Annotated in this window: 55 protein-coding genes (2 of these 55 running past the window's edge); 31 read left to right on the top strand and 24 right to left on the bottom strand. The window is 67.7% G+C overall.

The window, feature by feature from the left end:
- Window positions 1-1024, bottom strand: partial view of an omega-aminotransferase AptA gene (gene aptA, locus AC1DYU_RS10195; RefSeq protein WP_476791516.1) — the 5' portion only. It extends 317 nt beyond the left edge of the window; the window shows 1024 of its 1341 coding nt (coding positions 1-1024); its start codon is at window positions 1022-1024; the stop codon falls past the left edge of the window.
- Between the two features lie 264 nt (window positions 1025-1288).
- Window positions 1289-1573 (bottom strand): hypothetical protein, encoded by a 285-nt coding sequence (locus AC1DYU_RS10190; RefSeq protein WP_476791515.1) that lies wholly within the window; start codon window positions 1571-1573, stop codon window positions 1289-1291.
- On the opposite strand from AC1DYU_RS10190, the gene AC1DYU_RS10185 reads away from it, so the two are divergent.
- The 3 genes from AC1DYU_RS10185 to AC1DYU_RS10175 all read left to right on the top strand — a co-directional run bounded on the left by AC1DYU_RS10185 (window position 1529) and on the right by AC1DYU_RS10175 (window position 5620).
- A complete protein-coding gene (locus AC1DYU_RS10185) occupies window positions 1529-2989 on the top strand; it encodes a tetratricopeptide repeat protein (RefSeq protein WP_476791514.1) in 1461 nt (486 codons plus the stop codon). The genes AC1DYU_RS10190 and AC1DYU_RS10185 overlap by 45 nt on opposite strands.
- Before the next feature lie 162 nt (window positions 2990-3151).
- Window positions 3152-4609, top strand: coding sequence for an EAL domain-containing protein (locus tag AC1DYU_RS10180; protein WP_476791513.1), 1458 nt, complete (start codon window positions 3152-3154; stop codon window positions 4607-4609).
- Between the two features lie 141 nt (window positions 4610-4750).
- Window positions 4751-5620, top strand: coding sequence for a TIGR01459 family HAD-type hydrolase (locus AC1DYU_RS10175; RefSeq protein ID WP_158482907.1), 870 nt, complete (start codon window positions 4751-4753; stop codon window positions 5618-5620).
- 18 nt (window positions 5621-5638) lie between these two features.
- Here the strand turns inward: AC1DYU_RS10175 and AC1DYU_RS10170 are convergent, their stop codons facing one another.
- A complete protein-coding gene (locus tag AC1DYU_RS10170; protein ID WP_158482908.1) occupies window positions 5639-6022 on the bottom strand; it encodes a response regulator in 384 nt (127 codons plus the stop codon).
- Window positions 6023-6292: 270 nt separating this feature from the next.
- On the opposite strand from AC1DYU_RS10170, the gene AC1DYU_RS10165 reads away from it, so the two are divergent.
- From AC1DYU_RS10165 to minE, 11 genes are all read left to right on the top strand, one after another.
- Window positions 6293-6748 (top strand): MaoC family dehydratase, encoded by a 456-nt coding sequence (locus tag AC1DYU_RS10165; protein WP_476791512.1) that lies wholly within the window; start codon window positions 6293-6295, stop codon window positions 6746-6748.
- A gap of 82 nt (window positions 6749-6830) precedes the next feature.
- On the top strand, window positions 6831-7799 hold the full coding sequence (locus AC1DYU_RS10160) for a bifunctional riboflavin kinase/FAD synthetase (RefSeq protein WP_158482910.1): 969 nt from the start codon (window positions 6831-6833) through the stop codon (window positions 7797-7799).
- A gap of 206 nt (window positions 7800-8005) precedes the next feature.
- A complete protein-coding gene (gene ileS / locus AC1DYU_RS10155; protein ID WP_476791511.1) occupies window positions 8006-10990 on the top strand; it encodes an isoleucine--tRNA ligase in 2985 nt (994 codons plus the stop codon).
- Window positions 10987-11469: a signal peptidase II gene (gene lspA, locus AC1DYU_RS10150; RefSeq protein WP_476791510.1), complete on the top strand. Its 483-nt coding sequence runs from the start codon at window positions 10987-10989 to the stop codon at window positions 11467-11469. The genes ileS and lspA overlap by 4 nt, the downstream gene beginning before the upstream one ends.
- Before the next feature lie 76 nt (window positions 11470-11545).
- Window positions 11546-12190 (top strand): hypothetical protein, encoded by a 645-nt coding sequence (locus tag AC1DYU_RS10145; protein ID WP_158482913.1) that lies wholly within the window; start codon window positions 11546-11548, stop codon window positions 12188-12190.
- A 183-nt stretch (window positions 12191-12373) separates the two neighbouring features.
- The gene (locus tag AC1DYU_RS10140; RefSeq protein WP_476791736.1) at window positions 12374-13657 is read left to right on the top strand and encodes a M16 family metallopeptidase; all 1284 of its coding nucleotides are present in this window, start codon (window positions 12374-12376) and stop codon (window positions 13655-13657) included.
- Window positions 13658-13728: 71 nt separating this feature from the next.
- Window positions 13729-15021, top strand: coding sequence for a M16 family metallopeptidase (locus tag AC1DYU_RS10135; protein WP_476791509.1), 1293 nt, complete (start codon window positions 13729-13731; stop codon window positions 15019-15021).
- Window positions 15022-15119: 98 nt separating this feature from the next.
- Window positions 15120-16925: a DNA mismatch repair endonuclease MutL gene (gene mutL, locus AC1DYU_RS10130; RefSeq protein WP_476791508.1), complete on the top strand. Its 1806-nt coding sequence runs from the start codon at window positions 15120-15122 to the stop codon at window positions 16923-16925.
- A gap of 203 nt (window positions 16926-17128) precedes the next feature.
- Window positions 17129-17872, top strand: a complete 744-nt coding sequence (gene minC, locus AC1DYU_RS10125) for a septum site-determining protein MinC (protein WP_476791735.1) — start codon at window positions 17129-17131, stop codon at window positions 17870-17872.
- A gap of 35 nt (window positions 17873-17907) precedes the next feature.
- Window positions 17908-18723, top strand: coding sequence for a septum site-determining protein MinD (minD, locus tag AC1DYU_RS10120; protein WP_476791507.1), 816 nt, complete (start codon window positions 17908-17910; stop codon window positions 18721-18723).
- The gene (gene minE / locus AC1DYU_RS10115) at window positions 18720-18983 is read left to right on the top strand and encodes a cell division topological specificity factor MinE (protein ID WP_476791506.1); all 264 of its coding nucleotides are present in this window, start codon (window positions 18720-18722) and stop codon (window positions 18981-18983) included. The genes minD and minE overlap by 4 nt, the downstream gene beginning before the upstream one ends.
- A 19-nt stretch (window positions 18984-19002) precedes the next feature.
- Here minE and rsmD read toward each other — a convergent pair whose 3' ends face one another.
- Together rsmD and AC1DYU_RS10105 are read right to left on the bottom strand one after the other, a co-directional pair.
- Window positions 19003-19575 (bottom strand): 16S rRNA (guanine(966)-N(2))-methyltransferase RsmD, encoded by a 573-nt coding sequence (gene rsmD, locus AC1DYU_RS10110; protein ID WP_476791505.1) that lies wholly within the window; start codon window positions 19573-19575, stop codon window positions 19003-19005.
- A gap of 10 nt (window positions 19576-19585) precedes the next feature.
- Window positions 19586-21856, bottom strand: coding sequence for a pseudouridine synthase (locus tag AC1DYU_RS10105; protein WP_476791504.1), 2271 nt, complete (start codon window positions 21854-21856; stop codon window positions 19586-19588).
- A 246-nt stretch (window positions 21857-22102) separates the two neighbouring features.
- Between AC1DYU_RS10105 and AC1DYU_RS10100 the strand changes: the two genes are divergently transcribed.
- A complete protein-coding gene (locus AC1DYU_RS10100; RefSeq protein WP_476791734.1) occupies window positions 22103-22531 on the top strand; it encodes a nucleoside deaminase in 429 nt (142 codons plus the stop codon).
- Window positions 22532-22594: 63 nt separating this feature from the next.
- Here the strand turns inward: AC1DYU_RS10100 and AC1DYU_RS10095 are convergent, their stop codons facing one another.
- Window positions 22595-22960: a hypothetical protein gene (locus tag AC1DYU_RS10095; protein WP_476791503.1), complete on the bottom strand. Its 366-nt coding sequence runs from the start codon at window positions 22958-22960 to the stop codon at window positions 22595-22597.
- A gap of 299 nt (window positions 22961-23259) precedes the next feature.
- On the opposite strand from AC1DYU_RS10095, the gene AC1DYU_RS10090 reads away from it, so the two are divergent.
- Both AC1DYU_RS10090 and AC1DYU_RS10085 read left to right on the top strand, forming a co-directional pair.
- Entirely contained in the window at window positions 23260-23622 is a 363-nt protein-coding gene (locus AC1DYU_RS10090; RefSeq protein ID WP_476791502.1) for a hypothetical protein, read from the top strand.
- A gap of 349 nt (window positions 23623-23971) precedes the next feature.
- On the top strand, window positions 23972-24346 hold the full coding sequence (locus AC1DYU_RS10085) for a peptidoglycan L,D-endopeptidase MepK (RefSeq protein ID WP_476791501.1): 375 nt from the start codon (window positions 23972-23974) through the stop codon (window positions 24344-24346).
- Between the two features lie 21 nt (window positions 24347-24367).
- On the opposite strand, the gene AC1DYU_RS10080 is transcribed toward AC1DYU_RS10085, so the two are convergent.
- Window positions 24368-25111, bottom strand: a complete 744-nt coding sequence (locus AC1DYU_RS10080) for a sulfite exporter TauE/SafE family protein (RefSeq protein WP_476791500.1) — start codon at window positions 25109-25111, stop codon at window positions 24368-24370.
- Between the two features lie 106 nt (window positions 25112-25217).
- Between AC1DYU_RS10080 and AC1DYU_RS10075 the strand changes: the two genes are divergently transcribed.
- Window positions 25218-25961: an ArsR/SmtB family transcription factor gene (locus AC1DYU_RS10075; protein WP_476791499.1), complete on the top strand. Its 744-nt coding sequence runs from the start codon at window positions 25218-25220 to the stop codon at window positions 25959-25961.
- On the opposite strand, the gene AC1DYU_RS10070 is transcribed toward AC1DYU_RS10075, so the two are convergent.
- From AC1DYU_RS10070 to purD, 5 genes are all read right to left on the bottom strand, one after another.
- Window positions 25921-26793 carry a patatin-like phospholipase family protein gene (locus tag AC1DYU_RS10070; RefSeq protein WP_476791498.1) on the bottom strand — a complete coding sequence of 291 codons (873 nt, stop codon included), beginning with the start codon at window positions 26791-26793 and terminating at the stop codon, window positions 25921-25923. The two genes, AC1DYU_RS10075 and AC1DYU_RS10070, sit on opposite strands and share 41 nt — an antisense overlap.
- 125 nt (window positions 26794-26918) lie before the next feature.
- Complete coding sequence (locus AC1DYU_RS10065) at window positions 26919-27833, bottom strand: alpha/beta fold hydrolase (protein ID WP_476791497.1); 915 nt, start codon at window positions 27831-27833, stop codon at window positions 26919-26921.
- A complete protein-coding gene (locus tag AC1DYU_RS10060) occupies window positions 27830-28252 on the bottom strand; it encodes a type II toxin-antitoxin system VapC family toxin (RefSeq protein ID WP_158482927.1) in 423 nt (140 codons plus the stop codon). Before AC1DYU_RS10060 ends, AC1DYU_RS10065 begins: the two co-directional genes overlap by 4 nt.
- Entirely contained in the window at window positions 28249-28512 is a 264-nt protein-coding gene (locus AC1DYU_RS10055; protein ID WP_158482928.1) for a type II toxin-antitoxin system VapB family antitoxin, read from the bottom strand. Before AC1DYU_RS10055 ends, AC1DYU_RS10060 begins: the two co-directional genes overlap by 4 nt.
- 60 nt (window positions 28513-28572) lie before the next feature.
- Window positions 28573-29856, bottom strand: a complete 1284-nt coding sequence (gene purD / locus AC1DYU_RS10050) for a phosphoribosylamine--glycine ligase (RefSeq protein WP_476791496.1) — start codon at window positions 29854-29856, stop codon at window positions 28573-28575.
- A gap of 94 nt (window positions 29857-29950) precedes the next feature.
- Between purD and xseA the strand changes: the two genes are divergently transcribed.
- A complete protein-coding gene (gene xseA / locus AC1DYU_RS10045) occupies window positions 29951-31477 on the top strand; it encodes an exodeoxyribonuclease VII large subunit (RefSeq protein ID WP_476791495.1) in 1527 nt (508 codons plus the stop codon).
- A gap of 179 nt (window positions 31478-31656) precedes the next feature.
- Here xseA and AC1DYU_RS10040 read toward each other — a convergent pair whose 3' ends face one another.
- Complete coding sequence (locus AC1DYU_RS10040; protein WP_476791494.1) at window positions 31657-32499, bottom strand: dienelactone hydrolase family protein; 843 nt, start codon at window positions 32497-32499, stop codon at window positions 31657-31659.
- Between the two features lie 91 nt (window positions 32500-32590).
- On the opposite strand from AC1DYU_RS10040, the gene AC1DYU_RS10035 reads away from it, so the two are divergent.
- Window positions 32591-32812, top strand: coding sequence for a DUF2093 domain-containing protein (locus AC1DYU_RS10035; protein WP_476791493.1), 222 nt, complete (start codon window positions 32591-32593; stop codon window positions 32810-32812).
- Here the strand turns inward: AC1DYU_RS10035 and lpxK are convergent.
- The 5 genes from lpxK to AC1DYU_RS10010 all read right to left on the bottom strand — a co-directional run bounded on the left by lpxK (window position 32789) and on the right by AC1DYU_RS10010 (window position 37089).
- Window positions 32789-33808 (bottom strand): tetraacyldisaccharide 4'-kinase, encoded by a 1020-nt coding sequence (gene lpxK, locus AC1DYU_RS10030; RefSeq protein WP_476791492.1) that lies wholly within the window; start codon window positions 33806-33808, stop codon window positions 32789-32791. The two genes, AC1DYU_RS10035 and lpxK, sit on opposite strands and share 24 nt — an antisense overlap.
- On the bottom strand, window positions 33808-35112 hold the full coding sequence (locus AC1DYU_RS10025; protein ID WP_476791491.1) for a 3-deoxy-D-manno-octulosonic acid transferase: 1305 nt from the start codon (window positions 35110-35112) through the stop codon (window positions 33808-33810). The genes lpxK and AC1DYU_RS10025 overlap by 1 nt, the downstream gene beginning before the upstream one ends.
- The gene (locus AC1DYU_RS10020) at window positions 35109-35864 is read right to left on the bottom strand and encodes a lysophospholipid acyltransferase family protein (protein WP_476791490.1); all 756 of its coding nucleotides are present in this window, start codon (window positions 35862-35864) and stop codon (window positions 35109-35111) included. Before AC1DYU_RS10020 ends, AC1DYU_RS10025 begins: the two co-directional genes overlap by 4 nt.
- A 34-nt stretch (window positions 35865-35898) precedes the next feature.
- Window positions 35899-36135 carry a DUF4170 domain-containing protein gene (locus AC1DYU_RS10015; protein ID WP_158482935.1) on the bottom strand — a complete coding sequence of 79 codons (237 nt, stop codon included), beginning with the start codon at window positions 36133-36135 and terminating at the stop codon, window positions 35899-35901.
- 126 nt (window positions 36136-36261) lie between these two features.
- The gene (locus AC1DYU_RS10010) at window positions 36262-37089 is read right to left on the bottom strand and encodes a 3'(2'),5'-bisphosphate nucleotidase CysQ (protein WP_476791489.1); all 828 of its coding nucleotides are present in this window, start codon (window positions 37087-37089) and stop codon (window positions 36262-36264) included.
- 287 nt (window positions 37090-37376) lie between these two features.
- Between AC1DYU_RS10010 and AC1DYU_RS10005 the strand changes: the two genes are divergently transcribed.
- A complete protein-coding gene (locus AC1DYU_RS10005) occupies window positions 37377-37859 on the top strand; it encodes a DUF6101 family protein (protein WP_158482937.1) in 483 nt (160 codons plus the stop codon).
- Here the strand turns inward: AC1DYU_RS10005 and ubiA are convergent.
- Complete coding sequence (ubiA, locus tag AC1DYU_RS10000) at window positions 37856-38842, bottom strand: 4-hydroxybenzoate octaprenyltransferase (protein WP_476791733.1); 987 nt, start codon at window positions 38840-38842, stop codon at window positions 37856-37858. The two genes, AC1DYU_RS10005 and ubiA, sit on opposite strands and share 4 nt — an antisense overlap.
- An 18-nt stretch (window positions 38843-38860) precedes the next feature.
- The gene (locus AC1DYU_RS09995; RefSeq protein WP_476791488.1) at window positions 38861-39316 is read right to left on the bottom strand and encodes a hypothetical protein; all 456 of its coding nucleotides are present in this window, start codon (window positions 39314-39316) and stop codon (window positions 38861-38863) included.
- Window positions 39317-39593: 277 nt separating this feature from the next.
- Between AC1DYU_RS09995 and AC1DYU_RS09990 the strand changes: the two genes are divergently transcribed.
- From AC1DYU_RS09990 to AC1DYU_RS09970, 5 genes are all read left to right on the top strand, one after another.
- Window positions 39594-40340 carry a 16S rRNA (uracil(1498)-N(3))-methyltransferase gene (locus tag AC1DYU_RS09990; RefSeq protein WP_476791487.1) on the top strand — a complete coding sequence of 249 codons (747 nt, stop codon included), beginning with the start codon at window positions 39594-39596 and terminating at the stop codon, window positions 40338-40340.
- Between the two features lie 171 nt (window positions 40341-40511).
- Complete coding sequence (locus AC1DYU_RS09985) at window positions 40512-41681, top strand: carboxylate-amine ligase (RefSeq protein WP_476791486.1); 1170 nt, start codon at window positions 40512-40514, stop codon at window positions 41679-41681.
- 178 nt (window positions 41682-41859) lie between these two features.
- Entirely contained in the window at window positions 41860-43239 is a 1380-nt protein-coding gene (locus tag AC1DYU_RS09980) for a glutamate--cysteine ligase (protein ID WP_476791485.1), read from the top strand.
- Window positions 43240-43538: 299 nt separating this feature from the next.
- Window positions 43539-44711, top strand: coding sequence for an alpha/beta hydrolase (locus AC1DYU_RS09975; RefSeq protein WP_476791484.1), 1173 nt, complete (start codon window positions 43539-43541; stop codon window positions 44709-44711).
- A gap of 99 nt (window positions 44712-44810) precedes the next feature.
- Window positions 44811-44975, top strand: a complete 165-nt coding sequence (locus AC1DYU_RS09970; protein ID WP_158482943.1) for a Flp family type IVb pilin — start codon at window positions 44811-44813, stop codon at window positions 44973-44975.
- A gap of 36 nt (window positions 44976-45011) precedes the next feature.
- Here the strand turns inward: AC1DYU_RS09970 and AC1DYU_RS09965 are convergent, their stop codons facing one another.
- Window positions 45012-45893 (bottom strand): LysR substrate-binding domain-containing protein, encoded by an 882-nt coding sequence (locus AC1DYU_RS09965; protein ID WP_158482944.1) that lies wholly within the window; start codon window positions 45891-45893, stop codon window positions 45012-45014.
- Between the two features lie 169 nt (window positions 45894-46062).
- On the opposite strand from AC1DYU_RS09965, the gene AC1DYU_RS09960 reads away from it, so the two are divergent.
- Together AC1DYU_RS09960 and AC1DYU_RS09955 are read left to right on the top strand one after the other, a co-directional pair.
- On the top strand, window positions 46063-46479 hold the full coding sequence (locus tag AC1DYU_RS09960) for a YjiS-like domain-containing protein (RefSeq protein WP_158482945.1): 417 nt from the start codon (window positions 46063-46065) through the stop codon (window positions 46477-46479).
- Between the two features lie 277 nt (window positions 46480-46756).
- On the top strand, window positions 46757-48643 hold the full coding sequence (locus AC1DYU_RS09955) for a methyl-accepting chemotaxis protein (RefSeq protein WP_476791483.1): 1887 nt from the start codon (window positions 46757-46759) through the stop codon (window positions 48641-48643).
- 176 nt (window positions 48644-48819) lie between these two features.
- Here AC1DYU_RS09955 and AC1DYU_RS09950 read toward each other — a convergent pair whose 3' ends face one another.
- From AC1DYU_RS09950 to AC1DYU_RS09940, 3 genes are read right to left on the bottom strand one after another with little or no spacing between them, the layout of a single operon-like run.
- Entirely contained in the window at window positions 48820-49737 is a 918-nt protein-coding gene (locus AC1DYU_RS09950) for a DUF937 domain-containing protein (protein ID WP_476791482.1), read from the bottom strand.
- Complete coding sequence (locus AC1DYU_RS09945) at window positions 49734-51152, bottom strand: MATE family efflux transporter (RefSeq protein ID WP_476791481.1); 1419 nt, start codon at window positions 51150-51152, stop codon at window positions 49734-49736. Before AC1DYU_RS09945 ends, AC1DYU_RS09950 begins: the two co-directional genes overlap by 4 nt.
- A 29-nt stretch (window positions 51153-51181) precedes the next feature.
- Window positions 51182-53041 carry a monovalent cation:proton antiporter-2 (CPA2) family protein gene (locus AC1DYU_RS09940; protein WP_476791480.1) on the bottom strand — a complete coding sequence of 620 codons (1860 nt, stop codon included), beginning with the start codon at window positions 53039-53041 and terminating at the stop codon, window positions 51182-51184.
- 376 nt (window positions 53042-53417) lie between these two features.
- Here AC1DYU_RS09940 and ispH point away from each other — a divergent pair, with 376 nt between their 5' ends.
- The 3 genes in view from ispH to rnhA are tightly spaced (at most 12 nt apart) and all read left to right on the top strand, a layout consistent with a single transcriptional unit that may run on beyond the window.
- Entirely contained in the window at window positions 53418-54383 is a 966-nt protein-coding gene (gene ispH / locus AC1DYU_RS09935; protein WP_476791479.1) for a 4-hydroxy-3-methylbut-2-enyl diphosphate reductase, read from the top strand.
- 12 nt (window positions 54384-54395) lie between these two features.
- On the top strand, window positions 54396-55361 hold the full coding sequence (locus AC1DYU_RS09930) for a homoserine kinase (protein WP_476791478.1): 966 nt from the start codon (window positions 54396-54398) through the stop codon (window positions 55359-55361).
- Window positions 55358-55682: the 5' portion of a ribonuclease HI gene (gene rnhA / locus AC1DYU_RS09925; RefSeq protein WP_476791477.1), read on the top strand. Its footprint extends 122 nt past the window's final position; 325 of the gene's 447 nt are visible here — the first part of the coding sequence; the start codon lies at window positions 55358-55360; its stop codon lies off the right edge, out of view. Before AC1DYU_RS09930 ends, rnhA begins: the two co-directional genes overlap by 4 nt.

Below are 55682 nucleotides of genomic sequence, written 5' to 3'. Positions count from 1 at the left end.
GATAGATGTCGAGCGTCGCCAGCGAGGCCGCCGCGGCCAGCGGATGGCCGGAATAGGTGTAGCCGTGGAACAGCTCGATCGCATTGTCGGGGCCGTTCATGAAGGCGTCGAAGATCGGCTTGCGCACGATCACGCCGCCCATCGGCACGGTGCCGGAGGTCACGCCCTTGGCGAAGGTGATCATGTCGGGGACGACATCGTAGCGCTCGGCCGCGAAGGCATGGCCGAGACGTCCGAAGCCGGTGATGACCTCGTCGAAGATCAGCAGGATGTTGTGCTTGGTGCAGATCTCGCGCAGGCGCTTGAGATAGCCCTTCGGCGGCGGCAGCACGCCGGTCGAGCCCGACATCGGCTCGATCATCACGGCGGCGATGGTCGAGGCGTCGTGCAGGGTGACGATGCGTTCGAGCTCGTCGGCGAAATGCGCGCCATAGTCCGGCTCGCCTTTGGTGAAGCGCTGCTTCTCGCGGTCATAGGTCGCCGGCATATGGTCGGAGCCCGCCAGCAGCGAGCCGAAGAACTTGCGGTTGGAGACGATGCCGCCGACCGAGATGCCGCCGAAGCCGACACCATGATAGCCGCGCTCGCGGCCGATCAGCCGGGTCTTCGAGCCCTTGCCGAGCACGTTCCAGTAGGCGATCGCGATCTTCAGCGCAGTGTCGGCGGCCTCGGAGCCGGAGCCGGCGAAGAAGACATGGTCGAGATCGCCCGGCGCCAGCGCCGCGATGCGGGCGGCGGCCGCAAACACCTTGGGGTGGCCGAACTGGAAATTGGGGGCGAAATCGAGCTCCTCGGCCTGGGCCTGGATCGCCTCGATGATCGGCCGGCGCTTATGACCCGCATTGCAGCACCACAGGCCGGCGGTGCCGTCCATGATCGGCTTGCCCTCGGGGGTGTAGTAATACATGCCGTCCGCCCGCGCGATCATGCGCGGATTCTTCTTGAACGCCCGGTTCGCCGTGAACGGCATCCAGAAGGCTTCGAGGTCGTTGGGGCTTGCGATCGGGGACGGTGCTGGGGTCATCGGGCGGTCCTGTGGATTAATCTTCCCTCAACCTAACAGCACGATGCGGGCTGTAAATCACCAGCGCGACACGCCATCCCTGCGCCCGGCGGGATTCGGCAGGACGGGTCCCGCGGCAGATGACGTAGCGTCGCTTATGGCGTAGGCTGTTGATAGGGGCGCAAACTGGACCGGACCCCGATGGACGACAGTGGCGCAGCTTCGGATCTGCCGGGCGGCGAAACCTCCGCGGTCATCCGCGCGGGCCTTGCGCGTGTGCTCGACTCAGACGCGTTTCGCGCCGCTCCGCAATTGTCGGCCTTTCTCGGCTTCGTGGTCCAGCGCGTCATCGCGGGGCGCGGCGCGGAGCTGAAGGGCTACACGATCGCCGTCGAGGCGCTGGGCCGCCCCGCCGATTTCGATCCGCAGACCGACCCGATCGTGCGCGTCGAGGCCGGTCGCCTGCGCCGGACGCTGGCGCAATACTATGCGGGTGAGGGCGCCGGTGATCCCGTCCGGATCACGATGCCGGTCGGCGCCTATGTCCCGGTCTTCGAGCTGGCCGAGCAAGCGCCCGCCGAGGCCGCCGCTCCGGTTCGTTTGGCGGACGAGGCATCCGTCGCGGTTCCGGAGCCCGCGCCGGGCGACCTGCTCGAGCCGCAGCCGGAGTCGCAGCGGGAGCATCGGATCGCGAAGCGTTGGCCGCTGATGGCCGGCCTTGCCCTTTGCCTCGCATTGCTGTCGCTGACGGCATGGTATCTGGGCCTGCTGCACGGTGGGCCCGGTGTTGCACCGGAGCCGTCCGCGCGCATGGCGGTCACCGGTGCCGGTCCTGCCATGCGAGACGCACCGCTGGAATTGACGGTCGTGGCGGTATCGATTCCCGATCTGCCCAACGATCCCGCGATCACCGCGCTCGGGCGCCGGTTTTCCAGCGTTCTGGTCGATGCACTGTCCCGCTTCGACGATCTCGTGACCGTCAAGGTGCCCCCGGTCGGCCAGGAACCGCCCGTCAATATCGACTATATCTTCGAAACGACGGGCCAGATGGTCAATGGCAAGGTGGAGGGCTTCGGTCGCCTCCGGTCGGTCCGCGATGGCCGCATCGTCTGGTCGGCGTCGTCGACGCGGACGCTGGGGGCTGAGGATAACGACCTGCCCGATGTCGCCCGACGTCTGGCGACCCGGCTGGCTGAGCCCTTCGGCATCATCCACGGCGATATCCGCCAGAACCCTACGCCCGGGCCGATGCGTTGCATCTATCAGGCGATCGACGTCCGCCGCACGATGAAGCCCGAGGATCATCTCGCAGCCCGCAAATGCGTCCAGGAGCTGATCGACCGGGACCCGACCTTCTATCCCGCCTGGATCCAGCTGACCTTCCTCAGCCTGAGCGAATACACCTCCGGTCTCAATCCCCAGGCGGGCTCGCCGCTCGAGCGAGCCCTCTCGGCCGCGCTGACGGCGGTACGTCTGGCCCCCTCCAGCGGCAGAAGCCTGCAAGCGATGATGGACGCGCTTTTCGTACGCGGCGCGACTGAGGAAGCGATCAAGGCGGGGCGCGAGGCCCTGATCCGCAATCCCTTTGACTCCGATATCATGGCCAGTCTCGGGGGGCGTTACATCCAGCTCAACCGTCCCGCCGAAGGACTGCCGCTTGTGGAGCGTGCGATCGAACTGAGCGTCGGGCGCCCGCCATCCTATGATTTCTTCGCCCTGCTCGGCGCGCATCTGCTGGGTGCGCGGCAGCTTGCCAGGGGGCATGGCGAGTTTCTGGCGGCCGACGAAAACCCCTACGCGCTGCTGGGGCGGGCGATCCAGGCGGTGCAGAAGGGCAGCGAAACGGACAAGGCTGAGGCGATCGCGGTGCTGCGCAGGCGTTTTCCGCTCTTCGAGACGGAGCCGCGGCTCTGGCTCATGCGTCGGGGCTTCGGCACCGAGGTCATCGACCGCATCCTCGCAGACCTCGGCATCCTGCAGCCCTGAAACCTGCGGAAGACCGGCCGGTGCGGGTCATCGACCATGCCATGCGCCCGTCAGGCATCAAACGAGGGCAAAAGCTCGCTTGCAGGCTGGCGTAAGGGTACTCTCGACGTAATGGTGTGATTCGCCGTCCCGTCCCGATCAACCCCTCGCGCGATCGCTGCCTTGGCCCCTCTCCGACGCAATGCCCTGCACCCCCTCGTCAGCGCCGTTACCGGGCTGTCGGTTGGCGCGATCGCGACGCTTCTTCTGCCCGCGCCGCTGAGCACGGCGCTTGGACTGCTTCTGGCCGGCGGGGGCTGGCTCGGCTCGGCCTGGCTGCTCGAGCGGCGCGGCCTGGCGCAGCGCGAACAGGTTCTGGCCGCCATCGGCGAGGTCAAGGTCAGGCTTGCCACCAATGCGATCCGGCTCGACGCCCTCTCCAAAAGGGTGGAGCAGATGCCGATGCGTGATGTCGATGCCGCGCCGGCGCGCGCCGCCATCAACGAACTGACCGCCGAGGTCGGGCTGCTCGGCGACCTCATCCACCAGGTCGCGACGACGCTGGCCGACCACGATGCCGCGATCTCGGCGGTGCAGTCCCGGACGTCCTCATCCACACAGCCGCCTGCACCCGCGCCTGTCGTGGTCGTCGATCCCGAGGCCGCGCGCCAGGAGCGCCTCCGTGTGCTGGCCGCGGAGCGCGCCGAGGCCGCGCGCCAAGCCGAGGAATACGCGGCGGCGGAACGGGCCGCTGTCATCAGTGCCGCGCTCTCGGAGGGCCGGGTCGAGGTCCATCTACAGCCGATCGTGCAACTGCCGCAGCGCCGCACGCGCGGCTACGAGGCGCTGGTGCGGCTGAGGCTCGACGAGAACACGCTGCTGCTGCCGCATGAATTCCTCTCCGTCATCGAGGAACGTGGCTTCGGGCCGACGCTGGACGCGCTGGTTCTGACGCGTGCGCTCGCCATCGCCCGCCATCTCGGCTCGAAGGAGGGCGACCTCTTCGTCTCCTGCAACTTCAGCACCGCAACCTGGAACTCGTCTAAGGCGCTGGCGACGCTGTCGCGCATCCTCGAAAAATACCGCGAGCACACCGGGCACCTGATCATCGAGATGCCGCAGAGCGTCTTCCGTGGGCTCGATCCGACGAGTCTCGGCCTGCTTGGGGCGATGTCGGCCAATGGCGTGCGCTTCGCACTCGACCAGCTCGTCGATCTCCGGCTCGATCCGACCTCGCTGTTCGACCGCGGCATCCGCTTCGTGAAGGCGCCCGCCGCGCTCTTGATGGAGCATGCCGACGGGCAGGATTCGGACATCGCCGCGGGTGACCTCTCGGCCTTGCTGGCGCGCGCCTCGGTGGTGCTTATCGCCGATCAGGTCGAGGACGATCCGACCGTCGCGGACATGATCGATCTCGGCGTCATGATGGCGCAGGGGCTGGTCTTCTCGCCGGCGCGGCCGGTCAAGCCCGATGTCTTCGCCGAACCCGCCCCGCCAGTGGCGGCGCCCGAGCCGAGTCCGGAGCCGCCGCGTCAGGAGGCCGAGATCGTCGGCTATCCCACGCCCCCCGCCGCACCTGTGCAGGCCGCCCCTCCGCAGCGTCAGTCTTTCCGCTCCGTGCTGCGCCGCGCCAGCGCCTGATCCCATCCTGATCGATTGGTCGCGCACGTTTTGGCACGCCGATCGCCGAACATCGCGGCAGGCGGCAGGGCTTCGTTGCAGGTGCGAGATCACCCCCGATGCTGTAGAGCCACCGCACCCAGCCAGAGGGAGTGACACGTCTTGCCGCCATCGAAGCTCACAGCCACTTTGCCCCTGTCCGGCTTTTCCGAGATCGCCGACCGCTTCGATCTGTGCCTCTGCGATGTCTGGGGTGTCGTCCATAACGGCGTCGCCGCCTTCGGCGAGGCGGTCGAGGCGCTGGTGGCGATGCGGGAGCGCGGCATCACCGTGGTTCTCGTCACCAACGCGCCGCGTCCCAATGCCGGGATCGCGCTCCAGCTTGCCGGCTTCGGGGTCCCAGAGTCCGCCTGGGATGCGATCGTGACCTCGGGCGATGTCTGCCGCGCCCTCATCCAGGTCCGCGCCGGCCAGCCGATGTTCAGGCTCGGCCCCGATCGCGACCTACCGCTGATCGCGGGTCTCGACGCTCCCGAGGTCGGGGCGGGCGAAGCGAGCTATGTCCTCTGCACCGGCCTGTTCGATGACGCCACCGAAACCGCCGAGACCTATGCCGATCTGCTTGCCGGCTTCGCGGCCCGCGGCCTCGAGATGATCTGCGCCAATCCCGATCTCGTGGTCGAGCGTGGCGGCCAGATCGTGCCTTGTGCCGGTTCGGTGGCGCTGGCCTATGAGGAGATCGGCGGCAAGGTCGTCTACGCCGGCAAGCCGCATCCGCCGATCTACGAGGCGGCGCTGGCGCTCGCCGAGGAGAAACGCGGCGGGCCGATCTCCCGCGAGCGAATCTGCGGCATCGGCGATGCGATCCGCACCGACATCGCCGGCGCGGAGGCTTTCGGGGCGACCGGCATCATGGTGCTGGCGGGCATTCACGCCCAGGATCTGATGGAGGCTTCATGGGACCAGCGTCATGGCTGGTTCGCGCGGCAAAGCCATCGCCCGGACTATGCGTTGCCGCATCTCGTCTGGTGAGCCGGTCGGCTCACGCTCTCAGATGGCGCAGACGGACTCGATCTTGGAGCGCAGCGTCTGGGCGTTGAACGGCTTGACGATGTAGTTGTTCACGCCGGCCTTCTTGGCGGCGACGACGTTCTCGGTCCGGGATTCGGCGGTGACCATGATGAACGGCGTCGCCGACAGGCCGTCTTCCTCGCGCACGCGCTGCAGCAACTCGAAGCCCGTCATCGGCTCCATGTTCCAGTCGGAGATGACCAGCCCGTACTGCTTGTCGCGCATCTTGGCGATGGCGGCCTGACCGTCGGAGGCGTCATCGACATTCTCGAAGCCGAGCTGCTTCAGGAGGTTGCGGATGATCCGGACCATCGTCTGGTAATCATCGACCACCAGGATGGGCATGGACGGGTCGAGAGCCATTGCGGTGCTCCAATCAAACGTGAAGACGCGGGAACGATAGCCCGCGTCGCGCCGCCTTGATCGGGCAGCGGTTGTTGATGGAAGTCATAGCGCGCCCGTGTTTCAAAGCCGTTAATCCAATGCTGGAGTGACGCAGCGGAATACGCCCTATGGCGAAGCCACCAAAGTCCAATGGCCGACCTGCCGCTGCTGTGACAGGTTCGGATCGAGACACAATCGATCCCGGCGGCGAGCCTTGAGTGCCGCGCCGCAGGAAGGCAATTCACCTCGATGCGCAGCGCCCTCTACACCGTCCACGCCTTCGAGGATCTGGCCATCCGCCAGAGCGAAAGCCTCATGCGCACGGTGATGGAGCGCGACGTCTCGCTCTTCGCTGACCTCTCGGGCGACGCCAACCCGATCCATCTCTGCGACCGCTACGCCGCCTCGACCAAGTTCGGCCAGCGCATCGCCCATGGCATGCTGACCGCGAGCCTGGTTTCGGCCCTGCTTGGAACCAAGCTACCCGGTCCCGGTGCCGTCTATCTCTCGCAGACGCTGACCTTCCTGGCGCCGGTGAAGATCGGCGATGTCGTCATGGCCAGGGTCGAGGTCATGGAACTCGTCGCCGAGCGCCGTCGCGCCCGCCTGTTCTGCGAATGCCTGGTCGACGGCAAGGCAGTTCTGGAGGGGGAGGCCTGGGTGGCGCTGCCGCGATCCGCGTCCGGCGATCGCCCCGCGGATTGACCGGCCGGCTTGACGCCCCGCCGCGTCTGGCCAATGACGGGCCGGCCCGACGAGCGCCCGGGCGCCCGGATAGTCCTGCCCGATGACCTCTTCCGCCTCCGCTGCCTCGACCTTCGTCCTCGACCCCGACAAGCCGATCCCCGCTGAGCTGCGCGGCGCGGTGCTGGCGCTGGGCAATTTCGACGGCGTGCATCGCGGCCATGCCGAACTCGCCCGCGTCGCACGGGAAATGGCGGCCCTGCGGGGCGCCTCGTCGGCTGCGCTGACCTTCGAGCCGCATCCGCGCAGTGTCTTCCGGCCCGACCAACCGGTCTTCCGCCTCACGCCCCCAGCGGTGAAGACGGAGCTTCTGGCGCAGGCCGGCCTGCCGCTGACCTTCGTGCTGCCCTTCAACCGCGACATCGCCGCCGTTCATGCCGAGGCCTTCGTCGATGATCTCCTGTTCGGCAAGCTCGGCGCCGCAGGCCTCGTCTGTGGCTTCGATTTCCATTTCGGCCAGGGGCGCAGCGGCTCGCCCGAGATGCTGGAGGCGAGGGGCGCCGCGGCCGGTGTTCCGGTCTCGGTCGTGCCGCCCTACGCCTGGGCTGGCGAGCCGGTCTCCTCGACCCTGATCCGAAACCTCCTGGAGCAGGGCGATGTCGCCCGGGCCGCGGAGTTCCTCGGCCGGCCCTGGTTCGTGCGCGGCGTCGTTGCCCATGGCGACAAACGCGGCCGCGATCTCGGCTATCCCACCGCCAACCTGCATCTCGCCCGCGATTGCCGGCTGAAATACGGCATCTATGCCGTGCGCATGAAGATCGACGGTGTCTGGCATGACGGCGTCGCCAGCTTCGGCAGCCGCCCGACCTTCGACGACGGCGCGCCGCGGCTGGAGACCTTCGTCTTTGATTTTTCCGGCGATCTCTATGGCAAGCAGGTCGATGTCGCGCTCGTCGAATGGCTGCGCGGCGAGGCGAAGTTCGATGGACTTCCGGCCCTGATCGCGCAGATGGATGCCGACAGCCTGCGCGCGCGCGACATTCTCAGCAAGACGCCGCCCTTCCTTCCGTAAGCCGCGCCTGCTAGAAGCCGCTCATGCTCGCACTCCGCGCCATCGTCATAGACCGTTTCGGGCGAATTACGGACCCGGCCGCCGCCCTGCGCTGATCCGCAGGCGCTCGCGCAGGCCGGGATGCCCATCGCTTTCTTTCCTTTCTCGATGGACCAGCGCCGCGCCAGCCTCCCATGGCCCGCTTGTCCGCATTGCCCGGGCCGATCATGACCGACAAGACCCAAGACAAACCCGCAGATACATCCGACGCCGTCGACTATTCCCAGACGCTGTTCCTGCCGCAGACCGAGTTCCCGATGCGGGCCGGCCTGCCGCAGCGCGAGCCGGAACTGCTCGCCCGTTGGGCCAAGATGGACCTCTACCGCAAGCTGCGCGAGGCCGGCAAAGGCCGCGACCGCTTCGTCCTGCATGACGGCCCGCCCTACGCCAATGGCAACATCCATATCGGCCACGCGCTCAACAAGGTCCTGAAGGACCTCGTCACCCGCTCGCAGCAGATGCTCGGCCATGATTCGAACTACGTGCCGGGCTGGGACTGCCACGGCCTGCCGATCGAGTGGAAGATCGAGGAGCAGTACCGCGCCAAGGGGCTGAACAAGGACGACGTTCCGGTTGTCGAGTTCCGCAAGGAATGCCGCGCCTTCGCCGAGCATTGGGTCGATGTCCAGCGCCAGGAGTTCAAGCGCCTCGGAGTCGAGGGCGACTGGGACGATCCCTATCTGACCATGGCTTATCCCGCCGAGGCGCAGATCGCCCGCGAGATCATGAAATTCGCCGAAACCGGCCAGCTCTATCGCGGCTCCAAGCCGGTGATGTGGTCGGTGGTCGAGAAGACGGCGCTCGCCGAGGCCGAGGTCGAGTACGAGGAGCACGTCAGCGACACGGTGTTCGTGGCGTTTCCTGTCGAACTCGCGACCGAACGAGAAGACCAAAATCTCTACTGCGATGCGTCGGTCGTCATTTGGACGACGACGCCTTGGACAATTCCCGGGAACCGCGCGATCTCATTCAACCACAAGATCGCCTACGGTCTTTATCGCGTCACTGCCGCCCCTGAGAACAACTGGGCGAAGATCGGTGCGACCTACATCCTCGCGAAAAACCTGGCCGAAGGCGTATTCAAAGCTGCAAAGGTCGAAGCTTTTGAACTCGTCCAAGAAATTGACGCGACGGATGTTGCCGGCCTGACCTGCGCCCACCCCCTGCGCGGCCATGGCTACGACTTTGACGTCCCCCTGCTCGACGGCGACCATGTCACCGATGACGCCGGCACCGGCTTCGTCCACACCGCGCCCGGCCATGGCCGCGAGGACTTCGACGTCTGGATGAGCAATGGCCGCCAGCTCGCCGAGCACGGCATCGACACGCATATCCCCTACACCGTCGATGCCGATGGCCGCTTCACCAAGGACGCGCCGGGCTTCGAGGGCGCGCAGGTCATCACCGACAAAGGCGAGAAGGGCAACGCCAACGAGGTCGTCATCAAGGCGCTCGCGGCGTCCGGCAATCTCGTCGCGCGTGGCCGCCTCAAGCACCAGTATCCGCATAGCTGGCGCTCGAAGAAGCCGGTGATCTTCCGCAACACGCCGCAATGGTTCATCGCCATGGACAAGGGCGTAGACACGCTCGGCAACCGCACGCTGCGCGAGGTCGCGCTCGGCGCGATCAAGGACACGCAATGGGTTCCCGCGGCCGGCGAGAACCGCATCAACGGCATGATCGCCAACCGCCCGGACTGGGTGGTCTCGCGCCAGCGCGCCTGGGGCGTGCCGATCGCCGTCTTCGTCGAGAAGGAGACCGGCACGCTGCTGGTCGATGCCAGGGTCAACGCCGCCATCGCCGACGCTTTCGAGGCGGAGGGCGCCGACGCCTGGTTCACCGATACGGACGGTGCCCGCTTCCTCACGCCCTTCGGCTATGATCCGGCGCTCTATGAGCGCGTCACCGACGTGCTCGACGTCTGGTTCGATTCCGGCTCGACCCATGCCTTCACGCTGGAGAAGCGCGCCGATCTGCGCACCCGTCGGCGCGGCGAGGGCGGCAATGATCGCGTGATGTATCTGGAAGGGTCCGACCAGCATCGCGGCTGGTTCCATTCCTCGCTGCTCGAAAGCTGCGGCACGCGCGGCCACGCGCCTTACGACATCGTCCTGACCCATGGCTTCTGCCTGGATGAGAAGGGCGAGAAGATGTCGAAGTCGAAGGGCAACGTCACCGCCCCGCAGGACATCATCAAGGATTCCGGCGCCGACATCCTGCGCCTCTGGGTCGCGGCGGCGGATTATTCCGACGATCTGCGCATCGGCAAGGAGATCCTCAAGACCTTCGTCGAGACCTACCGCAAGCTGCGCAACACCCAACGCTGGATGCTCGGCACGCTCGCCCATTTCAGCGAGGCCGTCCGCGTTACGGAGCCGCAGACCATGCCCGAGCTGGAGCGGCTGATGCTGCATCGGCTCGCCGAACTCGGCCCGCAGGTCGAGGAGGCCTATCGAACCTACGACTACAAGAAGGTCGTGACGCTGCTCTCGCAGTTCATGAACACCGAGCTTTCGGCCTTCTATTTCGACGTGCGCAAGGACGCGCTCTATTGCGATCCGCTCTCCAGCCATGTCCGCAAGAGCGCGCTCACCGTCGTCGACCATCTCTTCCGCTGCTTGACGACCTGGCTCGCGCCGATCCTGGTCTTCACCGCCGAGGAAGCCTGGCTCGAACGCTATCCCGACCAGAAGACACTCGACGGCTCGGTGCATCTCGAACTCTTCGCGGAGGCACCCGATGCCTGGCTCGATCCGGAACTGGCCGAGCGCTGGAGCAAGATCCGTAGGGTTCGCCGCGTCGTCACCGGCGCGCTCGAGCTGGAGCGCGCCGCCAAGCGCATCGGCTCCTCGCTGGAAGCCGCGCCGCAGGTCTTCATCGATGACCCCGATCTGCGTGCCGCCTTGTCGGGGCTCGACCTCGCCGAGATCAGCATCACCTCGGGCATCGTCGTGACAGCCGGCGAGGGGCCGGCCGAGGCCTTCCGCCTGGCTGACGTCCCGGGCGTCGCCGTCGTCTGCGCCCGCGCACCGGGCGTCAAATGCGCCCGCTCCTGGAAGTATTTCGACCCGGCCATCGCTGATCCTGCCTATCCGACGGTGACGCCGCGCGATGCGAAAGCGCTGCGCGAACTGGGTCGGGGCGCGCGGTGAGTTCTGTCCGTCGTCTCGGAGTCGCCGTCGTCCTGGCCGTCTTCCTGGCAGACCAGGCGCTCAAGCTCTGGCTGCTCTTCGGGCTGCGCCTGGCCGAGACGGGGCCGTATGCGGTCACGCCCTTCATGAACATCGTGCTCGCCTGGAACCGCGGCATTTCCTACGGGCTGTTCCAGCAGGGCACCGATATCGGGCGCTGGGCGCTTGTCGTGGTCTCGATCGTCGCGGCAATCTGGCTTGGGCGCTGGATGTGGCGCGAGCAGCGCCCGGTGACCGTGGTCAGCCTCGCGCTGGTCGTCGGCGGTGCGCTCGGCAACGGGCTCGACCGCGCCGTCTACGGCGCCGTCGTCGATTTCGTTCACCTGCATTACGGCAGCTTCAGCTGGTACATCTTCAACATCGCCGATGCCGCCATCGTTGTCGGGGTGGCCGGGCTGCTGTATGAGTCCTTCCGCCCGGGCGCGGAAAAGTCGGTATAACCTCCGGCTTCGCCATCGTTTTGCCGTTGGTCTGGGGTTTGAGACGGGGAAGCAATATCCCCGAGGGAGGTTTGACATGGCTCATCGCATCCGCGTGACGCATCTGCTTCTGGCCGGCGGCCTTCTGCTCGCGGCCCAGCCCGCGCTGGCTCAGGAGGGCATGCTCTTCAAGAATCTGATGGAGGGCGTCATCGGTGGCCGTCCGGGCGACGACATCGAGTACCGGCAGCGTCCGCCGCTCGTCGTCCCCCCGGGCTCGGCCCTGCCGCGCCCGCAGGAGCCCGCGAGCACCCGCAATGCCGCCTGGCCGAACGATCCCGACGTCGCCGCCCGCCGCGCTGAGGCGCAGGGCGCCCGCGCGCCCGCCGGCTCCAATCCCAACTGGCGCAACAATCCCATGCTCAGCCAGGAGGAACTGCGCCGCGGTCGCACGACGCGCGATGCCGGCCGCCCGGAGATCGCCGAGGAGCACAACAACTACAACAACCAGATTGCCCCGATCCGGATCGGGCGCGAACTGGCGACACGCCACAATCAGGCCGCTGCCGACCAGCTGGTCTATGGCGAGGAACCGCCGCGCCGTCTGCTGTCCGAGCCGCCGGTGGGCTATCGCCGCCCGGCCGGCTCCGCCCCGGTGGGCCCGGGCAGGGGCGGCCCGGTCGAGGACAAGCAGGCCGTGGGCCAGCGCGAGTTCCTGAGCGGCACCATCCCGATGCAGTGAGCGATGCCGGGGTCGTGACCGCATGACGGACCGACTCCGGCTCGCCCGAAGGCGCGGCTCTGGCGTTTCGCGCTGTGCCGCCCTATCTCCTGAGTCTCGGACATTCCGGCGCGGCCACGCTTCCGCGCCCAATCCCTGCGCGCGATGCATCCGCGCCAGTCATGGAGACGGCCTCAGGTGAACATGCATTCGCAGCCCCAGGCCGCCCAGCAGGTCGAATCCTTCAGGCTTGCCAACGGCCTCGATGTTGTCGTCGTGCCGGACCGGCGCGCGCCGGTCGTGACCCATATGGTCTGGTATCGCAACGGCTCGGCCGACGATCCGGCGGGCAAATCCGGCATCGCGCATTTCCTCGAACATCTGATGTTCAAGGGCACGGCCCGCTGGCCGGCGGGTGAGTTTTCCAAGATCGTCGCCGGTTTCGGCGGCCAGGAGAACGCCTTCACCTCCTTCGACTACACCGCCTATTTCCAGCGCGTGCCGAAGGAGCATCTGCGCGCGATGATGGATTACGAGGCCGACCGGATGACGGGCCTCGCCTTCGACGAGAGCGTCGTCGGGCCGGAGCGCGACGTCGTGCTGGAAGAGCGCAAGATGCGCGTCGACTCCGATCCCGCCGCCCAGCTCGGCGAGGAGTTCTCCTCGGCGCTCTTCGTGCATCACCCGTATGGCACGCCGATCATCGGCTGGGAGCACGAGATCGAGGAGCTCAACCGCGCCGACGCCTTCGCCTATTACCAGCGCTTCTACACGCCCGAGAACGCGATCCTCGTCGTCGCCGGCGATACCGATGCGGACACCGTGCGCCGCCTCGCCGAGGAAACCTATGGCACGATCCCCGCCCGCGGCGAAACGCCCGTCCGCAAGCGCCCCGCCGAGCCGGAGCCGCGCGCCGCACGCCGCATCACGTTGAGCGATCCGCGCGTGCGCCAGCCCTCGCTGCGGCGCGGCTGGCTGACGCCGACCTATCGCAGCGGCGACACCGACGAGGTCTTCGCGCTGGAGATCGCTGCCGAGATTTTGGGTGGCGGCACGACCTCGCGGCTCTACCGCAAGCTCTGCGTCGAGGACGATCTGGCGTCCGGCGCCAGCGCCTATTTCATGGGTTCGATGGTCGACCGCTCCGCCTTCCAGGTCTCGGCCAGCCCGCGTCCAGGCGTGACCATGGCCGATCTCGAGGCCGGTCTCGACGCCGCGCTCGCGACCTTCCTGAGCGAGGGGCCGAGCGAACTCGAACTCGCTCGCGCCCGCACCCGTCTCGTTGCCGAGACGATCTTCTCTCGCGACAGCCAGTCCTCGCTCGCCCGCATCTTCGGCGCCTCGCTGGCCGTCGGCGAAACCGTCGAGGACGTGCTGGCCTGGCCCGCCCGGATCGAGGCGGTGCAGCGCGAGGCCGTGGTCGAGGCGGCGCGCCGCTATCTCCGGCCCGACCGCTGCGTCACCGGCCTGCTGCTGCCTTCAGCCTGAGCCCGCTTCCCCTTCTCGACAGGGCAGGGCCGGATTTCCGATCGGAACTTGGCCCGCCGTCAGGACATGACATGAACGCACCCGTTCCCGCCGTCACCGGCCTCGCCGGCCCCTCCGTCCCCGTCCAGAAGGTGCGCTCGCCCGCAGGCGTCGAGGCCTGGCTGGTCGAGGAGCACAGCCTGCCGCTGATCGCGGTCGATTTCGCCTTCGATGGCGGCGCCACGCGCGACCCCGACAATGCCGCCGGCAGCGCCTATCTGATCTCCGGCCTGCTCGACGAGGGCGCCGGCGATCTTGACGCCGAGGCCTTCCAGGGCAAGCTCGCCGACCATGCGATCAGCCTCGGCTTCGACGCCCGCCGCGACGATTTCCACGGCCATCTCCAGACCTTGTCGAGCCATCGCGACACGGCCTTCGAGTTGCTGGCGCTCGCGGTGAACGCGCCGCGCTTCGATGCCGACGCCGTCGAGCGGGTGAAGGGCCAGGTGATTTCCGGCCTGCAGCGCCAGGCGCAAAACCCCGAGACGCTCTGCCGCAATGCGCTCTATGCGGCGGCCTTTGCCGGCCACGCTTACGCCCGTCCCGACAAGGGCGATGTCGACAGCGTCTCGCGGCTGGAGGGCCCCGCGCTGAAGGCGCTGTCGCACGGCCTTCTCGCCCGCGCCGGGCTGAAAATCGTCGTCGTCGGCGACATCACAGCCGAGGAACTCTCCCGCCGCCTCGACCAGCTCTTCGGCGCGCTGCCGGAAGGCCTGCCGCGTGCGCTGCCGGGTGAGCCGCTGCCGATCCAGGGCCTCGGCCAGACCCATGTCATCGATCTCGACGTGCCCCAGACGGTCATCCGCTTCGTCCGCCCCGGCCTGATGCGACACGATCCCGACTTCATCACCGGCAGCGTTCTCAATCACATCCTCGGTGGCTCGGCCTTCACCTCGCGGCTGTTCCTGGAGGTCCGCGAGAAGCGCGGCCTCGCCTATGGCGTCTCCTCCAGCCTGCTGCCTCTGCGCGAGGGGGCCATGCTGGTCGGCGGCACCGCGACCAAGAACGAGCGCGCCGCCGAATCGATGACGGTCATCCGCGAGGAGATGGCGAAGCTCGCCAATGAAGGCCCGAGCGAACACGAGGTCGAGGAGGCCAAGCGCTACATCATCGGCTCCTATCCGCTGCGCTTCGACACTTCGCCGAAGATCGCCTCCGAACTGCTCAGCCTGGCGACCAACGGCTTCGAGCCGGAGTTCCTGAGCGAGCGCAATCGGCTCTTCGCCGCCGTGACGCTGGCCGACGTCAAGCGCGTGGCAGGCCGCCTCTTCGGTGATCCGCGCCTGCTGGTGCAGGCGGTGGGCCGGCCGGTCGATCTGGTTTGAGCCGCCTCGGCACGGGCATTCGACAGGCTCAGGCGCTATCCTGATCGTCGGCAGCGGCGCGATTCGGCGCCGCGCCCTCTCGCCGCCCCGGAACCAGCATGTCCGTCCGCCGCCTCGATCCCGTCCTCGTCGACCGCATCGCCGCCGGTGAGGTGATCGAGCGGCCGGCTGCTGCCGTGAAGGAACTGGTCGAGAACGCGATCGACGCCGGCGCGCGCGCGATCTCCGTCACCATCGCGGCCGGCGGGCGCGAACTGATCCGCGTCGTCGACGACGGCTCCGGCATGACGCCCGACGATCTGGCGCTGGCCGTCGAGCGCCATGCCACCTCCAAGCTGCCCGACGGCGACCTCTTCGCCATCCGCTCGCTCGGCTTCCGGGGCGAGGCGCTGCCCTCGATCGGCTCGGTCGCGCGGCTGTCGATCGCCACCCGGCGGCATGATGCGGCCCAAGGCTCAGGCCTCGTCGTCGAGGCCGGCGAGAAGGGCGTGGTGCGTCCCGTCGCGGCAGCTATCGGCACGCGCATCGAAGTCAGCGATCTCTTCGCCTTCACCCCGGCCCGCCTGAAATTCCTCAAGAGCGACCGGGCCGAGGCGCAGGCCGTCTCGGAGATGCTGCGGCGCCTCGCCATCGCCCATCCCGCGATCCGCTTTTCGCTCGAAGGCGAGCACGTCTCGCCCTTCGACTGGCCGGCCGAGGCCGAAGGCGATGACGGCCGCCTGCGCCGGCTCGGCCGCGCGCTCGGCCGCGATTTTCCGGAGAATGCGCTCAGGCTCGATGCGGGGCGCGAGGGCTTCCACGTCACCGGCTTCGCCGGCCTGCCGACCTTTCATCGCGGCACCTCGGCCGGCGTGCATCTCGCGGTCAACGGCCGCCCGGTGCGCGACAAGCTCCTGCTTTCGGCGGTGCGCGGCGCCTATGCCGACGTCGTGCCTTCCGACCGGCATCCCGTGCTCTTCCTGGATGTTTCCTGCGACCCGCGCCTCGTCGACGTCAACGTCCATCCGGCCAAGAGCGAGGTCCGCTTCCGCGACCCGACGCTGGTGCGCGGGCTCGTCGTCTCCGGGCTGAAGGCGGCTCTGGCCGAGGCCGGCCACCGCGCCACCACGACGGGCGGCGCCCGCACGCTCGAAGCCTTCCGCGCCGTCTTCGCCGGCACCGGAAACGCCAGTTCGCCGATGCGCCCGAACTTGCCCGACATGCCCGCCTGGGGCGCAGCCGCGACCGGCTTCGACGCCCGCCCGCAGCAGGGCTTCTCCGGCTTTGAGGCTTCCTCGGCCGATGCCCGCGCCCATCTCGCCGAGCCCTCGCCGGACGGGCTCGACCGCCCGCTCGGCGCCGCCCGCGCCCAGCTCCACGAAACCTATATCGTCGCTCAGACCCGCGAGGGCGTCGTCATCGTCGACCAGCACGCCGCCCATGAGCGCCTGGTCTATGAGCGCCTCAAGGCCGAGCGCGCGAAGACCGGCATCGCCAGCCAGCCGCTGCTACTGCCGGAGGTGGTCGAGCTCGATCCCGTCGATGCAGACCGGTTAAACGCGGCGGCCGACGATCTGGCGACGCTCGGCCTGCGGCTGGAGCCCTTCGGGCCGGGCGCGGTCCTCGTGCGCGAGGCGCCCCAGCAGCTTGCCGGCGGCAACCTCCAGAAGCTCGTCCGCGACGTCGCCGATGCGCTGGCCGAGCAGGGAACAGCGGCTTCGCTGGAACGCCGCCTCGACCATGTGCTGGCGACGATGGCCTGCCACAACTCCGTCCGCGCCGGCCGGCGCCTGCGGCCCGAGGAAATGGACGCGCTGCTGCGCGAAATGGAGATCACGCCCAATTCAGGCCAGTGCAACCACGGCCGCCCGACCTACGTCGAGCTAAAGCTGTCGGACATCGAGCGGCTGTTTGGGCGGCGGTGACGAAGCGCCGATTTTGGGCTGCATCGTTACGCGCGGACAATCTATCGGCCGGCTTGCAGGTGGATCTATCGCATTGAAAATAAATGATAATTTGTTCGGGTCCATCGCGCTTCAAAAACGGATGCGCTCGGCGATATGTCTTGCCGGTTTACCCTCTGTTAACCATGCCGGCCCTACACAGAATCAACCGAAAATTTACCAAGATGACCAGCGTGTTAATCCAACCCAGGCCCATTCGCCTCAAGGGGCGAAGCTTCCTTGCGCTGTCTTTGAGCCCCGAGCTGCCCTTCGCGGACTGGCTCTCGCGGCTCGACGATCTCGCCTCGCGCTCGACCGGCTTCTTCATGCGGCGGCCGGTCGTGCTGGACATCGCCGGGCTGGAGGTCGACCGCGCGCAGCTTCGCGATCTCGTTGAACAGCTTGGGGTGCGTCATGTGCGGATCATGGGCATTGAGGGCGCGCGTCCGTCCCTGCTCGATTCGAGCCTGCCCCCGGCAATGACCGACGGCCGCACGACCTCGGACATCGAGGCACCCGTCGCGGCTGAGCAGGCCGCGGCGGACAACGCGGCTGTGGGCAAAAGCGTCGCGGCCTCACCTCCGCCGCCGGCGCGGTCGGTGCCCTCCCTGGTCGTGACCGAGCCCGTGCGCTCCGGCCAGTCTCTGATTTTCATCGAAGGCGACGTGACTATCGTCGGATCGGTCGCCTCGGGGGCCGAGATCGTCGCAGGCGGATCGATCCATATTTACGGTACGCTGAGAGGTCGCGCGCTCGCCGGCACCATGGGCAATGCCGGGGCGCGCATCTTCTGCCGCAAGATGGAGGCCGAACTGGTCGCCATCGACGGCTACTACAAGGCGGCCGAGGACCTGGATCCCGGCCTGCGTGGCAAGGCCGTCCAGTTCTGGCTGGAGGGCGACACCTTCAAATTCGGATCGCTCGCCTGATCCTAGGGCAGTTTCGACATCAACGGGAGAGGTCTATGGGCAAGGTCATCGTGGTCACATCAGGCAAGGGCGGCGTCGGCAAGACGACCTCGTCCGCCGCGCTCGGGGCGGCTCTCGCGCATGACGGCGCCAAGGTCGTGGTCGTCGATTTCGACGTCGGGCTGCGCAATCTCGACCTGATCATGGGCGCCGAACGGCGCGTCGTCTACGACCTCGTCAACGTGATCCAGGGCGAGGCCAAGCTGACCCAGGCGCTGATCCGGGACAAGCGGTTGGAGACGCTCTACCTGCTGCCGGCCTCGCAGACCCGCGACAAGGACAATCTCACGGCCGAAGGCGTCGAGAAGGTCATCAATGCGCTGAAGAGCGTCTTCGACTGGGTGATCTGCGACAGCCCGGCCGGCATCGAGCGCGGCGCGACGCTGGCCATGCGCCACGCCGACATCGCCATCGTCGTGACCAATCCGGAGGTCTCCTCCGTGCGCGATTCCGACCGCATCATCGGCCTGCTCGATTCCAAGACGGTCAAGGCCGAGAGCGGCGAGCGCATGGAGAAACACCTGCTGCTTACCCGCTATGACCCTGCCCGGGCCGAACGCGGCGACATGCTGAAGGTCGACGACGTCCTCGAAATCCTCTCGATCCCGCTGCTCGGCATCATCCCCGAAAGCATGGAGGTGCTGCGCGCCTCCAATCTCGGCACGCCGGTCACCCTGGCCGACCAGCGCAGCGTGCCCTCCGTCGCCTATTTCCAGGCAGCGCGCCGGCTAAACGGGGAAGACATCCCGATGATCATCCCCGGCGAAAAGCGCGGCTTCTTCGGCAAGATGTTCGGAAGGAAAGCGGCATGAACCTGCGTCGGCTCTTCTCCCGCTCCCGCTCGGCGCCCGCCGCGCGGGATCGCCTGCAACTGCTGCTGGCCCATGAGCGCGCCGCCGTCGGCGGATCGGATCTGCTGGCCAAGCTGCGCGACGAGATCCTCAGTGCCATCGCCAAGCACGTCCAGATCGACGGCGACAAGGTCAGCATCAAGATGGAACGGGGCGCCCAGGTTTCGACGCTGGCCGTCGACATCGAGATTCCCTTCGAGGCAGCCAAGAAGGCGGCTTGAAGCCGCCTTCGGGCATCCTTCAGGAACCGGCGGACGCGGCCCGCAGGATCAGCACCTGCGTCTCGCCATAGTCGCGGCGCTCCAGCGTCTCGAACGCTTCGGGCAGGGCGATCTCGATATCGCCTGCCTCCTCCAGCACGACCAGCGCGCCGGACTCCAGCCAGCCGCCGTCGCGTGCCGAGATCAGCGCCTTCTCGCCCAGCCCCTTGCGATAGGGCGGATCGCAGAAGATCACGCCGAAGGGGGCCATCGGGCCGATCGCGCCGAGCTTGGTCGCATCGCGCCGGAAGACGCGGCTGTGACCGGCGAGCCCCAGCGTCATCTGGTTCTCGCGGATCAGACCGCGCGCCTCGGTGCCGTCGTCGACCAGAAGCGCGAAGGTCGCGCCGCGCGACAGCGCCTCGAACGCCATCGCGCCAGTGCCGGAGAAAAGGTCGAGCACGCGCGCCCCGTCGAGCGGGTCGTCATAAGCATGCGCCAGCACGTTGAACAGCGATTCGCGCAGACGGTCCGAGGTCGGGCGGATACTCCCGATCCCCGGTTTCGGGCCGACCAGCGGCCGGCCTCCCAAGCGCCCGCCGACGATCCGCATCGGCTAGGCCTCAGTCACGCTTGCCGCCCGAACGCGGGCCTTTGCCGCCGCCGCCGGGGCGGCTGCCACCCGGACGACCACCGCCGCCGGGCTTGCCACCGAACGGCCGCCCGCCACCGGGCTTGCCGCCGGATGGCTTGCCTGCGAAGGATTTGCCGCCGAAGGACTTGCCGCCGCTGCGTTCGCCGCTGCTGCTGCGTCCTGCCGGGCGTTCGCTGGAACGCGCCGCATAGCTCTTGGGCGGACCGCCCGGCTTGTCACTGAGGCTGCGGCCACGGCGCTCCTCGCCGGGTCGCTCGCTGGCGCGGCGCGGCGGGCGCTCGCCACCCTCACGCGGCGTGCGTTCGGACCTGTCTCCACCGGGCCTGTCGCTGCGCGGCGCGCGTTCGGGGCGCTCGGTACGAGGTGCACGCTCCGGACGCTCGGCACGCGGCCCGGCATCCTGCCAGGGACGGTCCTGCGTGCGGTCGCGCTCGCCACCTTCGATGCGCGGGCGGCGCGCAGGCCGCTCACTGCTGCCGGCGCGCTCCTGCGTGCGGGGAGGACGTGCCTGCGCTGCGCCGCGCTCGCTGCGGGGCAGGCGGTCGGGGCGGCGCTTGGGGTTGACGCCCTCGCGGGCCGGGCGTTCCGCGCGCGCGGGGCGTTCTGCACTGGCAGACGCGCTGACACGCTCGACCAGCACGCGGCGGCCATTGGGATCCTCGATCGCCTTGCCGCGCCGGCGCACGACCTCGCCGGTCGCCTCGCGCGACTGGCGCTCGATCTTGGGGTCGGCACCACGGCGCGGCGGAGCCTTGCGCTCGCGCTGCGGCTCGGCTTCGGCATCGCGCCAAACGGTGCGCTTCCACGGCTTCTCGCTGCGGTCGTCCTGCGAGGGCGTGCGCACGGCGTCGCTCTGCCAGCGCTCGCGCTCCGGCTTGCCGTCGCGGTCGCCGGCCGGGCGTCGGCGCTGGCGGTCGTCGCCGCTGGGCGCAGCCCTGCCTGGCTGAGGTTTTGGCGGGGCTGCCGGCAGCTCGTCACGGCGCGGCGCTTCGAGATCGACGCCGGCCTTGGCCATCAGATCCTCGCCGAGCTGGTCGCGGATGACGCGCGAGCGCACCTCATCGGCCTCGCCCTCGGCGAGGTCGGCAAGCTGGAACGGTCCGAACGAAACCCGGATCAGCCGGTTCACGTCGAGGCCGAGATGCTCCAGAACCGTCTTGACCTCGCGGTTCTTGCCCTCGCGCAGATCGACCGTCAGCCAGGTGTTCGAGCCCTGCTGGCGCTCGAAGCGCGCCACGACGGGGCCGTAGGAGACGCCCTCGATGGTGACGCCATCGCGCAGCGTGTCGAGCTTGTCCTGCGTCACCGAGCCGAAGGCACGGACGCGATAACGCCGCAGCCAGCCGGTCTCGGGCAGTTCGAGCATGCGCGCCAGCCCGCCATCATTGGTCAGCAGCAGCAGGCCTTCGGTGTTGATGTCGAGCCGCCCGATCGAGAGCACGCGCGGCAAATCCTCCGGCAGCGCGTCGAACACGGTCGGCCGGCCTTCGGGATCATGGTTGGTCGTCACGAGGCCGCGCGGCTTGTGGTAGAGCCAGAGCCTTGTGCGCTCGCGCGCCGGCAAGGGCTCGCCATCGATCAGCACGACGTCGTCGGGGCCGATATCGAGCGCCGGGCTCTCCAGAACCTTGCCGTTCACGCTGACGCGGCCTTCCGCGATCATCGCCTCGCTGTCACGCCGCGAGGCGACGCCGGCGCGTGCCATCACCTTGGCGATGCGCTCCGGCTCCTGGATCAGCGACGGCAGCAGCTTGGCCTCGGAGACCGGAGCCTCCTCGCGCGGGCGCCGCGGCCGCTCGGGCCTGTCGGAGCGGGGACGGTCGAAACGCTTGGCGCCCGGGCCGCTAGGACGCTCGCCACGCGGCGCGAAGCCCTCGCGCGGAGGCCGGCTCGAACTGCGCTCGCCCTCGGGCCGGGCACGGAATGGCCGCTCGCCGCCTTCACGGGGAGGCCTTGCTTCGCGCGGAGCTCTGCCCTCGCTTGGTGGCCTGCTGGAGCTACGCTCGCCATCGGGCCGTGCCCGGAACGGACGCGCTGCGCCGTCAGTGCGGGCTGGCCGCTCGGCGCTGTCGCTGCGGCTCCGGAATGGCTTGCGTTCGCCGCCCGCCGCTCCGCCGGAGCGGGGGCCCTTGCCGCCGAATCCGCCGCCATCGCGCCCGCCGCCGGATCCGCTGCCACGGCCGCCGGTCCCGCCGCCCTTGCGCGGGCCCCGGCTTTTCTGGTTGTTGTCGTCGCTCATGATCGCTCCGGAGCATGGTCCGCGGAAGGAAAGACACGTTCCACGAAGGGCCGATGCTCAATAATGTGATGTCGCATGCGTGCCTGTCAGCGGTTTGAAACCGCGTGGCACGCTGGCTGATAGCCGGCGCTTGTAGCAGAGCGCCTTGCCGCTCGCGAGCGGTAAAGCAAGGTTTTGATGGTGCAGGATAAAACGCAGGGCCAAGACAAGGCGCAAGGCCGGGACAGAACGCACAGCCTCGATCCGATGGCGCTGGCCTTCGACGAGGCCCGCGCCGCAGCCGCACGCGGCGAGGTGCCGGTCGGCGCCGTCGTGACGCGTGACGGCGTGGTGCTCGCCCGCGCCGGCAACCGCACGCTGGAGCTGAAGGACCCGACCGCCCATGCCGAGATGCTGGCGCTGCGGATCGCCTGCGAGGCGCTTCAGTCAGAGCGGCTGATCGGCTGCGATCTGCACGTCACGCTCGAACCCTGCCCGATGTGCGCCGCCGCGATCTCCTTTGCCCGTATCCGCCGGCTCTATTTCGGCGCGGGCGATCCCAAGGGCGGCGCCGTCGAGAACGGCGTCAGGCTCTACGCGAGTCCCACCTGCCACCATCAGCCCGAGGTCTATGGCGGCCTGCGCGAGAGCGAGGCGGCGGGGCTGTTGCGCGCGTTCTTCCAGGGACGGCGCTAGGATCGATCGATCATCCCAGCCAGCGGCTGCTCGATCCTGCACGACCTCAGCCGCCGATGCGCCTCATCGGCTCATGACGGCGATGGCGGCATCGAGGCGCCTATCCATGGCACCCGCCTGACTGGGTGTCGATCGCTCCAGGACGATGGCAAGCGTGTCGATCGCGGTCAGGGCATCGCGCCGCGCCTGCTCGATGGCGCCGATCGGAGCCTGGGCGTAAAGCGCGCGCGCGAAGGCGGCAACCGTCGTGATGGTCAGGAAGGTCGCATCCTCGATCGCGGGCGAGACGACGACGAAGCGCAAGACGTTTTCGAGATGCGCCTCGGCAATGGGACCCAGCGTCTTGGCGTTCAAGGCTCCGGCCCGGAAGACGGCGCTGCGAAGCGTCTCGATCTCCGAGATCAGATAGTTCTGCACCTCATCGATCATCCACGCCTCCAGACGGAACGCACACGCGACGGAACGCATCAAACAGGCCGACAGTACCACAGGCCGGCAGGGGCCGCATGGCCGGGTGGATCGTCGGTTAGCGAGCCGTCAAACCGATCCGGCGAAATCGCCGGATCATCGGCGCCTCCGCTCCGGGCCGCGCAGCGACATAGCCCCGGACGATCGCATTCCGGACGCGATATCGTCATGGAATGACCAGACCAGGTCCAGCTTACGGACCCATTCACGCGCTCAAATCGGCCGCTCATCCGCAACCGATGGAAGGAAACTCCATGCGCATGATCACGCTGGCCGCCGCAGGCGCCGCGCTTATCCTCGCCGGGCCGGCCAATGCTCAGGCCCCCTCGACCAACCCGACGCAAACGCCACCCCCGGCATCGGCGCCCCAATCGTCGGCACCGGCCATCAAATCCGTTAGCGTCGTCGATCTCGACGAGCTTCCCGAAGCGACCAAGGGCCAGGTCAACCAACTCCTGGCGACCCGCACGGCAGACCAGCTCGAGCGGCTCCGCAATGCCATCGAAACCGCGCCGGTCGCGAAAACCGCGCTGGAGGCCAAGGGGCTCACCTCCCGGGACGTGGTGATCGCCCAGATCGATGACGAAGGCGAGTTGACCATCATCACCAAGAAGGCCGGCTGACCCAGCCGAAGCCCGGCGTCGAGACGGCGCCGGGCGGCCTGTCTGCCGCAGACGAGAAAACGCATCCGTCCGAAGGCCAATCGTGGTCTTCGGACGAATCGTAAAGCAGACGCATCTGGCGATGGTCGACGCCAAATCTCAAGGATGATCACCGTCGCGGCAATGGCGGTGTGGCTATAGCGCGAGATCACCTGTTCAGACCGTGCCTTGTTTTGGCCTTGACGGCAATCTATTGGGGCGCCGAACCGCTCAGCCAGACCATGTGATGGTGGCTTGAGCCTTCCATTCCCCAGTTCATGTCAGGTTGATAATGCGTTGTATTGCTGCGGCCGTGATCCTCACGGTCTCTATGCCTGTGCTTGCGTATGCTGATGGCTCGATCAAGCAGGTATCCTTCCAGCCGCAGGTCAAGGGGCTGGGCTGTCTCAAGCCCGCGGCCGTGGTAATGATCAAGGAACTGACCGACAAGATCGGTCCCATTCAGATCACCTCGACCTGTGGCGGTCGCCACGCCAGGCATTCGCAGCACTACAGCGGCAAGGCGATCGATTTCCGGCCGCTTGCCACCTCCGCCCGGAAGGCGGTCGCGGTGGCCAAGGCGCTCGACAGCACCGGCGGCGTCGGCTCCTATCCCAACGGCATCGTCCATGTCGATGTCGGCGAGCGGGAACTGTCCTGGTTCGGCCACAAGCGTGCCGGTCGCCGCTACGCCTACAACCGCTGAGGTGGCGCGTCGGGCGGCGGCTCAGGCGGCTGCCCGCAGCACCAGATAGCCTCCCAGCGCCAGCAGCCCTGCGAAGAAACAGAGCTTGAAGGTCTTCGCCGAGATGCGGTTGCGGATCATCGTCCCGACCGCCATCCCGGCTAGCGCGGGCAGCAACGCCAGGGCAGAATGCCAGGCCACGGTGGCATCCAGCGCGCCGTTCCCCAGAAGCCCCACCGAGAGCGCCAGCGTCGAGATGATGAAGGAGAGGCCGAGCGCCTGCACCAGTTCGTCCTTGTCGAGCCCGAGCGCCTGCAGATAGGGCACGGCCGGCAGCACGAAGACGCCGGTCGCGGCCGTCGCAATTCCGGTTGCGATCCCGATGAGCGGCGCGAGCCAGCCCTCCACCCGCTGCGGAACGTGCAGCTTCGCTGCGGTCAGGCCGACCAGCGCATAGAGCACCAGCGCGACGCCGAGCCAGAGTGTCGCCGAGCCGGTCTTCTGCTGCTCGAGCAGTCCGGCGCCAGCCCAGGTCCCGACGCAGATCCCGGCGAGCATCGGCCAGAGCCGCAGCGCGATGGTCTTCAGCCCAGGGCCGGTCGCGATCTGCCAGCCATTGGTGATGAGGTTGGGCACGACCAGCAGCGCTGCCGCCTGCGCCGGGGCCATCACCACGCCGAGGATGCCGACCGCGATGGTCGGCAGGCCGAGCCCGATGACGCCTTTGACGAAGCCGGCCAGCAGAAAGGTGCCGGCGATGAAGAGGATGAGCTGCAGGTTTTCCATGGACGGCTTTCTGGCACTGCCGCCGCCGCCTGTCGCGCCCCGATACTACGGTGCGCGCCGTAGCGTTCGCGCTTGCCAGTCGTTGCATCGGGAGCATGATGCCGGGATGAGCACCAACGGTCCCTATCTCGCCGAGATCGCCCATCTGATGGGGGATCCAGCCCGCGCCAACATGCTGCACGCGCTGATGGATGGCCGCGCTTTGACCGCCAAGGAACTCGCCTGGCTTGCCGGCGTCGCGCCGCAGACCGCGAGCGGCCATCTGGCGAAGCTGATGGATGGCGGCCTGCTGGCGGTCGCGGTGCAGGGGCGCCATCGCTATTATCGGCTGGCCGGCCCTGAGGTCGCACAGGCGCTGGAAGGGCTGATGGTTCTCGCTGGCGGCGAGACGTCGCGCCGCCGCCTGCCGTCCCGCGTCGGCGCGGAGTTGAGTCAGGCCCGCACCTGCTATGATCATTTCGCCGGTCGGCTCGGCATCGGCATCCATGATGCATTGGTCGCCGGTGGGCATCTCGCGGTCGCCGAAGGCGGTTACGGGCTCACAGGATCGGGCGAGGCCGTCTTTGCCGCGCTCGGCGTGGTCTCCTCACGTTTAGGCAGCCGGCGCGTTGCGTTGCGGCCCTGCCTCGACTGGAGCGAGCGCCGGCCGCATCTGGCCGGTCATCTCGCCGCCGCCCTGGCCTGCCGCTGCTTCGAGACGGGTTGGGTCACGCGTCGCAAGGACAGCCGTGCCGTGACGTTGACGGAGGAGGGCAGGGCGGTTCTGGGCGCGGCCCTGCCGGGTTTCCGCTGCGACGAGCCGGAGGCGCTCACCCCGCCTGCGCGAGAGCTGCTTCCAGCCTCCGCTTGACCTCGTCCTTGATCGGCTCGGCCGCGTCCAGGATGGCTTTCGCCTTGAGGAAGTCGAGCCCGCCGACGCCCTCGACGCCGGTGCGGATCAGGATGTCGGGCGGGCTGCTCTCGATCATGCGCTGCACGATCGCGCGGGACAGCAGCTGCGACACGCCGACCATCGCTTCCAGCGGCTCCGGAATGCGCAGCTCGCTCATCGTCGTCGGTGCGCTGGTGTCGATCGCGACGACGATGCGTCCAGGTGCCAAAAGCCGCCGATAGGGCAGGGGATCGATCGCCCCGCCATCGACCAGCACCCTGCCGTCGAGCAACACAGGGCGCACGAGGCCGGGAATGGCCAGCGATGCGGCGACGGCAGGCGTAAGCGGCCCATGGTCGATCAGCACCTCGGTTTGCAGATGATAATCGGCGGCGCAAGCGATGAAGGGGATCGCGAGCTGCTCGAAGCGGTCCGGTACCGCCTCAGGCCAGAACAGGTCCAGCAGCCTTTCGCCGTCGATCAGGACAGGGTTGCCGAGCCCGCGAAACAGGTCGGTCAACTTGCCGACGCGCGCATCGAGCAGCCGGCGGATCACGCGCGGCCGGTCGGAGAAGGTCGTCAGCACATGCTCGCGTAGCGCCGCGCCGGGCAGCCCCGCAGCGAAGGCCGCGCCGATGATCGCACCTATCGAGCAGCCGGCTATGATTCCCGGCTTCAGACCGAGCTCGTCGAGCGCCTCCAGCACCACGATATGGCTGAGTCCCCGCGCTCCTCCGGCGCCCAGCACCAGGACGAGCCCCGGCTCTGTCGGTGCCGGCAGGGCAAGGGGCTTGCGGTTCGCCTGGGCCATCGTTCGATCGGCTCCTGCCAGAGATTCGTGATTCGCCATTCCTGTTCTGCAACGCCTGAGCGACCGCACCGAGACCGCCGAAGCGAAAATTACGGTGCGGCATTTTGCCCGGCCGGCAGGTCTGCTCAGCCGCCGGGCTTCGACAGGAACGGCACGAGCGCCGCCAGCGTCGCAGCGGGGTTTTCCTCCGGCAGGAAATGCCCGCTGTCGATCGCCTGTCCCTCGGCCTGCGGCGCGAAGCTCTCGCGCCAGATCTCGAGCGGGCTTGCGCCCTTGGCCGGAATGCCCGCCTCGCCCCAGAGGACCAGCACGGGACACAGGATGCGTTTGCCTGCGGCGAGATCGGCCTTGTCATGCGCGACGTCGGTGGTCGCACCGGCGCGGTAATCCTCGCAAGCCGCGTGAATACGGGCGGGGTCGTTGAAGGATTCGCCGTAGGCCTGGAGGGCCAGCGGATCGAACAGGTCGAGCGACTTCGCCCGCGTCCAGCTCGCGATGGTGTGGTCGAGCCAGCCGAGAGGATCGGCCTTGATCAGGTTTTCGGGAACAGGCTCGGGCTGGGCCAGGAAGGTCCAGTGATAGACCTGCATGGCGCGCGCGGCATTCATGCCCTCCCACATCGAGACCGTCGGCAGGATGTCGAGCAGTGCCAGCCTTTCGACGCGGCCGGGATGGTCGAGCGCCAGCCGGTAGGCGACGCGGGCGCCGCGGTCATGTCCGACCACGGCAAAGCGCAGATGCCCGAGCGACTGCATCACGGCGACGATGTCCTCGCCCATGCCGCGCTTGCTGTAGGTCGCGACTCCGCCATCGCCATGCGGCGCGGCCGACCAGCCATAGCCGCGCAGATCGGGGCAGACGACGGTATGCGTCTTCGCCAACTCGCCCGCCAGTTTGTGCCATTCGGCATGGGTCTGCGGAAAGCCGTGGATCAGCAACACCGGCGGCCCCTCGCCACCGACACGCGCGAAGATCTTGCCGGCCGGACCATCGACCCAATGCGCCGTGAAGCCGGGGAACAGGCTGTCGAGATTGCTCATGGACGGGCTCCTGCCGCTGTCGCCGAAAGGATGTCGGTCTTGGCAAAGTCCTCGCCCTTATAGAGCAAGGGAACGTCGAGCGATTTTGCCAGCGCGTATGAGAAGCAGTCGCCAAGGTTGAGTTTGGCCGGATGGCGGCCCTTGCCGAAGCGGAGGAAGGCTTCGGCTGCCAGGGCCGATTGTTCTGCATCGACCGGGCGTTGCTCGATCGCCAGACTCTGCAGCGCCGCTGCCAAGCCTGCTACGCTTATATTCGCGATGCGCGATGTCAGGACCATGAACGTCTCGACGAAGGTTGCGCTGGAGCAGTAGCTGATCGGTCTCGCATCGAGGAGATCTGAAAAGACCGCAGCCTCGGCCTCTTCCGTCAGGATCGCAACGATTGCCGAGCTGTCAACGACGAGGAGGCCTTGAGTCACGAAGGCAGGCCGTTCTCGTCGTAGCCGATGATTTCGTCGTCAGTACGCGGATCATCGACGCGATTGGCCCGAAATTCGGCCAGAATCGCCTCAAGTCTGGCCCTGTCGATCGAACCGGAACGCCGTACCTCCGCAGCCGGCAGCTTTGCCAATCGCTCTTCCGCCGCGATCGCGACCGCCTCGGCTATCGTCTCCCCGGTGCGGCTCGCCAACTCGCGCACGACGCGATCGGCACGGGCGTTCTTGATCATCAACACCATCGCACGCCTCCCGTATATATCGATCCTTCACGTCATATATACGTCGTCCGCCTGACTTTGTCAGCCTTCGCGCTCGCGCTTCACGGCCTGCCAGCCGATGTCGCGGCGGCAGAAGCCTTCCGGCCAGTCGATCGCATCGACCGCCGCATAGGCCCGTGCCTGCGCCTCCGCGACGGTCTTGCCGAGCCCCACCAGGTTGAGCACGCGGCCGCCGCTGGCGAGCACGCTCCCGGCGGCGTCCTGCTTCGTGCCGGCGTGGAAGACGAGCACGTCGTCGAGTGCCTGCGCCCTGTCGATGCCGCGGATGACGCTGCCGGCCTCCGGCTTGGCCGGATAGCCGCGCGCCGCCAGCACGACGGTCAGTGCGGCCTCGTCCGACCAGCGCAGGTCGAACGAGTCGAGCACGCCGTCACAGGCCGCCAGCAGCGCTGGCACGATGTCGCTCTTCAGGCGCGGCATCAAAACCTCGCATTCGGGGTCGCCGAAGCGGACATTGTATTCGATCAGCTTCGGCCCCTGCGCCGTGATCATCAGCCCGGCGAAGAGCACGCCCTTGAATGGCGTGCCGCGCTTGGCCATCCCGGCCAGGGTCGGCCGGATGATCTCTTCCATGACGCGGGCTTCCAGCGCGGGAGTCATCACGGGTGCCGGTGAGTAGGCGCCCATGCCGCCGGTGTTGGGGCCGGTGTCGCCATCACTGAGGCGCTTGTGGTCCTGCGCCGAAGCCAGAGCCAGCGCATGTGTGCCGTCACAGAGTGCAAAGAAGCTCGCCTCCTCGCCGATCATCCACTCCTCGATCACGACCTCGGCCCCGGCCGCGCCGAGCCCGCCGCCGAACATCATGTCGATGGCGGCGTTCGCCTCGGCCAGCGTCTCGGCCATGACCACGCCCTTGCCGGCGGCGAGCCCATCGGCCTTGATCACGATCGGCGCGCCCTGCTCGGCGACATAAGCCTTGGCGGCGGCGGCATTCGTGAAGCGGCCGAAACCGGCGGTGGGGATGTCGAACTCGGCGCAGAGCTCCTTGGTGAAGCCCTTCGAACCTTCGAGCTGGGCTGCGGCCTTCGACGGGCCGAAGGTCTTGATCCCGGCGGCGACGAGGTCATCGGCGATGCCGTCGACCAGCGGCCCTTCCGGCCCGACCACGACGAGATCGATCTTCTGCAGCTTGCAGAACGCGATCACCGCCTGGTGGTCGGCGATATCGATCACGACGTTCTCGCCGCATTGCGCCGTGCCGGGGTTGCCCGGCGCGATGAAGAGCCGGTCGCAGAGCGGCGAGCCGGAGATCGCCCAGGCCAGCGCGTGCTCACGGCCGCCCGAACCGATCAGAAGGATGTTCATCGCCGCATCTCCGCTTGCCTGCCCGCGCAATAGCGGTCGGGCGATGGCGGGGCAACGCTTCTGCTGCGTCATCCACCTCGCTATGGTCGCGCCCATGGATACCGAATCGTCCGACGCCAAGCCCGGCAACGCTCCCGAATGGTCGGTCTCCGATCTCTCGGGTGCGCTCAAGCGCACGCTGGAGGATGCCTTCGGCTTCGTGCGGGTGCGCGGCGAGATCTCGGGTTATCGCGGCCCGGTCGGCTCGGGCCATGTCTATTTCTCGCTGAAGGACGCCAACGCCAAAATCGATGCGGTGATCTGGAAGGGCGTCTTCGGGCGCCTGAAGACAAGACCGCAGGAGGGGCTGGAGGTCATCGCCACCGGCAAGATCACCACCTTCGCCGGCAAGTCGAGCTACCAGATCATCATCGACTCGCTCGAGCCCGCCGGCATCGGCGCGCTGATGGCGCTGCTCGATGAGCGCCGCAAGCGCCTTGCAGCTGAGGGGCTGTTCGCGGAAGAGCGCAAGCAACTCATTCCCTATCTGCCCCGCGTCATCGGTGTCGTGACGTCGCCGACCGGCGCCGTCATCCGCGACATCCTGCACCGGCTGGAGGATCGCTTTCCCCGCCATGTCCTGGTCTGGCCGGTGCGGGTTCAGGGCGAGACCAGCGCGGCCGAGGTCGCAGCCGCCATCGCCGGCTTCAACGCGCTGCCCGAGGGCGGCCGCATCCCGCGGCCCGACGTCATCATCGTGGCGCGCGGCGGCGGCTCCCTGGAAGACCTGATGGGCTTCAACGAGGAAATCGTGGTACGGGCCGCGGCCGCCTCGCTGATCCCGTTGGTCTCGGCCGTCGGCCACGAGACCGACATCACGCTGATCGACCACGCGGCCGATTTGCGCTGCCCGACCCCGACGGGCGCGGCCGAGAAGGTGGTGCCCGTCAGGGCCGAACTCATGGCATTTGTCGCCGATCTTTCGCGCCGGCAGGCCGGAGCGATGCGCCGCCTCGCCGATCGCCGCCGCAGTGATTTTCGTGCACTCGCCCGTGCGCTGCCGGGGCCCGAAGCGGTGCTCTCAGGCCCGCGCCAGCGGCTCGATCTGGCCGGAACCCGGCTAGCACCGGCGCTGGCGCGCAATGCCCGCGTGCATGAGCAGCAACTGGCCCTCGCGTCGCAGCGTCTCGCCCGGCATTCGCCGCTGCTGCGTTTGGCGACCGCACGCAAGGACGTCGAGCGGCTCTCCAGGGCCATGGCCGTTGCCCGCGACACGCTGCTGCGTCGCGAGCGCGACCGCATCGCGCGTGCCGAAGATCGCGTCAGTGGGATGGCCGGCAATCTCAGGGCCGCCTTCGCCCGCCTGCTGCAGCGCCGCCGCGATCGTCTCGACAGCGTCTGGGCACTAGCGGCGTCGCTTGGTCCCGATGCGGTTCTGGCGCGCGGCTATGCGCTGGTGCGCGACGAGGCGGGCGCGCTGGTGCGCGGCGTCGCTCAGATACGCAGCGGTCAGGCCCTGAGCGTGCAGGTCAGCGACGGACGCTTTGGGGTGGCAGTCGCGGGATTCGGCGACGCGCCGTCGCGGCCTGCTCGACCGGCGCGACGCGAGAGTCCGAAGACCGGACAGGGCGACCTGTTCTGAAGCCGGGGCTCAATAATTTCATGTGGAAACAGGCCGTCATCCTGGGCGACCGGAGGTCGTCCCGGGATCCATCGTAAGACACGACAGAACTCTATGATGGATCCCGGAGCTGCGCCGCTGCGCGGCTGGTCCAGGATGACGGCGCGATTGTTATCAGGGCTGAAAGGCGAAAAACGTGCTCAAAGCCCCTTCAGGAATGCCTTCACCCGCTTGATCGCATCCTCGCGCGCCGCAGGGTTGGTCCCGACGGTGGCCTTGCCGGTTCCCGTGGCGGAATAGGCGATGTCGCTGCGTTCCCTGATCTCGAGGCGGGGGTGGTCGAAATCGTGCAGCGCGCCGGGATAGACCACCAGCTCGACCTTCTCGCCGCGGCCCTGCGCAGCCTTGGCGAGGTAGTCGCAGGGCGCGGCCGGGGTCCAGTCATCGGCATCGCCCATCAGGATCATCAGCGGCAGCCGCGCCATGAAACTCGCGGATTCGGACTGGATTCGGCAGCCTGGATAGAAGGCGATCGCCTGGGCGAAGTCTGGTCTCTCATCGGCCGGCCGACGATCCCTGCGGATCGCGGCGAGAACAGTCGAGCCGCCGCCCGACCAGCCCAGCAATGCGATCCTGTCAGGGCGGATGTCGGTGCGCGATTGCAGCCAGTAACGTGCGGCGGCAGCATCAGCGACGCGCTCCCGGCTGGCCCGGACGGTCAGCTCCTTGACTCCACATTGCGAGCCGAGCTTGCGCGAGCCATAGCTGTCGGGCATCAGCACGGCGAAGCCCTCGCGCACCAGCCGCTCGCCCCAGTCGGAATGCCGTGTCGACAATGTGCCATTGTCGCGCCACAGGCCGCCGCAACCATGCAGGGCGACAACGGCCGGAAACGGCCCGGGTCCTTGCGGGCGATAAAGCACCGCGTCGAGGTCTCCGTCATAGCTGGGCAGGCGCACGCGCTCATAGCCGCCGGCCATGGCGACATTCGTCAGGAGCGCGAGCCCCGTCAGGGCCAGGGCGAGGCGTGCAATGCTGGACATCACAAGGCTGGACATCATCGATGAGAACGCTATCACGAAGCTGGATTATTTCGGTAAACCGTTCTCCGAGCAACATTTTAGACAAATCGTCATGAACATCAGCGAACGCCCCCCGATACCCGGCCCCGAAGCGGCGCTCGATTACGGCCATGGCGAATTTCGCGTGGTGCGCCCTGGCGCCTTCGTGCGCTGTGCCGTCACCGGCGCTCCGATCCGGCTCGACGAACTGCGCTACTGGTCGGTCGACTGGCAGGAGGCTTATGTTTCGCCCGAGGCCGTGCAGCTCAGGCTACGGCGCGCCGGCCGCGCCTGAGCCGACTGTCAGCGCAGCGAAGACCATTGCCTCGATCCGGCGGGCTTCAGCGAAGACGAGCGTGACCGGCACCGGCAGCAGGCGGTGGCGCTGCTCCGGGGGCCAGAGCGGCCCGAGCTTGACCATATCCTTCTCCGTCGTCGCGACCACGCAGTCATAGAGCAAGGCCTCGTCGACAAGCACGGCGACATCGCGCTGCGTATAGGCATGATGATCGCCAAAGGCGCGTTCCGCCACGATCCGTGCTCCGGCCTCCCGCAGGGTTGCGGCGAATTTCTCCGGCCGCCCGATCCCCGACAGCGCCAGCACCGCCTGTCCCTGAAGGCGCGACACGGCCTCCTGAGCCGGCTCCAGGCGGGCCTGCATCACCGCCGCGCCCTGAGTCTGCGCCTGCGCCGCGACAGCCTCTCCGGCCGCGCCTGCGCCGATGACGAGCACCGCGTCCGTCTCTCCCAACTGCCCATCCAGAGGCGCGCGCAGCGGACCGGCCGGCAGGCACAGCCCGTTCCCGACACCTGACGCGCCGTCGACCACGGCCAGCCGCAGCCGCTTGGCGAGCGCCGGATTTTGCAGCCCGTCATCCATCACGATGACGCTGGCGCCGAGCGCCCGGGCGAGCGCCGCGCCGGCAGCCCGGTCGCGCGCGATGACGGTGCGGGCATGGCGGGCCATCAGCAGCGGCTCGTCGCCGACGGCCTTGGCGGCGTGATGGGCGGGGTGGACTTCGACAGGGCCAGGAAGCGACCCGCCATAGCCGCGCATCAGCACGAAAGGCGTCTCGCCGCGCCGGGCCAGCAGGGCAGCCAGGGCGATAGCGGTCGGCGTCTTGCCGGCACCGCCGGCGACGAAATTGCCGACGCAGATCACCGGCACACCGACATCGACGCCCCTGCCGCGCATTCGCCGCAGCGTGATCGCGCCATAGAGCCACCCGAGCGGAGAGAGCAGCCGGGCGAGCGCTCCGCGCGGGCGCCACCAGAAGCGCGGCGCGCGCATCAGGACGCGGCGTCGCGCTGCCCGAGCGCCATGCGCATCAGCAGCGGCTCCAGCGCCTGCATGGTCCGATTCAGTGCGCCGCCGAGCTGGGCGCTGGTCTGGGCCGCGGCGCGTGCCGCCTGGCGTGCGCTGGCCGGGTCGCTCAGCCAGCGATGCACGGCGCCGGCCAACCCTTGCGCATCGGCGACCTCGCGGGCGCCGCCATCTTGGTCGAAGGCGGCGAAAATCTCGGCGTTGTTGTGGACGAAGGGCCCGTGCAGCAGGGCGCAGCCGAGCTTGGCCGGCTCGATCGGGTTGTGGCCGCCGATCATCGGCACCAATGAGCCGCCGAGATAGGCCACCTGCGACAACCGATAGAGCAGGCCAAGTTCGCCGACGGTATCGGCGATATAGAGTTCGGTGTCGCGCTCGGGCATCTGCCCGGCGCCGCGCCGCGCCACCGCAATGCCGTTGGCCTTGGCCAGTGCTTCGATCTCGATGCCGCGCTGCGGGTGGCGCGGGGCGATCATGGTCAGGAGCTTGGGCAAATACGGCTTGATCCCGAGATGGGCCGCGATGACCTGCTCTTCCTCGCCTGGATGCGTGCTGGCCGCGACCCAGACCGGCCGGCCGGTGGTCAGCCCGTCGAGGATCGCCAGCGTGTCGGCATCGGCGGGAGGGGCCGGCACGTCGAATTTGAGATTGCCGGCGACGCCGACGCGCGGCGCCCCGAGCTGCGCCAGCCGCTCCGCATCACCTTGCGACTGGGCGAGGCAGGATTCAAAGCAGGAGAGCAGGTAGCGGGAGGTTCGCGGCGCCTTGTACCAGCGCGCGAAGGAGCGCTCGGACATGCGGGCATTGACCAGCACCAGCGGCACCTCACGCTTGCGCGCCTCGATCAGCAGGTTGGGCCAGATCTCGGATTCACAAATCAAGCCAAGCGCCGGCCGCCAGTAATCTAGGAAGCGGCGCATGTAGCGGGGGACGTCGAGCGGCAGATACTGGTGGATGACGCCGGCCGGCAGCCGCGCCGCCAGGAGCTTGGCGGAGGTGACCGTGCCGGAGGTCACGAGCACGGTCAGTCCGCGCTTCTGCAGCCTCGAGACCAGCGGCAGAAGCGTCACGGTTTCGCCGACGCTGGCGCCGTGCAGCCAGACGAGCGGCCGGTCGGGCCGCCGGACGCCGGGATAGCCCCGCCGCTCGGCAAGGCGGGTCGGGTCTTCCTTGCCGCGCCGCCGCCGCCAGACCAGGAGCCCGGCGGCAGCAGGTTCGAGCAGGCTGGTCAGCACGCGGTAGCCGGTGAGAATGGGACCCTTGCCGATCATGCCGGCAGATCCTTCCCAGGATGGTTCCTCACGGGAGTCTGCGCCTGCCTCAAACCGGCGCCGGGGTCCTTCGCGCCGACGAGCGCATAGGCGCGGGCATGGACTGCGTCGAGGCCAGCCTCGAGCGCTAGCCGAGCCGCCTCGCAGGCTGCCTCGTCGGCCTCGCGCGCGACATGGATCGCCTCGCCCACGACGATCGCCCCGCGCCCGAAGGGCAGGCCGATCGAGGCCCGGTCCCAGCTCTTGAAGTCGATGCGCCGGCTGGTCACCACCGCGATCGGATGCACCGGCCGTCCCGAGGCCCGCGCCAGCTGGATGATGCCTGGCCCGGCGATGCGGGCGCGCTTGGGGATGTCGGCGGTCAGCACCATGGTCTCGCCGGCCTTGAGTCGCCTGATCATGGCGAGGAAGGCGCTGGCGCCGCCCTTTTCGCGGATCTTCTTGCCGAGCGCGCCCGAGCCGCGGATCGCACCGATGCCGAGTTCGCGCAGCGCCACGGCATTGAAGCCGCCATCGCCGTGACGCGAGACCAGCGAGCAGGCCGGCATCCAGTCTGGCCGCGAGAACGGGATCATGATGTGCTGGCCGTGCCACATCGCGATGATCAGCGGCAGATCTGGCCGGACGCGGTCATAGATGTCGGCCGGTTCGACCACGAAACGGTTGGTCTTCCGCACGAGGCGCAGATAGCCAGCCAGCAGCCGGCCGAGCGCTTCCTGCGCGACGCGCGTCTTGAGGATCGAAAAGCCCATGAATCCGTATTGAGACCTGAAGTTTGCGTGGGACCTAGGCTGTCTCGGGATCGAGCAGGCGGTGCAGGTGCACGACGAAGTAGCGCGTCTGCGCCTGATCGACGGTGGCCTGCGCCTTCGCCTTCCAGGCCGCATGCGCGGTCGCGTAGTTGGGGAACACGCCGACGACGTCGAGCTTGGACAGATCCTTGAAGGTTACTCCCTCGAGCGAGCTGAGTTCGCCGCCGAAGACGAGGTGGAGAAGCTGTTTCTGTTCCGGTTCCGCAGCCATCGATCCCTCCAGCACGAACGGTTCACGTCATGAACGACGCGGCACCCGTTACGCCATCCGCACGCCGGGCGCGAGTGCCGAACGGCTCGCAAGCCCGGTATCGACGGCAATTCCGGCGAAAAAATCTCAGCTGCGCTGCGGTTGTCCGTCGCGCATGCGCTGAAGCGCGGAGATCAGCGGCTCGGACAGGCCCCTGCCGCTTGCCACCAGCATGCCGTGGACCGGCGTCTCGCGGTTGTAGACGACCGCCTCGCCACCGCCCCCGCTGAGCAGGCCGCCTGCTTCCTGCAGGATCAGGTCGGCGGCTGCGAGATCCCAGTCGCGCGCATCGGTCGAGATCAGCCCCGCATCGATGGTGCCGTCGGCGATCCGCGCCAGCCTGAGCGCCAGCGAGGGAATCTTGTCGGCTTGCTCGAAAGTCTCGGATCGCGCCAGCGCGTCGAGCATCGGCTTCGGGCCTGCGATGCGGGAGCCGGTGAGGCTCGTTACCGTGGAGGCGAAGATGCCGGCGTTGTTGCATTGGGCTCCGCCGCCGCGCAGCGCCTGGTAGGTTGCGTTGCAGGCCGGTGCATGCACCACGCCGAGGATCGGCACGCCTTCGTCGAGCAGCGCCACGCAGACTGCCCAGTCCGGCGAGCCGCCCATATAGGCGCGCGTGCCGTCGATCGGATCGACCACCCAGACGAAGCGCCGCGACAGCCGCAGCGCGTCGTCGACCGTCTCCTCGGACAGCCACGCCGCCTCCGGCAGCAGCACGGAAAGCCGGATGCGCAGGAAGGTGTCGACGCCGATATCGGCTTCCGTGACGGGCGAGCCGCCGCTCTTGGACCAGGTCCGCGCGGCGGTCTTCGCACCGGGCCGGAACAGCTCGACCGCGATCTCGCCGGCTTCCAGGCAGCTCTCACGCACGGCCCTGAGCAGATCGGGCGCGATGGGTAGCGGGGGCGTGCTCATGCGTGATCCGTACGAATGCAGGCGCAGCGGTTCAAGCCGAAAATGCCCGCGCGCACCGAAAGATTCCGTCAAGCATCATGCATGAAACAGGCCACCGAGGCCACTTCGAGGCCGCAAACACGCTCCTTTAACCCAAACGCTTAAGCGCTCGGAGACACCTCGGACGCAATCTCGGCTGGCAAGCACGAGGGCCCCGGACTTCACAGAGGGCTCCGTAGCGGCAGGGATTACAGAGAGGCGTAAAACCGATGGCCAGAGTCACGCCGGCCGCCGGGGAGTTCGGATTCATGCCGAATTCGCCCGGCGGCTCGACCGACCCCACGATCGTTCCGCGCAACCCGATGCCGGTCCAGCCCGAGGCTCCCCGCATCGAGCGGATCGGCTCGGTGCGGATCCTGCGCGGTGCCGCCGGCTGGCGCGGCGTCGCCTTGCGGCTGGCGAATACGACGGGCGAGGACGAGACCTTCCAGCTTGCGTTGACGGCCGGCGACGGTCGTTCGATCACGGTCGCGACGGTCAATCAGGACGATGCCGTAGCACTCTGGCGCGATTGCGGCCGGGCCAGCGGCCTCACGCTGCTGCTCGAGACCAGCGACGGCGCGATCACGGAACCCTTCCCGCAGATCGGCCCGCTCGCTTTGGGACCGATCCGGGTCCGGCGTCGTCATTCCTTCCTGAACGGCCGCCGCCCGCGGTTCCTCGTCCGGCGCAAGACCGGCCGCCTCGCAGATCGGCCGGTCGTGATCGGCGGCGACAGGCTGACCGACTAACTCTGGAGCGCGAACCGGCTAAGTGCATCGAGCGCGAAGCCGGTCGCCAGCAGGAGCCCGGCGTTCCAGTTCGAGCGGAACAGCTTGAGCGCCAGCGGCGGCGTCACGCCCTTGATCTGCGCCACCTGCCAGCCGAGATGCCCGGCGAAACCCGCGACCCCGAGCCAGGCGACAATGCCGCCGCCGGCCGTCCAGGTCGCGGCGGCGCTCAAAAGCACCGCGAGCCCGAAACACGCCCCGATTGCCTCGCGGTTGAAGCTGCCGAAATAGCGCGCGCTCGATTTGATCCCGGCGATGACGTCGTCCTCGATGTCCTGCAGCGCGTAGATCGTGTCGTAGCCGATCGTCCAGACCACGGCTGCGGCATAGATCAGATAGGCCGGCGCATCGAGCCGTCCGAACACCGCGCTCCAGCCGACCAGGCCACCCCATGAGAAGGCCAGACCCAGCACGAATTGCGGCATCTGCGTAATGCGCTTCATGAAGGGATACACCGCGACGATCACCAGCGAGGCGATGCCGAGAACCACGGTGAAGCGGTTGAATTGCAGCAGGATCACAAGCCCGACCAGCGACAAGCCGACCATGAACAGGGCCGCTGCCTTGGCCGTGACCTGGCCCGAAGGTAGCGGACGGCCGCGCGTGCGCGCGACCTGCGCATCGAGCTTGCGGTCGACGATATCGTTAAAGGTCGAGCCCGCCGCGCGCATGACGATCGCACCGACGAGGAAGAGCAGGCAGTGCCAGACATCGGGGAAGGCTTTGCCGCCCGCGATCGCGGCCAGCCCCCCGGCCCACCAGCACGGCAGCAGCAGCAACTGCCAGCCGACCGGCCGTTCGATCCGGGCGAGCTTCAGATAGGGCCTAAGCGCGCGCGGCGCGCGGGTATCGACCCAATGGCCGGTGAGCGCGTCAGGCAAGGGCGCGTCGGGAAGTGGTGCGCCCGGCCCTGATCCGAGATTTGCGGGGATCGGGTCGGGCATGGCGGTCACGACAGTCGCTTAAAGCGCGCCCTGGGGAATGCGCATACCGCCGCCGGTGATGGAATCGCCGCCGCTGAACGGGTTGGCGCCACCGCCGCCTTGCGCCTGCTGCTGCGCCCTGCGGATCATGTCGGCCTGCTGCTTGACCGCGTTACAGGCCTGGTTGCGGATGTTGGTTGCCTTCTGGTTGTCGGTCTTCATGCCCTCGATGAAGGTCGGCGGAATCTGGCACCAATCCTGATTGTCGGTCGCGAATTTCACGGTCGTTGCGCCGTTGCTGACGAGCCGGCCCATCGTGCTGCAGGCCTGCTGCGGCGTCAGCTTGCGCTTCGACTTCTGCGCCGCGTTCAGCGAGGCGACCAGCGACTGCCGCTCCTGCAGAAGCGCCTGCATCTTCTCGCAGCCCGAGGCCTGGGCGCGCACGGGAGCGGCGTCGATGAAAGCGGCCGCCACCAGGCCCATCGTCGCGATCACTCCGGAAGCCATCCTCAGCCGCATTTCGTTCCGCTCCCAATATCCTGCGCGGGCGCTTCTGCGCCTCCGCGATTTCCTTACCAGCAACGCCGTGTTAGCGCCAAGGACCCTTGCGAGTCCACGTGCTGCCTGTTGGCAAGCGCTTGTTTCGCTTGTCGATAAGCCCTTGCCGATAAGCCGGGATTGTGGCGGTTTTCGCGCAAAGCGGCCCCTGCCGGCGAGATATCAACACGCGTCACGGCCTGATCGGCCCTGTCCGCAGGAGGCGTTGCCGCCGATGTCCATCCCCGATTTCGCCCGCTACCGGCTCTGGCTGGAGCACGACCTGACCGACGGCGCGCGACTGCCACTGGAGCGCGAGCAGGCCAACTACCTGCTCAACGTGTTGCGCATGAAGCAGGACGATACCGTGCTGGTCTTCAACGGGCGCGACGGCGAATGGCTGGCCGCGATCACGGTCGAGGGCCGCAAGCAGGCGAGCCTCACGCTGGTGAAGCAGACGCGTCCGCAGCCGCCGGCGCCCGATTTGCACTACCTTTTTGCGCCGCTGAAGCATGCCCGGCTCGACTACATCGCCCAGAAGGCGGTCGAGATGGGGGCCGGCGTGATCCAGCCGGTGCTGACGCGCCGCACCCAGGTCTCGCGGCTGAATTTCGACCGGATGCGCGCCAATGCGATCGAGGCGGCCGAGCAGTGCGGCATCCTGGCCTTGCCGGACATCCGGGCCGAGCAGTTGCTTGATGCCGCGCTCGACGCGCTCGAGCCCAACCGGATTCTGGTCTTCTGCGATGAGGCGATGGCGCGGGAAAGCCCGGTTGCGGCGCTCTCGCGCGTCGCGCCTGGGCCGCTCGCCGTGCTGATCGGTCCCGAGGGTGGCTTCGACGAGGCCGAACGCCGTCGCATCCTGGCAAGGCCGATGACGCTGCCGATCTCGCTTGGCCCCCGCATCCTGCGCGCCGACACCGCTGCGGTTGCGGCGCTGGCATTGGTTCAGGCCGTACTGGGCGATTGGCCCCGGACTTAGCGACCGAGGAACGCGCCGCCGTCTCGGGCGTTTCTCCGATCATGCGGGGGGACGCATTCTCGACTCATTCGGGAGCAGTCTGGCGCGCGGCCTTGAAGGCCGCGTTGCCGGCGTTTCGTCGCCAGCACGACGGAAGCGACTTGCCTGCAATGACCGCGCGAGGATGACGCCATGACAGAACCCTGCCGCTTCGGAATCGAGGAAGAGTATTTTCTGTCGGATGCCGGCAGCCGAGGCATCGTGCGCAAGGTCTCGCCCGCTTTCATCAAGGCGGCGCAGGAGGCTTTTCCCGACGAGGTCCAGCGCGAGATGCTGCAGTCGCAGATCGAGGTCGCGACCCCCGTCTGCGAATCGATGGATCAGGCACGCCGTTCGCTCACAGCCCTGCGCACCGGGCTCGCCGGGCTGGCGCTCGAACACGAAATGCTGCTGCTGGCCTGCGGCACGCATCCCAGCGCGGCCTGGGCGCGCCAGCGTGCGACCGACGCCTCGCGTTACGACACGCTGATGCGCGACCTGCAGATGCTCGGCAGCCGCAACCAGCTTTGCGGCCTGCATGTCCATGTCGAGGTCGCCGATGAGGACGAGCGCATCCGGCTAATGGCGCGGATCATGCCGTTCCTGCCGATGCTGCTGGCGCTCTCGACCTCGTCGCCCTTTTGGCAGGGCAGGCGCACGGGGCTGATGGGCTACCGGCTCGCGGCCTATGGCGAACTGCCGCGAACCGGCCTGCCCGAGCTCTTCACCGATCCGGCCGACTACCGCGCCTACATCCAAACCATGATCGCGGCCGGCGCCATCCGGGACGCCAGCTATATCTGGTGGGCGATCCGTCCCTCGCACAAGCATCCGACACTGGAATTGCGAATCGCCGACAGCTGCACGCGCCTCGACGACACGCTGGCGATTGCTGCGCTCTATCGCTGCCTGGTGCGGCACCTGCTGCACCAGCCCAGGCTGAATGCGGACCTGACGGGGGCGTCACGCGGTATCGCGACGGAAAACCTCTGGCGGGCCCAGCGCTACGGCATCCATGGCGGCCTGATCGACGCCAAGAGCCGCAGCATGCGTAGCGTGCCGAGCCTCGTCGACGACCTCGTCAAGCAGCTTGCCCAGGATGCGGCTGCGCTCGGCTGCGAGGCCGAACTCGCCACCTGCCGCGAGATTGCCTCGGACGGAACCAGCGCCGATGTGCAGCTTGCGGTCTATGAGGAGGCGCGGACCCGCGATGGCGGGCAGGCGGGTGGTCTTGCCGCCGTGGTCGACTGGATCGCCTCCGAGACGAGGCTCGACCACAATGGCCTGGGCCGGGAGGCCGCCTCCCGACGCGGTGCAGCCTGAGGCCAAGCGGCGAGGCGCCCCTGCATCGGCCGTGTGTCGATTGTCGCCCAACGCGCAGCGGAGGTCGTTGTCGAGCGTTCCGCGCTCGCCTATGTCTGGCGCTCCTGGAGCCTGATCCCCTGCGCCGCCCGGCGCGGGTGGAAGCCCGGCTGCCTTCAAGTCTTCTGCCGGAGCGCCCATGGCTCGCGATGTGTCCGATTCGACCCCGATCGGTTCCAAGGACGAACTGGTGTCCTGGATCGCAGCCGGCGAGAAGCCGCCCTCTGCCTTCCGGATCGGCACCGAGCACGAGAAGTTTCCGTTCTATCGCGACGATCTCTCGCCCGTTCCCTATGAGGGCCGTCCCGACGCGGGTGGCATCCAGCACCTCCTGGAAAGCATGCAGGCCAAGCTCGGCTGGGAGCCGATCATGGATGCCGGCCATGTCATCGGTTTGGCCGGTCCCGATGGCGGCGGCGCGATCTCGCTGGAGCCGGGTGGCCAGTTCGAGTTGTCCGGCGCGCCCGTCGAGACCCTGCACGATACGGCCGCCGAACTCGCCGAGCATCTGACCGACATCAAAGCGGTCGCGCAGCCGCATGGCATAGGCTTCGTCTCGCTCGGCCATTCGCCGCTCTGGACGCGGGCGCAGACGCCGATGATGCCGAAGCGCCGCTACAAGATCATGGCGAACTACATGCCCAAGGTCGGCACGCGCGGCCTGGACATGATGTTCCGCACCTGCACCGTGCAGGTGAATCTCGATTTCTCGACCGAGGCCGACATGGTCCGGAAGCTTCGGGTCTCGCTGGCGCTACAGCCGCTGGCCACCGCGCTCTTCGCCGCCTCGCCCTTCACCGAAGGCAAGCTCAACGGCTTCCAGTCGACGCGCTCCGAGATCTGGCGCGACACCGACAAGGCCCGCTCGGGCATGATCGCCTTCGCCTTCGATGAGGGCATGTCCTATGAGCGCTATGTCGACTGGGCGCTCGACGTGCCCATGTATTTCGTCAAGCGCGGCGACACCTATCACGACGTCGCGGGCGCCTCCTTCCGCGACCTGCTCGCCGGCAAGCTTACGCAATTGCCGGGCGAGAAGGCGACGATCTCCGATTGGGCCAACCATCTCGGCACGCTGTTTCCAGAGGTCCGGCTGAAGCGCTTCCTCGAGATGCGCGGCGCCGATGCGGGCCCGCCCGAGATGCTGAACGCCCTGCCGGCCTTCTGGGTCGGGCTGCTCTACGACCAGTCGGCACTCGATGCGGCCTGGGATCTGGTCAAGGGCTGGAGCGACGAGCAGCGCCAGGCCCTGCGCGACGCCGTGCCGAAGCAAGGACTCTCCGCCACGATCGCCGGCCGCAGCCTGCGCGACATCGCGCGGGATGCGCTGGCCCTGTCGCGCGCTGGCCTCGCGCGCCGCGCCCGTCTCAACCAGGCGGGTGCCGACGAATCCGGCTTCCTCGATCCGCTCGATGCGATCGTCGCCTCGGATCATACGCTCTCGCAGCATCTGGCTGAGCGCTATCGTGGCGCATGGGGCGGGCAGATCGAGCCGCTGTTCTCGGAGTTCGCGCTGTAGAGCGCGCCGCCATTCCGCAGGCGGGTCGTCATTCCCGGACATGCCGCGAAGCGGCACAGCTCCAGGTTTTTCGCAGAGTTCAGTCTCTGTGACGCAACTGCTCGGTGGTGCGTTGGAGGTGCCGGATGCGTTTTGTCTGGACGTGGAGCGTCTTTGTCGCCCAGAGTAAGATGCCTTGCGAGATTTTGGTTTAAGAATAGCACTTGATTGATCGGCCGACCGAGCCTTTGCCGGCCAGATATCTCGCGGCGCAAGACTGTTGCCTTCGTGAGATGCCAGCCATGCGATTGTCGTTACAGGTGCGGAGCAGAGCCGGTGTTGCCGGGCTGGCAAGACGCGCCTGTCTGGGCGCGGTGCTGGCGATCTCGGTTCTGGCGGCAGGATGCGGCTCGCGACCCGAGGAAGGCTTTCTCGCCCCCGTCGCCGAAGTCGATAGCGGATCCACGCCGCACACGCTGCTGGTTGCGACGACGCGCAAACGCGACAACCGGCCAGGCACCCTGTTCAATGGCGAGCGCAGCACCCCGCTCGATTTCGCAAAAATCGTTGTCTCGGTGCCGCAGAAACATGCCGACGGCGAGGTCGAATGGGCGTCGACGGCGCCGGGCAATCCGAAGACCGATTTCGTCGTGCGCCAGGCCGGCTATCTCGATGGCGAAATGGCCTTCGTGAACACGTTGAACGCGCAGCTTGCCGCAAAGCCGAAGGGGCAGCGCAAAGTCTTTCTCTTCATACACGGCTACAACACGATGTTCGCCGAGGGACTCTATCGCTTCACCCAGCTCGTGCATGACGCCCATGCGCCGGCCGTGCCGGTCCTGTTCACCTGGGCATCGCGCGGTCAACTGACGCAATATGTCTACGACACCAACAGCGCCACGGTGGCGCGCGACGATCTCGAGCGTACCATCCGGCTTCTCTTCGCCAGCAATGCCGAACAGGTGAACATCCTTGCGCATTCGATGGGCAACTGGGTCACGGTCGAGGCGCTGCGCCAGATCCGCATCTCCGGCGGCCTGCCGCAGATCTCCAAGCTTGGGCAGCTCATTCTGGCAGCTCCCGACATCGACCTCGACGTCTTCAAGTCGCAGATGCGCCGTTTCGGCAAGCCGGCAAAGCCGTTCTTCATCGTGCTCTCGAAGGATGACAAGGCGCTGGGAGCTTCGAATTTCCTGGCCGGCGGCCAGGGCCGGCTGGGCGCCGATTCCAATCCGGAGGAACTGGCCGCGCTGGGCGCCGTCGTGATCGACATGACCGAGGTCAAGGGGCTGGATTCATCCAATCACGGCAAGTTCGCGCAGCTCGCAGCGGTGGCGCCAAGGCTGACCGCGGTGCTCGAGGGCGGCGTGACGACACAGCGCTCGTCGCTGGGCGCCGACGAGATCGCCAGCGGGTCGCTGGAGTCCATCATCAAGCTGCCCGTCACCATCATCGGCACACCGTTCCGGTTGATCGCGGGCGCGCGCCGCTAGAATCGGGCGAGCTGAAAAACCATACGATCCAGCGCATTGCGCCGTCCGCATTAACGATTTGGCGGCGTTTGCGCGCTATACCTGCCTCCCATGCGTCAGATGGCCGCCATGCTTGTGAAGTTCTCGCGCGACGAACGCGGCGCGACGGCAATCGAGTATACCTTCATCGCCGCGTTGATGTCGGTCGCGACGATCGCCATCATCCGTCAGATCGGCCTCAATGTGAGCGATCTGACGGGCGGCATCATGGCCGGCTTCAAATAGCTGCGCCGGCGTCATCGAGGCGCACTTTTCTTTCGTCTACTCCGCTGCCGTCTTGAAGCTCGCCAGATTGTCCAGGCTCTGGATGATGTGCTCGGCCAGTGCGTTCGAGAGCACCGAGGGGTCGAAGCGGGTACGCAACAGTCCGATCTTGCAGGACGGCAGCGTCGCATAGCCCTCCGACGGGCCGAGAATCCGCATCCCAGGCCTCACAGCGCTTTCTGGCAACACCGAGACCGCAAGCCCCGCGACGACGGCGGCGCCGACGGCAGTCGAGTTCCAGCTCGCATAGAGCACGCGGAAGCGCCTGCCCTTGGTCTCCAGCGCATCGACGGCGGCCTGCCGCCAGTTGCAGGTCGGCCGGCCCAGCGCCAGCGGCAGGGGGTCCTCCTCATGCACCGTGTGGCGCGCCGAGGTGACCCAGAGCAGCGGCTCGATGCGGATGATCTCGCCCTGACCCCGGCTTTCGACATGGGTGATGATGGCGAGGTCGATGTCGCCGGTGGCGATCCGTTCCGCCAGCATCGGCGTCGGCTCGCAGACGACCGTCACTTCGGCGCGCGGATTGGAGCGCGCGAAGCGGGCGAGGATTTCCGGCAAATAGCGGTCGGCATAATCGTCCGGCACGCCCAGCCGGATGCGGCCCTTCAGATCGGCGTCGGTGAAGCTCGCGACGCATTCGAGGTTCAGCCGCACGATCCGCCGAGCATAATCCAGCAGCCGCTCGCCATCCTCGGTCAGCTTGGCGTGGCGCCCGTCGCGGCCGAACAGCGGCCGGCCGACACGCTCTTCCAGCCGCTTCATCTGCATTGAAACCGCCGACTGCGTCTTGAAGACGATCTCGGCCGCGCGGGTGAAGGACCCCGTATCGGCGATCGCGACGAAGGTCTTGAGCTGGTCGGCATCGAGCACATGCGCCATGGCGGCCCCTCCCATCGGTCCATCAATATTCGTTCTGTGAAGCATCATAAGCATTCGTTTGGCTTATGACCAGCGCAAAGCTATCGTTTGGTCAGTTTCCGGTCCTTGCCAGCGGCGCGTCCAGGCAGGGTCGGGGGATGCCCGTCGCTTTGAACCACAGGAGGCCGTCATGCTGCTCATGACATTCGCAACGAAGTCGCTCTCGTCCGTTCCGGTCGTCGCCACGCGTGTTGCTGCCCGTGGCTTCACGTCGATCGTAGCCCTCGTGAAAGCGCTGATTCACCGCCGTGAGGTCCTGCGTCTCGGCGAACTCGATGAGCGCGGCCTGAAGGACATCGGGCTCGTGCGCTCTGATCTCGATGGCGCGCTTGCCGTGTCCTGGCTGTCGGATCCGTCGGTCATTCTCGCGCAGCGCTCCAGTGCCCGGTCCGGCGTGGCGGCGACGCGCCGCGAGGCCGGCGTTCAACAGGCTGTGACGGCGCAGCAGGCTGTCAGGCCGGTCGTCGGCAAGACAGTCGCCGCCCGCTCATCCAAGCCTCTCGCCGTCCCGGCGCAGGCCAGCAATTCGGTTGCGTGCAGCGCCTGACCCCTTGGGGCTGCACGTTCCTGTGGGCGGAAGCTTCGTGCTTCCGCCCTTTTTATGTCTGGGTGCCCCATGGGCACCGCGTCGCGAATCGGCACGAGATCGGCATGAGCGGGGCATAGTGGCCGTCAGGCGCGCTGCGACAGGGGCGATTTTCAGCCGATTATCCGGAAATTCGTGAAGCGAGCCGGGCGGGCTAACGCAAGATTCACCAATCGCAACGATTCTTCGTGCCATGGCGGGCGTCTGCCCGCATCGGCTTCGCACGAGGATGTCGTCAATGCGGTTCTCCCTTCGCCTGCGCGATCTCTCGATCCGGACCAAGATCGCCATCCCGCTGCTGATCATGGGCGCGATCAGCGCGGCGACGGCGGCATATGGCGGCATGGAGTACGGCCGCATCCAGAAGACCTACTCGGAACTGATCTACCAGCGCTCGGCCGCGATCCTCGATTCCGCCCGTGCCACCCGGGCGATGAGCGAGATCCTGCGCGATCTCTACAAGGCGATCGCCTATCCCGACTACATGAAGCAACTCGACGTCGCCCTGAAAGCGGTCGATCAGTCCTATCTGACGGCGCAGGGCCAGCTCATCGATGCGAAGATCAGCTTCCCGGCCCGTGCCGCAGAATTCGACGCGTTCTCCCGGCGCTTTGGGGCGCTGAAGGGCCAGATCGACGACATCGTCAAGCAGGCCGCCAAGGACGAGGATCTCGCCGCACTGTCCGTGATGTCCCAGCTCGACACTGCCATCAGCGGGATCGTCGCCGATGCCGTGAAGCTCAACGACGCGATCAAGACCGACACCCAGAACCAGGCCGACGAACTCGACGCGACAGGCCAGGCCCTGAACCGGCTGATGCTGGTGCTCACCGGTATCGGCGTGCTGTTTGGCCTGCTCGGCGCGATGCTGCTGGCGACGCGCACGATCATCCGCCCGCTCGACCTGCTCAAGCGTCGGATGGGCGACCTCGCTGCTGGCGATTATACCGTTGTGATCGAGGGGCAGGCGCGCAAGGACGAGATCGGCGCAATGGCCTGTGCGGTCCAGATCTTCAAGGAGAACGGCCTGTCGGTTCAGCGCCTCGAAGCCGAGACCGCGGAAGGCCGCGAGGCCTCGGAGGCGCAGCGTCGTCAGATCGAGGACGACCGCCTGGCTCGCATCCGCGAACAGGAGCGTCTTGCCGCAGAACAGCAGGCGGTCATGGCCGTCCTTGCCGAGGGACTGGAGTGCCTGTCCCTCGGCGATCTGAGCTACCGCATCGACGCCGCCGTGCCCGACGACTACGTCAAGCTCTGCAACGACTTCAACCTCGCCGTCGGTCGTCTCGCCGATACGGTTCGCACCATCCAGGCGACGTCGGGCGATGTCAGCGCGGCAGCCCACGAGATCAACATGGGCGCCGACGACCTGTCGAAGCGGACGGAAGAACAGGCCTCTTCGCTGGAGGAGACCGCCGCCACCACCGAGGAACTCGCGGCCTCGGTCAAGGCCGCGGCTCACGCCTCGCGTCAGGCCGTCGCACTGGCACAGGAAGCGATGGAGATCGCGCATAAGGGCGGCGCCATCGTCACCGATGCCGTCGATGCGATGACGCGCATCGAGGCCGCCTCGAAGAAGATTTCGGACATCACCTCGGTCATCGACGAGATCGCCTTCCAGACCAACCTGCTCGCACTGAACGCGGCCGTCGAGGCCGCCCGCGCTGGCGATGCCGGCAAGGGCTTCGCGGTCGTGGCCTCCGAGGTGCGCACCCTGGCGCAGCGCTCGAGCGACGCCGCAAAGGACATCACGGCCCTGATCAGCGAGTCCGGTGCGGAGATCGCGCAAGGCGTCGGCCTGGTCCGGTCAGCCGGCGAGGTGCTGGAGCGGATCGTCGAATCGTCGCGCAAGGTCTCCACCACCGTCGCGGACATTTCCTCGGCCTCGGCCGAGCAGGCCAATGGCATCGACGAGATGAGCCAGACCGTCGCCCATATGGACGAGATGACCCAGCAGAACGCGGCGCTGGCGGAGCAGAGCGCAGCGAGTGCAACCTCGCTGACAACCCAGATTCAGCGTCTCAACGAACTCGTCTCCGGCTTCCGCACGGATGACGACGGCAGCCGGCGGGATGAGGTTTCAGCCGCGATGGCGCGCGCGGACGCAGGCCGTCTCGCGGCCTGAGCGGATGTCTAAGCTATAGTGATTGCACACGGAAACGCTGCGTCATCCTGGACAAGCCGCGCAGCGGCGCAGCTCCGGGATCCATCATAGAGTTCGGTCGCTGCCTTATGATGGATCCCGGGACGACCTCCGGTCGCCTAGGATGACGGCCCGTTTCACCGTGGAAGCATTCGGCCTTAGCGCTTCGGCCCGCCGAACATCGTGTCGAAGATCGACTTCATCGCGTCCTGATGGCTGTCCTGCACCTTGCGGCCATGCTCGAACATCTGGTTCAGCGCATCGAGGCCGATCGAGCCGGGGCCGGTCGCGGGCGAGGCGGGTGCGTCTTCCGGTTCCGGCTCGGGCGCACGGCGCGGGAAGGGGGCCGCGCGGGGCTCCGGTTCGGCCCGCGGTGGCTGCGCCCCGCCGAGCATCCCGGTCAGGATCTGGCCGAGCATTCCGCCCATCTGGTCCATGCCGGTTTGCCCGCCCGGCATCTGCCCGCCGCCGAAGGGCCCGCCGCCTTGCGTCTGGCCCCCGCTCGGCTGCTGGCCGTTGCCGAAGAGACCGCCCAGGATGGCCTCCAGCGGGTTGGCCGGATTCGCCTGCTGCTGCGGCGCCGGGGTCGGCTGCATGCCCGGCATCTGGCCGCGCATCATCTCCGAGAACTGGCCGAGGATGCCGCCCATGCCCTGGCTGTTGACCGATTTGAACAGCCCGCCCATCACCATCGAGGCGATGATCGGCAGCATCTGCTTCAGCACAGCCTGGCCGACGCCGCTCGTCGCCGCGGCTTGAGCCGCGACCGCGTTGCTGACCTCCTTGGAGCCGAAAAGCTGGCTGAGGACGTCGTTGCCCGCACCCCTCGCATTGTCGGGAATGCCGTCGCCATTGGCGTCGAAGATGCGGCCGAAGGGCTGCGCCGTCATCATCTGCGCCAGCGAGCCGAAGGCGTAGGGGTCCTGCGTCTGGCGTTGCAGCCCCATCGAGAAGGCCGGCAGCAGCGCCTCGATCGCGGCCTGGGTCTGCTGCTGGCTGAGCCCGTATTGCCGCGAGAGGTTCTGCATCGCCTGGCCGTTCTGGGCCTGCTGCATCATCTCGAAGAGATTCATCATGGCGTGCCTCCAACCGGTGCGCGGTCTGTCGCCGCCTGCACCGGGACGATAGCAGTGTCGGGGGTCGAGGCAAGCGGCGCGCCGCCTCCTGCTTTCCGCTCCAGCCGGTTGATGCCGCGATAGGCAAAGACCAGCGCCAGGATGCCGAAGGCGACCGCGCCGAGAGCCGAGCCGACCAGTGCTCCCTTCGGCCCCGCATACTGCGCGCCGAGCCAGGCGAGGGGCATCGTGCCCAGCGTGGCGCGGCCCCAGCTGAACAGCGTCGACAGGAACGGCATGCCGAGATTGTTGAAGGCGGCGTTGGCGACGAAGAGCAGCCCGACGAACAGCCACATCGGCCCGGCGATCAGGCAGAAGAACATCACCAGTTCCGCCGTCAGCCCGGTCGCGCCGAAGGCTGAAACGATTGGCCCGCGCAACAGCGCCAGCGCCAGGCCGGCGACGATGACGCAGCCTATCGCGAAACGGGCGGATGCCGCCAGACCGCCGCGCATCCGGTCGAACCGCCCGGCGCCCCAGTTCTGCGCCAGGATAGGCCCGACCGCCCCGGTCAGCGCGAAGAGCACGCCGAAGGCGACCGGCACCAGCCGGTCCATGATCGCGAGCGCCGCGACCGCCCCGTCGCCGAAACGCGCGAAGATGCTGGCGAAGACGGCGTTGGCGATCGGGTTCGAGAGATTGGTCAGGATCGCCGGGCCCGCGATCGTCATGGCGCGTCCCGTGTCCTGGCGCAGTCCGGCGAGGCTTGGCCGCGCGATCATATCGTGGACCCGAATTGCGCCGTGAAGACCCGTGGCGACGATGATGACGCGAGACACCACGATCGCCCAGGCCGCACCGTCGGGCCCGAGCCCGGCCCAGAAGATCAGCAGCGGGTCGAGCCCGGCCGTGACGATGCCGCCGCCCAGCGTCACGAACATGGCGCGGCGCGCATCGCCGACGGCACGCAGCACGCCGGACAACCCCATGCCGACGGCCATCAGCACGTTGGAGGGCAGCACGATCCAGAGGAAGGACAACGCGACCCGGTAGGATTCGTCATGCGCGCCGAGCAGCCGCAGCAGCCAGGGCAGGCAGGGCAGGGTGAGAGCGGTCAGGGCGATGGCGGCGATCGCCATCAGCGTCATCGTCGAGCCGGCGATCCGCCTGGCGCTTGGCCGGTCGCCGGCACCGAGCGCGCGCGCCGTCAGGGCGGCGACCGCGATCATCAGCCCGATATTGATCGAGATCATCAAGTATAGCACGATCGTCGCAAAGCCGACGCCGGCGGTCGCCTCAGGGCGGCCGAGCCAGGAGACGTAGAGCAGCGACAGGAGGTCGACGACGAAGATCGCCATCAGGCCGATCGCGCCCGTGCCGGTCATGACCGCGACATGGCGCATCAGCGAGCCGCTGACGAAGACGGCGGGCTTCATGACGGGAGACTCAGAACCGGCGGATGCGCTCACCGTTCGGGCTCGCCGACACCGCCGACCGCGACCTCGGCCCCACCATCCTCGATCACCTCCTGCGTTTCCGGCGTCAGCGCCTTCGATTTGGCCTTCGGCTGGACCAGCGGCTCGGGCGTGACGCGCGGCACCCTGTTGATGCCGGCCGCGATGCCCTCATGGAACTGGATTTCCATGCGCTGCGCGTCGCGGTCGCGGACATGCTCGATCACGAGGCTGGCCTCGTCATAGGTCAGGCCCAGGCCCTCCAGCGTCACGCGGCCGAAGCCCAGCGCCGATTCGAAGGTCTCGCGCATCTGGTAGTCGACATCGGCCTTCATCAGCTCGATGGCGTGGACGCGGTCGAAGGCGCGCGCATGCAGCCGCGCCTGCGGAAACTCGGCCTTGGTCATCTCGACGATGCGCAGCGCCGCCGGCCGGTCGTCGATGCAGATGCAGATGATGCGGGCCTTGTCGGCGCCGGCCGCGCGCAGCACGTCGAGCCGCGTGCCGTCGCCGTAATAGATCTTGAAGCCGAACTTGGCGGCGGAGCGGATGCGCTCGACATCGGAATCGATGACGGTGACGTCGATATGCTGGAGCAGCAGCGCCTGCGTCACGACCTGGCCGAAGCGGCCAAAGCCGATGACGATGACGGAAGGCGTCCCCACGCCGTCGAAATCCTCCTCGATCGTCTCAGGCATGACGCGCGCCAGCAGCCAGGCGTCGGTTAGCTTGGCGACGACCGGCCCGATCAGCATGGACAAGGCGGCGAGCGCGGTGGCGATCGCGCCCTGCTGCTGGTCGAGCAGCCCGAGCGATACGCCCAGCGGCAACAGCACGAAGGCGAATTCGCCTGCGGGAGAAAGCAGCGCGCCGGCCCGGATCGCCTCCGTCGTCGACGAGCACGAGACGCGCAGGATCGAAGCCGCCAGCGCGATCTTGAACAGTACCAGAAGCGGCGCCGCGATCGCCAGCAGCAGTGCGTTGTCGAGCACCAGCCTGAGGTCGAGCGACATGCCGACCGCCATGAAGAACAGCCCGAGCAGCACGCCGCGGAACGGCTCGATATCGGCTTCGAGCTCGTGCCGGAAATGCGATTCCGCCAGCAGCACCCCGGCGAGGAAGGCGCCCATCGCCATCGACAGCCCGACATGCTCCATCAGCATGGCGGCGCCGAGCACGACCAGCAGAGCCGCGGCCGTCATCACCTCCTTGGCACCGGCCTTGGCCAGGATGTGGAAGAACGGGTTCAGCACATAGCGCCCGGCGAGCACGATCGCGGCGATGGCCAGCAGGGCCAGCCCGAGGGCCGCCAGCGCCTGTCCGGTGCCGCCCTTGGCCGCCTCCGTCGTCGCCAGCAGCGGCAGGATCGCCAGCGCCGGCGCGATCGAGATGTCCTGGAACAGCAGGATCGAGAAGGTCCGGCGGCCATAGGCCTCGTGGCCGTCGCCGCGCTCCTCCAGCACCTGCAGCGCGATCGAGGTGGCCGACAGGGCGAGCGCCAGCCCGACGGCCACAGCGCCGCCAACCGAGAGGCCAAGCCACCAGGCGACAGCGCCGATGATCATGGCGCTCAGCGCCATCTGCGACAGGCCGGCGCCGAGGATGTCCTTGCGCATCGAATAGAGCCGCGACGGCTGCAATTCGAGGCCCACCAGGAAGAGCAGCAGCACGACGCCGATCTCTGCCGTGCCGCGGATCGCGTCGGGATCGGCGATCAGCGCGAGCACGGAAGGGCCGATCACGATGCCCGCCGCCAGATAGCCGAGCACGGCGGACTGGCCGAGCTTGCGGAACAGCGGCACGGCGACGACCGCGCCGGCGCAGAAAGTCAGGATCGGCGGCAGATAGCTGGTGTGGGAGACGTCGGCCATGGCTTGCTCGGTTGGAGGCGGTCGGCGGGGCTCGGCAAGCGCAGGGCTGCGAGCGCGCAACCTAATGCGTCGAGCGCGATCCTGCGAGGGGTCCGCGCTAGGATCCTGCTGTGGCTGGCGAGCATGTCACACAGCGGCCAGGAGATTGGATTTGAAGCCCTCATCCTGAGGAGCCGCGGAACGCGGCGTCTCGAAGGATGCTCCAGTTTTCTCCGGAAGCGCCTTCTGGAGCATCCTTCGAGACGCGATCCTTCAGATCGCTCCTCAGGATGAGGGCTGAGAAATGCGATGCGACGACGCCACCACCCACGCCGCGTTTCCTTGACATCGCCGGCCCGACGCCGAAAGAAGGCGCGACATCCACCGGAACCCGTTCGTGACCAAGCCGCCGCTCGATATCCTGCTTTGCGCGCCGCGTGGCTTCTGCGCCGGCGTCGTGCGCGCCATCGACGCGGTCGAGAAGGCGCTGATCCTGCATGGCGCGCCGGTCTATGTCCGCCATGAGATCGTGCACAACAAATACGTCGTCGAATCGCTGAAGCGGAAGGGCGCGGTCTTCGTCTCCGAGCTCTCGCAGGTCCCCGACGCGACGCGGCCGGTGATCTTCTCGGCCCATGGCGTGGCGAAATCGGTGCCGGCCGAGGCCGATGAGCGCAAGCTCTTCGCCATCGACGCGACCTGTCCGCTGGTCACAAAAGTCCATCGCGAGGCCGAGGTCCATCACAAGCGCGGCCGCCATATCCTGCTCGTCGGCCATGCAGGCCACCCCGAGGTGATCGGCACGATGGGGCAGCTGCCGCCGGGCGCGATCACGCTGATCGAGACGCTCGACGACGTCGCGACGCTGGAGCCGCCCGCGGGCAAGCCGCTCGCCTTCGTCACCCAGACGACGCTTTCGGTCGACGATACCCGCGGCATCGTCGAGGCCCTGCAGCAGCGCTTTCCGGAGCTGATCGCTCCCCATAAGGAGGATATCTGCTACGCCACCACCAACCGGCAGGAGGCGGTCAAGCGCGTCGCGCCGCAGGTCGATGCGCTGATCGTCGTCGGCTCGCCGAACTCGTCGAACTCGCAGCGCCTGCGCGAGGTCGCCGAGCGCGCCGGCTGCCCGGTGGCGCGGCTCGTGCTGCGCACCGACGAGATCGACTGGTCGGTTTTTGGCGCGATCGGCAGCCTCGGCATCACCGCCGGCGCGAGCGCGCCCGAGGTGCTGGTCGAGGAGATCATCGATGCCTTCGCCGAGCGCTACGAAGTCCGCGTCGAGACGGTCTCGACCGCCGACGAGAACGTCTTCTTCCCGCTGCCGCGCGAGTTGCGCGATGCGCCTGCCGCAGCCGAGTGAGCGAGACGAATTTTGGCCGTCTACACCGAAGTCCCCGATGACGAGCTGGCGGCGTTTGTCGCGCGCTATGGCATTGGCGATCTGCTCTCCGTCAAGGGCATCGCCGAGGGCGTCTCGAATTCGAACTTCCTGCTGCATACGACGCAGGCCTTCTTCATCCTGACGCTCTATGAGGAGCGCGTCGATGCGGCCGATCTGCCGTTCTTCATCGGCCTGATGGAGCATCTCGCGGATCGCGGCCTGATCTGCCCGCAGCCGGTCAAGACGCCCGACGGCGAAGCCGTGGGCCGGCTCGCAGGGCGCCCCGCCGCGATCGTCACCTTCCTGGATGGGCTGTCGGTGCGCCGTCCCAACGCCATGCATTGCGGCGAGGTCGGCCGTGGCCTTGCGCTGCTGCATCAGGCCGGCGCCGACTTTCCGATGTCGCGGGTTAATTCGCTGTCGGTACCGGACTGGCGGCCGCTCGCCGATCAGGCCGGCACTGCCGCCGATACGGTCTCGCCCGGCCTGCTGCAACGCCTCCATGCCGAGATCGCGGTGCATGAGGCGAGCTGGCCGGAAGATCTGCCGGGCGGCGTCATCCATGCCGATCTCTTCCCCAACAACGTCTTCTTCATCCAGAACCGCCTCTCGGGCCTGATCGATTTCTACTTCGCCTGCACCGACGCCTTCGCCTACGACCTCGCCATCTGCCTGAACTCCTGGTGCTTCGAGGCGGACAACTCCTTCAACCTGACCAAGGGCCAGGCGATGCTGGCGGGCTACCAGAGCGTGCGTCCGCTGACGGAAACCGAGATCGAGGCCCTGCCGCAGCTCTGCCGCGGCTCGGCCCTGCGCTTCCTGCTGACGCGGCTGGTCGACTGGCTCAACGTGCCACCGGGCGCGCTGGTCAAGCCGCATGACCCGCTCGAATACGACCGCAAACTCGCCTTCCACCAGCGCGTCACTGATGCGCGCGATTACGGACTGAAGCTGTGACTGACACCATCGAGGTCTGGACCGACGGCGCCTGCTCGGGCAATCCGGGACCGGGCGGCTGGGGCGCGATCCTGTCCTACAAGGGCAAGGAAAAGGAGCTCTGCGGCGGCGAGGCGATGACCACCAACAACCGCATGGAGCTGATGGGCGCGATCTCGGCGCTGGAGACGCTGACGCGGCCCTGCACCGTCGCGCTCCACACCGACAGCCAGTATCTGCGCCAGGGCATCACCGCCTGGATCCATGGCTGGAAGAAGAACGGCTGGAAGACCGCCGATCGCAAGCCGGTCAAGAACGAGGAGCTCTGGAAGCGCCTCGACA

The organism is Allobosea sp. P2_B12, from assembly GCF_056404835.1.
Note: the sequence above shows the minus strand (reverse complement) of the source record. Positions and strands in the feature narration are given on the sequence as shown.

Bases quoted from the DNA above. Each gene is read 5' to 3' on its own strand.
- AC1DYU_RS10085 (WP_476791501.1), top strand. From the start codon at position 23,972: ATGCCTGTGCTTGCGTATGCTGATGGCTCGATCAAGCAGGTATCCTTC.
- AC1DYU_RS09980 (WP_476791485.1), top strand. From the start codon at position 41,860: ATGGCTCGCGATGTGTCCGATTCGACCCCGATCGGTTCCAAGGACGAA.
- AC1DYU_RS10090 (WP_476791502.1), top strand. From the start codon at position 23,260: ATGATCACGCTGGCCGCCGCAGGCGCCGCGCTTATCCTCGCCGGGCCG.
- AC1DYU_RS10080 (WP_476791500.1), bottom strand. From the start codon at position 25,111: ATGGAAAACCTGCAGCTCATCCTCTTCATCGCCGGCACCTTTCTGCTG.
- AC1DYU_RS10025 (WP_476791491.1), bottom strand. From the start codon at position 35,112: ATGATCGGCAAGGGTCCCATTCTCACCGGCTACCGCGTGCTGACCAGC.
- AC1DYU_RS10100 (WP_476791734.1), top strand. From the start codon at position 22,103: ATGGCGCTGGCCTTCGACGAGGCCCGCGCCGCAGCCGCACGCGGCGAG.
- AC1DYU_RS09950 (WP_476791482.1), bottom strand. From the start codon at position 49,737: ATGATGAATCTCTTCGAGATGATGCAGCAGGCCCAGAACGGCCAGGCG.
- rsmD (WP_476791505.1), bottom strand. From the start codon at position 19,575: ATGCGGATCGTCGGCGGGCGCTTGGGAGGCCGGCCGCTGGTCGGCCCG.
- AC1DYU_RS10010 (WP_476791489.1), bottom strand. From the start codon at position 37,089: ATGAGCACGCCCCCGCTACCCATCGCGCCCGATCTGCTCAGGGCCGTG.
- AC1DYU_RS10170 (WP_158482908.1), bottom strand. From the start codon at position 6,022: ATGGCTCTCGACCCGTCCATGCCCATCCTGGTGGTCGATGATTACCAG.
- AC1DYU_RS09990 (WP_476791487.1), top strand. From the start codon at position 39,594: ATGTCCATCCCCGATTTCGCCCGCTACCGGCTCTGGCTGGAGCACGAC.
- AC1DYU_RS09985 (WP_476791486.1), top strand. From the start codon at position 40,512: ATGACAGAACCCTGCCGCTTCGGAATCGAGGAAGAGTATTTTCTGTCG.
- AC1DYU_RS09945 (WP_476791481.1), bottom strand. From the start codon at position 51,152: ATGAAGCCCGCCGTCTTCGTCAGCGGCTCGCTGATGCGCCATGTCGCG.
- AC1DYU_RS09965 (WP_158482944.1), bottom strand. From the start codon at position 45,893: ATGGCGCATGTGCTCGATGCCGACCAGCTCAAGACCTTCGTCGCGATC.
- AC1DYU_RS10055 (WP_158482928.1), bottom strand. From the start codon at position 28,512: ATGGTGTTGATGATCAAGAACGCCCGTGCCGATCGCGTCGTGCGCGAG.
- AC1DYU_RS10075 (WP_476791499.1), top strand. From the start codon at position 25,218: ATGAGCACCAACGGTCCCTATCTCGCCGAGATCGCCCATCTGATGGGG.
- AC1DYU_RS10105 (WP_476791504.1), bottom strand. From the start codon at position 21,856: ATGAGCGACGACAACAACCAGAAAAGCCGGGGCCCGCGCAAGGGCGGC.
- AC1DYU_RS10160 (WP_158482910.1), top strand. From the start codon at position 6,831: ATGACCTCTTCCGCCTCCGCTGCCTCGACCTTCGTCCTCGACCCCGAC.
- AC1DYU_RS10095 (WP_476791503.1), bottom strand. From the start codon at position 22,960: ATGATCGATGAGGTGCAGAACTATCTGATCTCGGAGATCGAGACGCTT.
- AC1DYU_RS10135 (WP_476791509.1), top strand. From the start codon at position 13,729: ATGAACGCACCCGTTCCCGCCGTCACCGGCCTCGCCGGCCCCTCCGTC.
- minD (WP_476791507.1), top strand. From the start codon at position 17,908: ATGGGCAAGGTCATCGTGGTCACATCAGGCAAGGGCGGCGTCGGCAAG.
- AC1DYU_RS10070 (WP_476791498.1), bottom strand. From the start codon at position 26,793: ATGGCCCAGGCGAACCGCAAGCCCCTTGCCCTGCCGGCACCGACAGAG.
- ileS (WP_476791511.1), top strand. From the start codon at position 8,006: ATGACCGACAAGACCCAAGACAAACCCGCAGATACATCCGACGCCGTC.
- AC1DYU_RS10185 (WP_476791514.1), top strand. From the start codon at position 1,529: ATGCCGGTCGGCGCCTATGTCCCGGTCTTCGAGCTGGCCGAGCAAGCG.
- minE (WP_476791506.1), top strand. From the start codon at position 18,720: ATGAACCTGCGTCGGCTCTTCTCCCGCTCCCGCTCGGCGCCCGCCGCG.
- AC1DYU_RS10145 (WP_158482913.1), top strand. From the start codon at position 11,546: ATGGCTCATCGCATCCGCGTGACGCATCTGCTTCTGGCCGGCGGCCTT.
- AC1DYU_RS10165 (WP_476791512.1), top strand. From the start codon at position 6,293: ATGCGCAGCGCCCTCTACACCGTCCACGCCTTCGAGGATCTGGCCATC.
- AC1DYU_RS10040 (WP_476791494.1), bottom strand. From the start codon at position 32,499: ATGTCCAGCATTGCACGCCTCGCCCTGGCCCTGACGGGGCTCGCGCTC.
- mutL (WP_476791508.1), top strand. From the start codon at position 15,120: ATGTCCGTCCGCCGCCTCGATCCCGTCCTCGTCGACCGCATCGCCGCC.
- AC1DYU_RS09940 (WP_476791480.1), bottom strand. From the start codon at position 53,041: ATGGCCGACGTCTCCCACACCAGCTATCTGCCGCCGATCCTGACTTTC.
- AC1DYU_RS10020 (WP_476791490.1), bottom strand. From the start codon at position 35,864: ATGGGCTTTTCGATCCTCAAGACGCGCGTCGCGCAGGAAGCGCTCGGC.
- ubiA (WP_476791733.1), bottom strand. From the start codon at position 38,842: ATGCCCGACCCGATCCCCGCAAATCTCGGATCAGGGCCGGGCGCACCA.
- AC1DYU_RS09960 (WP_158482945.1), top strand. From the start codon at position 46,063: ATGCTGCTCATGACATTCGCAACGAAGTCGCTCTCGTCCGTTCCGGTC.
- lpxK (WP_476791492.1), bottom strand. From the start codon at position 33,808: ATGCGCGCGCCGCGCTTCTGGTGGCGCCCGCGCGGAGCGCTCGCCCGG.
- AC1DYU_RS09955 (WP_476791483.1), top strand. From the start codon at position 46,757: ATGCGGTTCTCCCTTCGCCTGCGCGATCTCTCGATCCGGACCAAGATC.
- purD (WP_476791496.1), bottom strand. From the start codon at position 29,856: ATGAACATCCTTCTGATCGGTTCGGGCGGCCGTGAGCACGCGCTGGCC.
- xseA (WP_476791495.1), top strand. From the start codon at position 29,951: ATGGATACCGAATCGTCCGACGCCAAGCCCGGCAACGCTCCCGAATGG.
- AC1DYU_RS10065 (WP_476791497.1), bottom strand. From the start codon at position 27,833: ATGAGCAATCTCGACAGCCTGTTCCCCGGCTTCACGGCGCATTGGGTC.
- minC (WP_476791735.1), top strand. From the start codon at position 17,129: ATGACCAGCGTGTTAATCCAACCCAGGCCCATTCGCCTCAAGGGGCGA.
- AC1DYU_RS09970 (WP_158482943.1), top strand. From the start codon at position 44,811: ATGGCCGCCATGCTTGTGAAGTTCTCGCGCGACGAACGCGGCGCGACG.
- AC1DYU_RS10035 (WP_476791493.1), top strand. From the start codon at position 32,591: ATGAACATCAGCGAACGCCCCCCGATACCCGGCCCCGAAGCGGCGCTC.
- AC1DYU_RS10015 (WP_158482935.1), bottom strand. From the start codon at position 36,135: ATGGCTGCGGAACCGGAACAGAAACAGCTTCTCCACCTCGTCTTCGGC.
- AC1DYU_RS10005 (WP_158482937.1), top strand. From the start codon at position 37,377: ATGCCGAATTCGCCCGGCGGCTCGACCGACCCCACGATCGTTCCGCGC.
- AC1DYU_RS10140 (WP_476791736.1), top strand. From the start codon at position 12,374: ATGCATTCGCAGCCCCAGGCCGCCCAGCAGGTCGAATCCTTCAGGCTT.